Below are 57,671 nucleotides of genomic sequence, written 5' to 3' on the forward strand. Positions count from 1 at the left end.
AAATTCGGTTTCTCGTCCTATTTGCTTATACAGAGGCTAGTTATGTCACAGCCTCTTTTATTTATTTTATCTTTATTCAAGAAACGGAGTTACTATTCCTTAATTTCTGTTGACTCAAAAATCAAGTTATGTTCTTTACCTAACGTAATTGTAACTAACGAATGTGGTAAGATTTTACCTGCAATTATCTCTTTGGCAAGAGGAGTTTCAACGTTATTTGTGATAAATCTCTGAAGCGGTCTTGCTCCATAAGCAGGATCATAACCCTCTTTAGCAATCCACTGTTTAGCCTCATCGCTAATTTTAAGTTCAACTTCTTGTTCACTCAGTCGACTTGACAATAAATCAATGAACTTGGCCACAATTTCTTCAATTGCCCCAAGGCTCAATGGTGTAAACATGATGATATCATCGATCCTGTTCAAAAATTCTGGCTTAAAATGCTGCTGTGCCAACTTCATCACTAGCTGTTTGGTCTCAGCAGTGATCTTACCATCACTTGCATTATCCAATAAAATACTTGATCCTAAATTTGAAGTCATGATTATGATGGTATTCTTAAAATCAACAGTTCTTCCTTGACCATCCGTCAAACGCCCATCATCGAATACCTGCAATAAGATATTAAATACATCTGGATGTGCTTTTTCAACCTCGTCTAGCAAAACAATCGTATACGGATTTCGTCTAACGGCTTCAGTCAGTTGCCCACCTTCTTCATAGCCAACATATCCAGGGGCTGCACCAACCAACCGTGACACAGATTGTTTCTCCATATATTCACTCATATCAATTCTGACCATATGCTTCTCGGAATCAAACAAATTCTCAGCCAAAGCCTTAGCCAGTTCCGTTTTACCAACTCCTGTTGGGCCGAGAAACATGAATGTGCCAAGTGGCTGATTAGGATCTTGCAACCCAGCACGCGCACGAATAACCGCATTAGCTACTGCATCCACAGCCTCATCCTGTCCAATTACACGTTTATGCAAGACAGTTGGCAGATTTAAGAGTTTTTCTCTTTCTCCCTGAACTAGCTTTGCAACAGGAATACCCGTCGTTCTGCTGACGACCTGGGCAATTTCGTTCTCAGTTACCGATTCTTCAACTAACCAGTTATCAGGCCGTTCAACTTGTTCCAATTCCTTTAACTCTTTTTCAATTTGCGGAATCGTTGCATGCTGCAATTTAGCTGCTAACTCTAAATCATAATTATTTTCAGCCTCTTCAAGGTCATGCCTTGCTTTATCCAATTCAGCCTTTTTGCTGCTGACTTTCTGGATATCTTCTTTCTCATTTTCCCAACGCATTTTCAATGTATTGGCTTTTTCACGCGTCTCCGCTAACTCACTTTGTAATTCTGCCAGTCTTTTTTTAGATGCTGCATCTGATTCTTTCTTCAATGCAGCCTCTTCAACTTCCTGTCTCATTAACAGACGCGTCACCTGATCAAGCTCAGTTGGCATTGAATTCATTTCAACTCTAATTGTTGCACATGCTTCATCTACAAGGTCAATTGCCTTATCAGGTAAATAACGATCTGTTACATAGCGATTTGATAGTGTAGCGGCAGCTACGAGTGCATTATCATGAATTCTAACGCCATGATGAATCTCAAAACGTTCACGCAGCCCACGTAAAATTGAAATTGTATCTTCAACAGACGGTTCTTGCACCAAAACTTTTTGGAAACGACGTTCAAGCGCCTTATCTTTTTCCATATATTCTCGGTATTCATCTAGAGTAGTTGCACCAATTAAATGCAGCTCACCTCGCGCAAGCATGGGTTTTAATAGGTTACCAGCATCCATACTTCCTTCGGTCTTTCCTGCACCAACGATGTTATGAATCTCATCAATAAAGAGAATAATCTGGCCTTCACTCTTAGTAACCTCTTTCAAGACAGACTTAAGACGCTCTTCAAATTCACCACGATATTTTGCTCCAGCGATCAATGCTCCCATATCTAAAGAAAAAATCTTCTTGTCCTTTAAGTTATCTGGGATATCCTTGCGTACAATTCTTTGTGCCAAACCTTCAATAATCGCCGTCTTACCGACACCAGGTTCACCAATCAACACAGGATTATTCTTTGTTTTGCGTGATAAGATCCTAACAACATCCCGAATTTCCTCATCACGTCCAATAACTGGATCTTGTTTGCCGCTTCTAACTTGTTTTACAAGATCAATACCATATTTTTCTAAAGCCTTATAATTTTCTTCCTGATTTTTTGATGTCACTCTTTCTCCTCCCCGCAAGTCATCGATCGTTTCTTTTAATTTTTTCTCTGTCAATCCTTGCTTTTCAAGATAAACCTTTAATGGGTGATTCTTAAGCTTCATAAGCGCTAAAATCACTGTATCTAAGGCAATATACTCATCGCCTTGCTTTTGTCTTAGCTGTTCTGCCTCTTGTATTAATCTGGCTAAATTCTGACTAAAGTTTTGACCATATGAAACTTGTCCTTCAACAACTGAAATTTTATCCAGCTGCTCATCAATCTCTTTTTCAAACAAACCCACATTAATTCCAGTTCGCTGAAAAAGATCAGCTCCAAACTCACCAGGTTGTATAATCACTTTGAAAAATTCTGGAATATCAATTTCTTGATGATGTCTAGTTATAGCTACTTGTTGTGCCTCAGCAATCGCTGACTGAACAGCACTTGTTAATCGATCTTCTGGCATAAACTTCACTCCATTTCATCTTTTTACTCACAAAATAAAACCGATTGAATAGTTACTTCAATCGGCGTTTGTTTCTTTGGGTGTTCATAAAACACGCCTTTGTTCTACTATTATTATAATACGAACATAGGTTTGTGTTAACTGTTTTGCTCACTAGTTAATTTAATAATTTCGAGAATTACATCCGTGGCTTTTTCCATAACTTGAACTGAAACATACTCGAAGCGTGAGTGCATATTCTCACCTCCGGCAAATAAATTTGGTGTCGGTAATCCCATAAATGAAATCTTAGAACCATCTGTCCCCCCGCGTACGGGATAAATTACAGGTGTGATATCCAAATTATTCATTGCTAATTTAGCAAGCTCAACTACAGTCATATCTTTTTCGATCACTTCACGCATATTATAGTACTGATCATTTAAATCTAAAATAAGTCTTGGCTCTGAAAATTGTACATTCATTTTGTTAATTATTTCTTTAAATAGTTCTTTCCTAGCCTCAAACTTTGCACGATCATGATCTCTTATAATATATGCCATTTGAGCTTCATCAACTGTCCCATCTAACTGCAATAAATGGAAAAAGCCTTGACGTCCTTCAGTTTTTTCAGGAACTTCGTCTTGTGGTAATTGATTATGAAAGTCAATCGCAAGCTGCAATGCATTGATCATTACGTTCTTAGCCGTGGCCGGATGAACATTTTTACCGATAATCTTTATTTTTGCAGCAGCAGCATTGAATGTTTCATATTCAAGTTCTCCCAACGGGCCACCATCAACAGTATAAGCAATATCAGCACCAAAACCTGCAACATCAAAATGGGCAGCCCCTGTTCCGATTTCCTCATCAGGCCCTATTCCCACTTCAATTTCACCATGTTTGATCTCTGGATGACTAACTAGGTATTCAACTGCTGTGATTATCTCGGCAACTCCTGCCTTGTCATCAGCACCTAATAATGTGCTTCCGTCAGTTGTAATCAAATCATGACCTTTATATTTTTTCAAATTTGGAAAATCTTTGGGATCAAGTGTTAATGTGCCAGCCTTATCTAACTTAATTACGGACTCCCCATCATAGTTTTTTTGAAGTTGTGGAGAAACATTCTTTGCATTGAAATCCGCAGTATCCATATGGGCAATAAACCCAAGCCTTTTGACATCTTTATTTTTTATATTAGCTGGTAAAGTCGCAAATACGTATCCATCTTTAGCAGAGATTCTAACATTTTCTAATCCAAGATTTTTCAATTCTTTTGCAATGTCCTTTGCAAATTCCACCTGTGTTGAGGTTGATGGAACAGTCGTTGAGTTCTCATCAGAACGAGTTTCTTTTTTAACATATTCTATAAATCTTGGAACCAACTTTTCATACTTTGCCATTAATAACTTCTCCTTTTATATAAACATGAATGGATCCGTATTTATCTCAGATTGCATTACCTCAATCTGCCATCCATATTCATTATTCCATTTCTTGAATAAGCGCTGCAACTGTGGCTTGCAAACTTGTTCAATATGGTGACCTGGGTCCATTGCCGTTAACCCACTTGCAATTATATCATGCCCTGTATGATAAGAAATATCACCAGTTACATAAACATCTGCTTTCTTCCGCAAAGCATCGGTGTAAAATTGACCACCACTTCCACCCAGAATTGCTATTCTTTTGATTTCTCGTGTCGGATCTGCTGTTACTACCCGCAAATGCGCAACTTTGAATTTTGTCTTGCAATACTCAGCAAATTCACTGATAGTCATTGCATCTTTTAGGTTACCAACTCTCCCCATCCCATACTTAACTCCACTTTCCATAATGGGAAACAAATCAAATGCCGGTTCCTCATAAGGATGAACTGCTCTCATTGTCCTCATTATTTTAGACAGTAAACTGTAGGGGAAAACAACTTCTATTTTATCCTCAGAAACTTCCGTTGGCTCTAATAAATTACCAATAGTTGGATTAGCATCAGCTTGCGGTGTAAATCTTCCAGTTCCGCTGATTGTATAAGAACAATCCCGATATTCTCCGATCGTTCCGGCCCCTGCCTCTGTCAGTGCATTTCTAACAGTTTCAGCAGAATCTTTAGGAACAAAGACTGCAAGTTTTAATAGACGTTCTTCGCGCTGCGGTAGAAGAATTTCAGTGCCTGTTAGTTCAAGCAAACCCGCGAGCCAATCATTCATTCCACCATTTGCATTGTCAAGGTTAGTATGTGCTGCGTAAACTGTAATGCCATGTTTGATTAACTCTGAATACATTTTATTTTGCGGAACGGCTAAGTCGAATTTTTTTATTGGCCGAAAAAGTGCAGGATGATGTGCAAAAATAAAATCAACATTGTTTTTAATTGCTTCAGCAACAACTTCTGGTCGAACATCCAACGTCACCATTAATTTGTGGACATCTTGTTGCATACTACCCAATTGAAGACCGACCGGATCTCCTTTTTCTGCCCAGCTTTGTGGTGCGAATTGTTCGAAGCGTGCAACTATTTCACTAACATCAGTCATCTAATATTCCTTCTATCCGTTTAATCTTTGCTAACATTTTTTGTTCTTGTGCAACTGGAAACTCTCTTGCTTTTTTCATTTCTTCGAGAACATATTTGATTTTCTGCAATTCTTCTTGCCATTTAGCAACAAACACCTTATTTTTTTGCTGTCGTAAAAAAGGTCCAAATTCCAAATCCTCTGCTGATAACTCAAAGGCGTTCTTATCGTACTTGGCAACAATTATCTCATAAATATGATGATCTTCTGATAAGATTTCTTCGGCAACGATCCTGTAACTATTAGTTAAGAGCCAGTTACGAACCTGTTTTTCGCCAACATTCGGTTGTAAAATCAGTAATGGGTGATTAGCCAATTTTGACTGTCCTTCTTCAAGAATCTCACTAATCAAAGGGCCTCCCATTCCACAAATTGTGATCACATTGATGTTGTCTTCAATATTGATAGCTGCTAGTCCGTCAGCATGACGAACCTTAATCAGATTATTCAATCCTTCTTTTTTTATTTCATTGACAGCATTCTGATATGGTCCTTCAACCACCTCACCAGCAATTGCAAAAGCAAGTTGGTTATTCAATCCAAGATATGCCGGCAAATAAGCATGATCAGATCCAATGTCAGCCAGTCTTGCATCCTCAGGTACATATGAGGCAATCCTCAAAAGTCGCTGTGATAAATGTCTTGCGTCCATTAAAAACACTCCTTCTTATAACTAAAGTATAGCGAAAATTCAGTAATAAAAAAAGATGAAAGAAAATGATATTTTGTGCAAAAAAAGACTGCCTTAAACAATTGTCTCGTCGCAGTCTTTACAATGAATTAATTCAAAAATTAAGTTTTAACCTATTCTCTTTGTTTATTCCATATATCGAAATTTTACTGATCTTCTCTGCATCCTCTTTGTAAGTACACTGATTATTTCAGTCTAATCCCAATCTCAAGTGCCAACTCAAAAAAGTCATAAACTGATGGAGCCTGTGCACGTTCATCACTTCTCCTATCCCAAACACCCGTTTCAATGTTCAAATGATCCGCTGTGTAAAAAAACTGATAAACGTTTTTATGCCGATAATGCGCCCAAGCAGCAACAGCCGAAGCTTCCATATCAACAACCGAGCAGCCCATCGCAATTCTTTCTTTTGCTTTTTCTGGCGTTTCACGGAAGAAAGCATCTGTCGTCCAGGTTTTAGCAGTCGTATAGCTAACATTCAATTCATCAAGAATTTTTATCAATTTCGCGACTGAGTTTGGATTCATCTGTATTTCATCACTCGCAGGTACATAGTGAAAGCTAGTTCCTTCATCCCTGATTGCACTAGTTGGAATAATTAGTTGATGTGCGGCAATATTTTTGTCCAAGACACCGCATGTCCCAAACAAAATCACATTTTCAATTCCACCGGACATCAATTCTTCCAATCTGCCAATTAAAGCCGGAGCACCCAAGTCAGCACCTGCAATGGTAAACTTTTGCATGCCGCACTCATAACTTCCAATTACTGCATCTTGGACAATACTATGTTGAACACCAATTTCTTGATATCTTGGATCTTGGGTTATTTGCCAATTTATGTCCTTATCAAATGGCATAATCAATGTCTTGGGTAAAATCGGCACTGCCTTTTCTAAATCACTTTCCCAAGGTGTAATTATTCCTTCACTAGCATCAAAATTTTCCAACAACATAGTATAACCCCCACAACAGAACTAATTATTCAGTTGATGGTAACACAAATCCTAGTTGTTAACAATATCGATGAATATTACTTTGCAGCAGCATTTAACCCTCTTTGCAAATCATTTAGTAAATCTTCGGCCTGCTCAATTCCCACAGATAGTCGAATCAACTCATTTGAAATCCCATTTTCCAGCCGAATTTTCTCTGGTATGGAACCATGCGTCATTATTGCTGGGACCTCGACCAAGCTTTCAACTGAACCAAGACTCTCAGCAAGCGTGATCAATTGCAGCGATTCAATAAATTTCTTAACCGAAAGTCCTTTTTTTAGTTCAAAAGAAAGCATCCCGCCAAATCCATTCATTTGGCTCTTGACTACTGCAAAATCTGCAGAGGTTTCATCACCAGGATAATAAATTTTTGCAACTCGATCATCATCTTTTAAAAATTGGTAAATTGCTTCAGCATTGCGCTGATGAGCATCCATTCTAACTGCCAAGGTCTTAATCCCACGCTGCAGCAACCAACTATCCTGCGGTCCTAAAATTCCACCAATTGCATTTTGCAAGTAACCTACCTGCTCTGCTAGATCCTGATTATTGACTACCACTAAGCCAGCTATCAAATCACTATGTCCTCCCAAATACTTGGAGGCACTATGCACAACAATATCTGCACCCAAGTCTAGTGGACGCTGAATGTATGGTGTCGCGAAAGTATTATCAACAATTGTCAATAAATCATTTTTTTTTGCTAATTGCGATACTTTCTTGATATCAGTAATTCGCATCAAAGGGTTCGTTGGTGTCTCAAGATAAATTGCTTTCGTGTTCTCTTTAATAGCTGCGGTAACCTCTGCAATATTTCGTGTATCAACTGTTGTGAATGTTAAGCCAAGCCTTGTCAAAACTGTATTAATTAGTCTGAAGGTTCCACCATAAACATCGTTACCTACGATGATATGATCACCTGCTGAAAAAAGTGTAAATACGGTGTGTATTGCAGCCGAACCTGATGCAAAAGCAAAAGCCGCGGTTCCATTTTCCAGATCACGAACCAAGCCTTCAACAGCTTCTCTAGTGGGATTACCCGTCCTTGAATATTCATAAGCCGGTGTCCCACCTAATTCTTTTTGTGCGTACGTTGATGTTTGATAAATAGGTACAGTAACTGCGCCTGTTGCTTTGTCTTGACTGATTCCACCATGGATCAACTTTGTATTAAATTTCATTTTTATTAACTCCCTTTAATCGTATATTTTTTGGCTTAAATAACGCTCACTGCTATCTGGAAAAACTGTTACGATGTTACTGCCAGTTGGTAATTTTTCAGCTAATTTCAAGCTGGCTGCTAATGCCGCACCGCTTGAACTTCCAGCAAAGATACCATAGTCTTTTGCAAGTTTCTTAACTAATTCAAATGCTTCTTGATCGCTAATTGTATAAATATAGTCAAGATTATTTTTTTCAAGAAATGGTGGAATAAACTCGACCCCGATTCCTTCAGTCCGATGAGCATGTTTTGGCCCACCATTTAAAATCGAGCCTTCGGGTTCAACAATGGCCGTTTTGATATTCTTGTTTTGTTCTTTGAAATATCTTGCCATACCAACGAATGTTCCACCACTACCAGCGCCGGCAACAAAACCATTGATCTGTAAATCATTGTTTTTCATTTCAGTATAAATCTCTGGGGCAATACTATGATAATAGGCATCTGGGTTATCCAAGTTTTCAAATTGCATGGGAACATAGCTGTCTTCAGTACTTGCCTCTAATTCTCTTGCCTTTTTGATTGCACCTACAATACCATCTTCGCTGGATGTATGTACGATCTTCGCCCCAAGAGCTCGCATCAGTGTCTGTTTTTCTTGGCTGAATTTTTCCGGAACAACAAGTATAGTTCTCATTCCATAATGTGATGCTGCCATTGCAACGCCAATACCGGTATTACCAGCAGTTGGTTCGATTACTGTCATTCCCTTTTTTAACTTATTCTCCTTGATTGCCTGTTCAATCATATAAAAACCAAGCCGATCCTTAATACTTCCCCCTGGATTAGTTGACTCAATTTTTGCAAAAATATGAGAATCGTTAGCAACATTGATGTTTAGTTCCAAAAGCGGGGTATTTCCTACTAATTCTTCAACAGTATGATAAATCATCGTAAATCCTCCTTATTTTTTGAAAAGAAAAAGGCACGAATCTTTATAAGATTCGCGCCTCAGCCTGGAAAGCTCTTCAAATGGAATTTTTCTTAACTCAATCTACAAAAAAGATTCCAACCCAAAGTAGCCGTTTCATCCACACTAACACGCGGAATGAGACAGCAACATGCGTTATTCACTTTTTTAAAGTTAAGTGCAACCATCTGTCAAACCTCTTTTCTTGATAAATTGAATAATAAACCATTTGTTTCTAAAAAGCAAGTATATTTTATTCTAAAAAGTCTTTTAACTGTTTTGAACGTGAAGGATGACGTAACTTGCGTAATGCCTTTGCTTCGATTTGGCGAATACGTTCACGGGTAACACCAAAGACCTTCCCTACTTCCTCAAGAGTACGTGTACGGCCATCATCTAAACCAAAACGCAGACGTAATACGTTCTCCTCACGATCAGTTAATGTATCAAGTACGCTCTCAAGCTGTTCCTTCAATAACTCATATGCTGCATGATCAGCGGGACTAGTAGCATCGTGGTCTTCAATGAAGTCACCTAAATGCGAATCATCCTCTTCACCAATTGGTGTTTCTAGTGACACTGGTTCTTGCGCAATTTTCAAAATCTCACGAACTTTATCCGTTGGCATATCCATTTCAGCACCAATTTCTTCTGGCACTGGCTCACGCCCAAGGTCCTGCAACATTTGTCTTTGAATTCTGATTAACTTATTAATTGTCTCAACCATATGAACCGGGATACGAATTGTACGGGCCTGATCCGCAATTGCACGCGTGATTGCCTGCCTAATCCACCATGTCGCGTAGGTAGAAAACTTGAATCCCTTACGATAGTCGAATTTTTCAACAGCTTTCATTAGCCCCATATTTCCTTCTTGAATAAGGTCAAGGAAAGACATGCCGCGACCAACATAGCGCTTAGCAATCGAAACAACTAAACGTAAATTAGCTTCAGCCAAACGCTGTTTTGATTCCTCGTTGCCTTCCTCGATCTTCAACGCTAAAGCAACCTCTTCGTCAGCCGTTAACAAATTTACGCGTCCAATTTCCTTAAGGTACATTCTAACTGGATCATTAATCTTAACCCCGGCAGGTGCCGATACATTCTTTTCACTTGATGCCTTTTCAGCAACGCCCGAAGCGGCCTTTAAACTATGTTCACTTGGTTCACCTTTTTCATCCACAACTGAAATACCAGAGTCTTCAAGTTTCTGAATAAGTTCATCCATCTGACCTGAATCCAAGCTATAGGGGGTAACTATTTTTTCACTCAAATCATCATAGTTAATTTCTTTTTGTGCCTTATATTCCTTAATTAACTCATTCACGGCTTTAGTATATGCTGCACTTTCAGTTTCTTTATTTACGTTCTCTGCCATGTTGGGCCTCCTTATAATGATGCAGATTTATTCGTTTGCTGCTGTTGAAGTAATGATACTAGTTTTATCGTCAAACTAGTAACAAGTTCATTATTATTAACTTTTTTTGCATCTGCTATTTTATGCTTTATTTCAGCAATTGACTGTTCAAGTGGTGATTCCTTGCTTATCACATTAATACAATCTTCAAATTCCTCATCACTTGATTCCAAGGCATAATTATCCAGTTCAAGACTTACGACAAGCTGTCTAGCTCGCTCATTATCCAAAAAATCTAGAAATCTAGCAGTCTCATATTCAGGATATGCATTAAAATACCCTTCTGAAATAGTGTAAACTAACTGATAATCATCATGAACAAACGAAAAGTCCGCATAATTTCTCAGTCTAATCCGTGTATTCTGTTCATGCAGTATCCGATATAATAAGAGTCTCTCTGCACGTTCAACCCGCGAATATTTCTGTGAATTAGCAGTACTCCTACTGCTAAGAGCCCTTAAATTACTCTCTTTAGCAGCTCTGAATTGTTTTTGAGGCTTGAACTTTCCAATGTACTCACGCAACTGGAGTTTCAAACTATCCTTTTCAAGTGAAAAACGGCTTGCTAGTTGATTAAGATATAAATCCTGTTCCACCGGCGATTCGATAACTGCCAATTTCTGCATCACATCTGCAATATAGGCAAGCTGATCACTCTCGTTTGCTAAGTTTCGATTTTGCTGATAATGCCGCATGTAAAAAGCAATCTTCGTCTCATGTGCATCAGATATCAGCTGTTCAAAAGCGGGCTCGCCGTACTTTTGTACATATTCATCAGGATCTAATTTTTCAGGGATTCTGATGACTCCCAATTTTAATTTGGTTACAGGTTCAAGCAATTCTAATGCGCGTGCTATCGCATTTTGGCCAGCCTCATCACCATCATAACACAGAAATAATTCATTCGTGGTTCTTTCAAGCAGATAAATTTGTTCATTAGTTAAACTTGTTCCCATAGAAGCAATTCCGTTTTTTACACCGGAACGATAAGCGGCCAAAACATCCATGAATCCCTCGAACAAAATAGCAAACTTTTTTTGCCTAATTTCACTTTTAGCCTTGTCGAAATTGAAAAGGACCTTCCGCTTATTAAAAAGCTCTGTCTCGGGACTATTTAAATACTTAGGCTGCTTATCATCCTTATGCAACAAACGCCCCGAAAAAGCGATAGTAGATCCTTGAGCATCTCTAATTGGAAACAAAACCCGATTGCGAAAGCGATCGTTCATGGTTCCATCGCCATATTCAACAAACAGACCAGATTTTCTTAGTAATTCGCCAGCAACTTTACGTTCCTTAAAGAAAGCCGCAAGTATTGCCTTTTCAGGTGCATATCCCAAATTGAACTCATTGATGAGATCGTCGTTTAAGCCTCGCTCATGCAAATAACTCAAAGCTTCTTCACCAATTTGAGTATTAATCAAGATGTGATGGTAAAGTTGAGCCGCATCCGCATGAACCTTCTTTAGCTTTCTTGAATTGGAAGATTCCCCATCTGAAGAATCAAAATCATGCAGAATTTCCTTATCAATTTCAATATTACCCAACTCAGCTACTTTCAAAACTGCCTCAGGGAAGCTAACATTTTCAATCTCCATGATGAATTTAAAAACATTTCCGCCTCTATGACACGAGAAACAATGGAAAATCTGTTTTTCTTCTGATACCGAAAAAGACGGTGTTTTTTCTTCATGAAAAGGACAAAGGCCAAATAAATTTCTGCCCGATTTGCTTAATTGCACGTACTGTCCCACAATATCAACAATATTAACATTATTTCTGACATTTTCAATCACCTGTTCAGGTATTCGTTGGCTCACAAAATCACCTCGCTTAACTCTCCCAGTACACCGAAACATCAATTGCCTAAAAAACAGATTTAAAGAAATAATACCGATTGATTTTCATTAATCAACCGGCTATTTTTTCGTATAAACACTCTAAAAAGAATCATTTACAATTATACAATAATAAGGATAAAAATCAAAGAATAAAGAAATCTCGATTAAAATTAGTTACGTCAAGTTTCTTTTCTTAGGAATAATGGTGTTGGCCTCAAAAATTAGATTTTGCTTTGATCTCCCAGTTTATTCAATATAAACATGTGCCATAATCAATCAGCTTTACTTAACGTTTAATTTCGTTAAGTCTCCCAACTTATAGGCAAATGAAGCATACAAACTTAACTGATACAAACGATTATTACGGATATCTGCGTCTTTTGCCATTACCATCGTTTCATCAAAGTAATTGTTAATAACAACACGCATCCCTCGTAATGCTTGGAATATTTCCTCAACATTATTGAAATTCTTTTCCTCAATCTCAGCTACTCTATCTGCTAAAACTTTCTCAGCATCATTTTCAAATAATTCAGGGTTAAGCTGAACATCTGCTGCCAAATCCGCTTTTTTAGCAAGTCGCAAGACACGTGTGGTCGCTTCGACCGTATCCTTGAAGTCTTTATCAGTGCTATGAGCCTTAAGAACCTTGGCAGCCTCAAGCATTTCCTTAAAGCCATTTGTTGTTTTAGCCGTTACCGTCTCAATCACATCAAAATTATAATGCTGTGCTTCAAGCATTTTCTTAATGCGTTCGACAATGAAAGTCGTAACTTCTGTTTCTGTATCAGCAGGACTAATCTTTTGATACAGTTCAGGATTTGCTACCGCATTTTTTTCTACAACATTGAATAGCTGAACTGCAGATAATGACCAATTTTGATTCATCACTATCCGAGCTATCCCAGCGGCTTGTCGTCGAAGTGCATAAGGATCATTTGACCCAGTTGGAATCATTCCTGCCGCAAAAAACGCTGCTATACTATCTAGCTTATCAGCAACTGCTAATAAGGCCCCGACAGTTGTTTGTGGAAGTTCACCTTCTGCAGAAATTGGCATGTAATGTTCTTTGATTGCTGTCGCAACTTCTGGTTTCTCTCCCATTATAAGCGCATATTTTTCACCCATTACACCTTGTAATTCTGAAAATTCGCCGACCATTCCCGTTACCAGATCAAACTTATAAATTTGTGCAGCACGTTTCAAGTTAGCCTTACTCTCTTCATCAAAGTCCAAGTAATCTGCAAGAATAGCACTTAGTAACTGTACACGTTCCATTTTTTCAAAAGTTGTTCCAATCTTGTCATGAAACATAACTTTCTTTAGACGTTCAACATAATCCGCAATTGAATTTTTTTGATCTTCATGGAAGAAGAATGCAGCATCTTCAAGTCGCGCGGTCAAAACCTTTTCATTTCCTGCAATCACAGTGTCAATATTGTCTTTTACACCATTTCTAACAGAAACAAAATTAGGCAATAGTTTGCCATTTTCATCTTGCACGTAGAAGAAACGTTGATGATCTTTCATCGAAGTAATCAAAACTTCATCAGGAATCTCCAAATATTTTCTGTCAAAACTACCAGCAAAAACAGTTGGATACTCAACTAAGTTATTAACCTCTTCGAGCAAGTCATCATCAACAATGATCTTCCAGTCATTCTTAGCAGCTAAATCCTTAATCTGTTGAACAATCAAGTTCTTTCTTTCCTGACTATCAGCAATCACATATTCTGAGACTAGTGCCTTAGGATATTCATCAGCATCTTGTATCGTAACATCCTTGCCCAGAAAACGATGCCCTTTCGTAACATTCCCAGATTTCACATCCAAAATACTGAATGGTATAACTTCATTATCCAATAGGGCAATAATCCATTTTAATGGACGTACAAATTTAAAATCATTGCTTCCCCAACGCATCATTGTAGGAAATACCATCGCAGTAACTGCAGTTTTAACACCGCTAAGAATCTCAATTGCCTTTTTACCAGCAATGAATTTGTTTACATAAGCATATTCAACACCCTTTAATTCTTTAAAGAAAATATCATCAGGTGTCATCCCCTGTCCACGAGAAAAACCAATTGCGGCCTTAGACCAGTTGCCCTCAGCATCTTGTGCAATCTTTCGAGCCGGTCCCTTTGCTTCCTCTTCAATATCTGCTTGTTGATCAGCCAAGTTCAAAACCTTAACTGCCAGTCGACGAGGTGTTGAAAATGTTTCAATACGCTCAAAAGACAAACGTTGTTCCTTTAGAAATGAACTGACACGTTCTGTTAGTTGTTGCGCACTTGGAGTTACAACATGTGCTGGAATTTCTTCCAAGCCAATCTCTAATAGAAATGTATGGGTCATATTATTTGTCCTCCTTTAATAAACTTTGGCGCAACTTTTCATCCTTAATCAACGGAAATCCTAATTTTTTACGCTCTGCTACGAATGCTTTTGCCACATCTTTTGCCATGTTTCTAATGCGTGCCAAATAACCAGCACGTTCTGTCACAGAAACGGCACCTCTTGCATCTAACAGATTAAAAGTGTGGCTGCATTTCAAAACATAATCGTATGCAGGATGAACGAGTCCATTTTTAATCTGTTTCTTAGCTTCCTCTTCATATGTATCAAAGAAGTTAAACAGCATTTCTTGGTTACTCTCTTCAAATGAATACTTTGAATGTTCATATTCAGGTTCACCAAATATATCGCCATACTTAACACCATCTGCCCATTCTAATTCAAAAACAGAATTAACATCTTGAATATACGACGATAGACGTTCCAAGCCATACGTAACTTCGGCTGCAACGGGACGAACCTCAAGCCCGCCAACTTGTTGGAAGTAAGTGAACTGTGTGATTTCCATTCCATCCAACCAAACTTCCCAACCAACACCGGCACAACCCATTGAAGGATTTTCCCAATTATCTTCAACAAAACGAATATCATGTTCCTTAGGATCGAGTCCCAATGCGCGTAAACTATCAAGATAGAGTTCCTGAATATTGGAAGGTGATGGTTTCATGATTACTTGGAATTGATGATGTTGATACAGACGGTTTGGATTTTCACCATAACGGCCATCTGCTGGTCTTCTAGATGGTTCAACATAAGCTGCATTCCATGGCTCTGGCCCAATTGCACGTAAAAATGTATATGGACTCATCGTTCCTGCACCCTTCTCAGTATCATAGGATTGCATCAACATACATCCTTGTTTTGACCAAAATTGCTGCAAGGTCAAGATAATATCTTGTAAGGCTAACTTCTTTGACATATTCTTCCTCCTAATTTTACTATTTGGCTACTGAAAATGGTTTGGACACAAAAAAGCCTATGCAACCACAATCAGCGGTTACATAGGGACGACTTTCTATTAATCGCGGTTCCACCCTATTTCTAGCATAGCTAGCAGCTTCATTCATGTTATGAAGATTCCAAAAACGCCAGTGTCAAACTTCTACTTGTCCGCTTACACTATCCGGACTCGCTGCTGAGCAAAATATCAGACACCCTTTTTCATCATTACCTTCACATTTATCTACCAAGTAAGAATAGTCGTTTATTTGTGTTTTGTCAATCCTTAGTTTTTTCATCCTGCGAATTATGCAGTATCTCTTTTGGCCATTTCCCCATCTCATCAATAAAATGCTTAGCCTTGATGTTAACACCGACCTCATTATTATATATTTGATCAAGAGCTGCCCGCAAATTCTTCTTTGTATCATCTTTAACACTAATATTGCCAATCTTTAAGATATCAACTGCGCTAAACTGTCTCAAAAAGAAAATGGTCCTTTTATCCAAGTGCATTCTCTGTGGATCCATATTCCAATGCTTTTGGCACAACAAACCACCCAGGCTCTGTGAAAAATCGAATTCACCATGATTTTCAGCGCAAACCACACAATTAACTAAATTTGGCTTGACACCAAAAAAACCAAGCATTTGCACTTCAACCATGTTTGTAAGAATTGCTGCATCAATTCCGCTATCAATTGCCTTCAACACATGCACTAACTTTTCGTACCAGAGGTTCAATGGAACAGCATCCCCAAAAGCAGCCTCACCAAGTCCAAGGACATACGAAGCATAAGCATTCAACACGATATCGTTACAAATAGCTTGAAACTGTTTAACTTCTTTCACTGCAGAGATAAAAGAAAGTCCGCTGTCATTGATAGTTCCGATAAAAGTCGCTGAAGTAAATGGCAAAATAGCAGCGGCTAACTTAAAACCCCGTTTTCGTGCACCCCTAACAAAGAACATTTTGAATCCATAGTGATCTGTCAAAATTTTAACCAGCATATCCCGTTCACGGTAATCCTTGCGATAAACAACGACTCCGGAAAATTCAGCCATTTTAGTGGTGCCCACAGATTTCACCTCGGTATTTCTAAAACTATCTTTTAATAATCATCTTGTTTATAACCAAGTGCTTGTAAATCAGCTTTCTTGTCTTTCCAGTTAGGCTGTACCTTCACCCAAAGCTCAAGATAAATTTTATCACCAAGCATTGCTTCGATTTCCTTACGGGCTCTTGTTCCAATTGTCTTAAGCATTTTGCCGCCCTTGCCGATCAAAATACCTTTTTGCGATGAACGCTCAACAATAATGGTTGCTTGTACTAATACTTTCTCTTCATTTTCGCGTTTGATTCGTTCAACAATCACTGCGACAGAGTGAGGAACCTCTTCGTGAGTCAAATCTAAGACTTGTTCGCGAATCAACTCACCTGCAATAAAACGTTCTGGATGATCAGTCACCTGATCATCAGGATAAAATTGCGGGCCCTCCGGAAGTACATTACTGATTGCACTGACCAATTCTGGACAATTAATTCCTTGCAATGCAGAAATAGGATAAACCTCGGCAAAATCCAAATCCTCGCGATAACTATCGACGATTCCCAAAAGTGCATCTGGGTGAATTTTATCAATTTTGTTGATCACCAAGAAAATCGGCTGCTTGACCTGTTTCAACCGCTTAATGATGAACTCGTCTCCGCGTCCTTTTTTCTCGGTTGCATTAACCATAAATATCACAGCATCAACTTCATTCAAGGTTGATAATGCTGATTCAACCATGAAATCTCCCAAACGACTGTGCGGTTTGTGAATCCCTGGGGTATCGATAAATACAATTTGCGTATCATCAGTTGTATAGATTCCTTGAATCTTGTTTCTTGTTGTCTGTGCCTTATCACTCATAATCGCAATTTTTTCACCAATTACTTGATTCAAAAAAGTTGACTTGCCAACGTTTGGCCGCCCGATTATTGCAATAAAACCAGAATGTTTTTTTGTTTGCATTTAATATCCTTTCTAAGAAAAAAATACATGCCATAAATAAGGCAAGAAAATTATGAGTCCAACAATTAAGGAAAACAAAGAGGCAACTAAGACGGCTCCTGAAGCAATGTCTTTTGCTTTTTTTGCCAACTTATTGCTTTGATTTCCAACGACTAAATCAACAACATTTTCGATTGCAGTATTAATTAGTTCACACACTAAAACAATGGTGATACTCAAACCCAGCCATAGCCATTCCATCACTGTGACCCTAAAGACTAAACCGACAAACAGCACCAAGATCGTCATGATAGAATGAAAACGCAAATTACGTTCTTCTTTCCAAGCTGTCTTCAATCCCTGACATGCATGACAAAAAGATACCCAAAAATGATGATGTTTCCACTTCGCAGCACGTTTATTTTTTAAGTCCATAGGCATCCAAAATCTCACGTTGTAGTCCAAACATAACTTCTTCATCTTCCTTACGCATGTGATCGTATCCATTCAAATGCAAAAAGCCATGAACGACTAAGAATCCAAGCTCTCGTTCTTCAGAATGTTCAAGATATTCTGCTTGCTCCTTGACTTTATCCATTGAAACCATAATATCACCGATATTTTTGGGAACGTTGAATTCTTCATCATCAGGCAAAATTATTGGGACATCATCCTCACTAGTTTCCTCAATTGCAAAACTAATAACATCAGTTGGTTTATCAACACCACGATACTTCTTATTTATTTCATGTATCCGCGCATTATCCATTAAAGTAACTGACATTTCCGTATTATCAGGCAGCTTGATGTATTTTCCTGCGTAATTCAATACATTCTTTACCAGTTCAATTCTTTCTCCAGAAACCTTCTCAGTTTCATCAAAAATCTCTAAATCCATTAGTTTAACCCTCTTCTTCACCTTGTTTTGAATATGCATCAATGATTTCTGCAACCACAGGATGACGGACAATGTCAGCTGCGTCAAAATTGACAAAACTGATATGTGGTCGTCCCACTAAAATTTTCTCCGCATCTATGAGACCACTTTGACTATGTCCCTTAGGCAAATCAATCTGCGTCTTGTCACCATTGACAACCATTTTGGATCCAAATCCGAGTCTCGTAAGAAACATTTTCATTTGTGCTCTTGTTGTATTTTGTGCTTCATCAAGAATTACAAAAGCATTTTCAAGAGTACGCCCACGCATGTAGGCGAGTGGTGCAATTTCAATAACACCACGATCCAACAAACGTTCAGTGTGCTCCTTACCTAAAACACTGTAAAGGGCATCATAAACAGGACGCAGATATGGATCAACCTTTTCCTTCAAATCACCTGGCAAAAAGCCAAGGGACTCCCCAGCTTCAACTGCTGGTCTTGTTAGGATGATCCGTTCAACTTTATTCTTCTTCAATGCAGCCACCGCCATTACAACGGCCAAAAATGTTTTACCTGTTCCGGCAGGTCCAATTCCAAAAACCAAGTCATTATTAGTAATAGCCTGCACATATTGACGCTGACCATAATTCTTGACCCTAATCGGTTTCTTCTTTTGATCTCTCAAAAGTATATCGGTGTACAAATCCTGAAAATATGTTAACGTACCACGATTAGCCATCTTAATAGCTGATAGAACATCCGTACTACTAACTGCAACACCTTGACTAAGCAACTCACTCAATTGTTTCAAAATCGCAATCGTCTTATCAACTGCCTCTGACGAACCGCTAATCTTGATAATTTCGCCAAAAGGCTTTACAACAACCTCTTCACTTTCTTCGAGCAACTTGATGTACTTATCATGAGTACCCAATAATGCAACACTTTGTTGTGGATCTTCTAACCTGAATTCTTTTTCAACTAATTGTTCTTCCGTCAATCCGCATGGGCTCCTTCAAATAACCATATTATGCTTAAATCATAGCATAAAACCATTATCTAATAAAGTCTACTAATCCATCTAGGTAAAGGATAACCAATATAAAAAATGTCACTGTAAATGACAGGTAAAAAGAAGATTGCTGTAGAGAGCACAAAACTTCAAACATCACTTTAAAAATTAAGAATTTTTGAATTTACTTTTACCGTTCATCCTCATCAAAGCCTAGTTTATAATGATACTTACCTATCCTATCCAAATTACTCAAAACACGAAAAAAGATTGTACCAAAACCAAAGTTTTAGTACAATCCTCTCTACAATCTATATTAATTAGTTTAACAATGATTTTACAACTGAGTTAACAATCTTCCCATCAGCTTGACCCTTGAGTTTAGGCATAACTGCGCCCATTACCTTACCGAAATCAGCCTTAGACGTTGCTCCAACCTGTCGAATCGTTTCTTCAACAATAGACTTTACATCGTCCTCACTAAGTTGCTCCGGCAAATAACGTTCGACAATCTCGATTTCCTTCTCAAGTGCAGGAACTAAATCGGTTCGGCCAGCTGATGTAAACTCATCAACTGAATCCTTACGTTGCTTTAGTTCACGAGACAAGACACTAACTTCTTCATCAGAGGTCAAAGTATGACCAACCTTAATCTGTTCATTAGTAACTGCAGCCTTCAGCATGCGAACAGTACTTAAGGTCTCTTTATCGTGAGCCTTCATCGCAGTTTTCAAATCATTATTCAATGAATCAAGTAAGCTCATCAGTTCTACCCCTCCTTAGGAATTAGAAACGACGTTTATTCTTACGCTTTCTTGCTGCTTCTGACTTCTTCTTACGTTTCACACTTGGCTTCTCGTAAAATTCACGCTTACGGTATTCTTGTAAAGTACCTGTTTTTGAAACGGTGCGTTTGAAGCGACGAAGAGCATCATCAAGAGATTCGTTTTTACGAACGACTGTCTTTGACATATTGTTTCCCTCCCTCCGAGCTTTAAAGTAACCGCCTAATCTTGTATAAATACACAAATTTAATAACAGTTCCTAACTATTATACATAAAGGTTGACAAACCGTCAATACACCAAATTTAATATCTTAAAAAATACTGAAATCGTTTCCTTTACGTACATTATACTCATAATGTATAATCAAGTATAGTAGCATTTATTAAACTTAAGGGGAATTTATGATGACAAAAGATAAAAAAATGGCTATTTTTGTAATTTCGGACTCACTTGGTGAAACTGGTAATAATTTGGCCGAAGCCGCTACTGTACAATTTCCAAATGTAGAATTTGAGTATCATCGTTTTCCATTAATAAAAACAACTTCACTTTTGGCAGGAATCCTTGAGCAAGCAAAAAGGATGGATGCTTTTGTTGTGCACACGCTCGTCGGAGAAGGACTAGCCTCCTATGTCAACGACTATTGTGAAAAAAATAAACTGTTTGTGCTGGATGGAATGTCAAAGATTATCAATACGATTGAATCAAAAACTGGTGAGGTTCCTTTATATCAATCTGGAAGAAATCATAAGTTAAACAAAAACTACTTCAATCGCATCGAGGCTTTGGAATTTGCCGTTACCTATGATGATGGGAAGGACCCTGCGGGCTTTGAGAAGGCCGATATTGTCCTCTTAGGGGTTTCTAGAACATCAAAGACGCCATTATCACTTTATTTGGCTAATAAGAATTATCGCGTTGCTAATCTTCCACTTGTTCCAAAGGCAGGTATTCCTAACGAAATTTGGAAGGTTGATCCAAAAAAAATTTTTGGTCTAACTAATGATCCAACAGTCCTCAACAACATCCGCCGTGAGCGCATGATTACATATGGCCTGAATCCAGATACAAACTATTCTAACATGGAAAATATTGAAGCTGAATTGTCATACGCAAACGAACTCTATAAGAAGATCGGCTGCCTAATTATCAATGTCTCAAATAAGTCAATCGAAGAAACTGCAACCTTAATTATAGAGAGTCTACCTCGCTAGCTTCCGATTTACCGATTATAAAAAAAGTAGCATAATTGCATACATCTTTCTTTATTGCCAAAAAGGACTAGTTCAAAAGTTGATTTTGAGCCAGTCCTTTTTGTTTTCATATAAGTGTACCTCGCAAGTCAAAATCTTCCATCTTATTTGAATTACTTTCGGCAAAAAACATGCTATGCTCGTCATTTTTCATTAGTTCTCAAATTTTTTGCTTCACGTGGCACTCAACTTTATCATTACCTTTGGAATGGCAACTTTGTTTATTGTTTCCCCTTTTGTGCAAATACCTTTTCTTGCATTTGAGGATCAAAAGTCTGCTTTTCAAACATTTTAATCTCAAAACCATATGGAGCATACTGGTTCTTCTTGTCGGGTCCAACATACGGAGTCTCCATAATTTTTGGTATGTTAACCAGTGCTTCATGATGAACGATATAATTCAATGCTTCAAAACCAATCGTGCCAAATCCAATGTTTTCATGACGATCCTTATGTGCTCCCATTTCGTTCTTCGAATCATTTACATGAACAACTTTTAACCGGTCAAGCCCAATTATTTTATCAAACTGATTCAAGACACCATCAAAATCTTCCTTGACATTGTATCCCGCATCATTTGTATGGCAAGTATCAAAAGTAACTGACAACTTTTCATTGTATGTTACACCCGAAATCATCTGTTCAATTTCTTCAAATGTTTTGCCGACCTCAGTTCCCTTACCAGCCATAGTTTCAATTGCAATTTGAAGTGTTTGTTCAGGAGTGATGACTTCATTAAGTCCCTTTATAATGTTTGCGATTGCGGCATCTGCTCCTGCACCAACATGTGCCCCTGGGTGGAAAGTCATTTGTGTTGCCCCAAGTGCCTCAGCACGTTCAACCTCTGCTCTAAGAAAATCAACTGCAAAAGCAAAATTCTCGGGTTTTTTAGTATTACCAAGATTAATAATATAAGGTGCATGAACGACAATATTACTCAAATTATGCTCTTTCATATATTCATGCCCAGCTTCAATATTCATTTCTGAAATAGGTTTTCTTCTAGTGTTTTGTGGTGCTCCAGTATAAATCATGAAGGTAGATGCTCCATATGATTCAGCCTCTTTAGCTGATCCAAGAAGCATTTCTTTCCCTTTCATTCCAACGTGTGATCCAATTAACATCCTAATCCTCCTCTTAAATCTAAGGCTCGGGTTCATAAAAATGACCCATTATTTGTACATTTTCAGAAATACTTACAAATGCATATGGATCAGATTCTTCCATTGCAGCCTTTAGATCTGCTTGTTCATATCTTGAGATAACAGTAAACAAAATTGATTTTTCATCATGTCGATATGCACCTTCAGCACCATGTACGATTGTAATTCCCCGCCTCATATGACTCTGAATGCAGTCAACAACACTCTTGGGCTTGTTAGTGACAATCATCACCTGCATCTTCTGCTGACGAGTATAAACCATATCCATAACACGTGCATTGATTACGATTCCCAATGCTGAATAGAATGCGTATGGCCAGCCATAGACAGCCCCTGCCGCAAATACTATAAACGCATTGAACATCATGTTGATCGTTCCAATACTCTTACCGGTTTTCTTGCGTAAAGTCAGACCAATAATGTCTAGGCCACCAGTTGAGATACCATTTTTAAGAGCTAACCCCGTACCAAATCCATTGATTGCAGCCCCAAAAATTGCACAAATTATCGGATCCGTTGTCAAGGTAATTGGTTTCAGAGACTTAATCATAATACTTGAACAGACAACTGCCAAAAAAGTAAAAAAAGTAAACCGATGTCCAATATTCATCCAAGCAATCAAAAATAGTGGTAAGTTCAACAGCAAAAGAAGTATCGCAGTTGATAAATGAACTGGCCCATATTGACGTGTGAGAGTCTCAATCAACTGTGCCAACCCCGTAACACCAGATGAATAAATCTTACCAGGTGTCCAAAAGAAATTCATCGCAATCGAAACTAAGATCCCATAAATAAATGCTGTGGAAGCACGCGCAACATATTGGTGTCTTTTCCATATTCGCTGAAATTCATCCATTTAGTTTTCTCAATTCTCCTCTTAATTAAATATTTATGAAAAATGACTCTTGTATTCCATTCTGCCGATTTCTTCCATTGCAAAGTGCTCCGGATTTTTCTTATAGAAATCCTGATGGTACTCCTCAGCCTTGTAGAATGGCTTGGCATCCTCAATCATCGTAACAATTGGCTTATCATACTTTCCACTCTTTGCAAGTTTTTCCCGTGAAGCAAGTGCTATTTTCTTTTGCTCATTATTTTTTGTAAATATTACTGGACGATAGTTATCTCCACGATCTTGGAATTGTCCCATTGCATCTGTAGGATCTGTCTGCTGCCAATAGATTTCTACTAACTTCTCGTATGAAACAACAGTCGGATCAAAAGTTATTTCAACTGCTTCCGTGTGACCAGTGGTATGTGAACAAACCTGCTCATAAGTAGGATTGGGAACATGTCCGCCTGTATATCCTGAAACTACCTTGATAATTCCAGGATATTCATCAAATGGTTTTACCATACACCAGAAACAACCGCCAGCAAATATTGCTGTATCAATCTTTTCGCTCATTAAAATTCCTCCTAGTAAACATGTCAAATATAAAATAGACTATTTATTTTTATACTTCAAGTGTTAGTACTCCTAATTATGCTTTTAAAAAGATAATTTGTAAAATAATTTACTGATAAAAAGAGCTGTGACAAAAAAGATTCTTTTGTGACAGCCCCATAGTAATAATTAATCTTCTGTTGTTTCTAGATGTAATTCGTCTAATTGTTTTGGTGCAACCGTGCTTGGTGCATTTGTAAGTGGTTCGGATGCTTTAGAATTCTTTGGAAATGCAATAACTTCACGAATATTATCACGTTTGGCTAGCAGCATTGCGAAACGGTCTAAGCCAATTGCTAATCCGCCATGAGGTGGAAAACCATAATCAAGTGCATCAATGAAGAAACCAAACTGTTCCTCGGCTTTCTCCTTTGTAAATCCTAGAGCTTTAAACATTTTTTCTTGGACATCCCGTTGATGAATACGAATTGAACCACCGCCTAATTCATAACCGTTCAACACAATATCATAACTCTGTGCGTGTGCCTTATGTGGATCAGTCTCTAACAGGGCAACATCTTCTTCATTAGGCATTGTGAATGGATGATGAGCTGCAATGTATCTATGGAAGTCCTCGCTGTACTCGAATAATGGCCAATCAACGACCCATAAGAAGGCAAACTTACTTTCGTCAATCATGTTCAATTCCTTAGCAATACTTGTACGTAAGTATCCTAATGAAGCAGCAACAACGTCCTTAGTATCTGCTACAAACAAGATTAAGTCTCCCACTTTAGCTTCTGCTGCTTCGCAAAGAGTAGTGACACTTTCATTGAAAAACTTAGCAATAGGTCCAGAAAAACCATCTTCAGTTACTTTTAACCATGCCATTCCCTTTGCACCGAAACGCTTGATGTAGTCCTGCTTAGCATCAAGTTCTTTGCGAGAGTATCTATCTGCTCCACCTGGTACAGCAATTGCCTTGACTTGGCCGCCATTTTCAAGTGTGTTTTTAAATACCTTGAAGTCAACGTCCTTGACTGCATCCGCCATGTTTTTCAATTCCATGCCAAAGCGTACATCTGGTTTATCTGATCCAAAACGATCCATTGCTTCATTCCAAGTAATCCGCTTAAGAGGAAGTTCAATATCAATATCCAGCGTATCCTTCATAACGCGCTTCAATAAGCCTTCTGTCAAATCTTGAATTTCTTCAGCCGTCATAAATGAAGTTTCCAAGTCAATCTGAGTAAACTCTGGCTGACGATCCCCACGCAGATCTTCATCACGAAAACAACGTGCAATTTGGTAATAACGATCAAATCCGGCACCCATCAATAATTGTTTGAATAACTGTGGTGACTGTGGAAGTGCATAAAAATGTCCTGGATAAACACGGGAAGGTACGAGGTAATCACGTGCTCCTTCAGGTGTTGATTTTGTCAGATATGGTGTTTCAATATCAATAAATTTATTTTCATCAAGATAGCGATGAATTGATTGCGTAATCTTGCTGCGAAGAATCAACCCCTGCTGCATTTCTGGACGGCGCAAATCAAGATAGCGATACTTCAGGCGCAAATCGTCTGCAACATTGATCCCATCTTCAATATAAAATGGTGGTGTCTTTGCCTTATTCAAAAGATTGATCTCATGAATTTCAACTTCAAACTTACCTGTCGCCATTTTTGGATTAATTGCATCTTTTGCACGATTTACGACCTTACCAGTAACTTCGATTACATATTCGCTGCGTAATTCATCGGCTACCTTAAGGGCAGCCTCGTCAAAAGCTTGGCTAAATACTAATTGAACGATTCCTTCACGGTCTCTTAGGTCAATAAAAATCAAATTACCAAGGTCACGACGTTTTTGAACCCAGCCTTTCAAAGTAACTTCTTTACCCAAAAATGATTCATCTACTAATCCACAATAAACTGTTCTTTTCATAGTTATTTACTATTCTCCCTTTGCAGAGTTGAAGTTTTGTATAACTTCACCAAAATTTGTTTGAATATCTGAAAGACTGACTGCAATTTCCTGACCGCTTGCCATTTCTTTCAAATTTGCCTTGCCCATTGCTAGTTCTTCTTCGCCAACCGTAAGTGTGTACTTGGCACCCAAACGACTAGCTGCTTTGAATTGACCCTTGGGTTTGCGATCCAAGTAGTCACGTTCCGCACTAAAGCCTGCTTTACGAATTGCATGAACAAGCTTCATTGTCCCAGAAAGAGTGTCCTCTCCAATTCCAACTATATAAACATCTAAACCATTATCGGGTTTCAGATTGATTCCTTCCGCATCCAAAACCAATAATAGGCGTTCCACGCCAAGGCCAAAACCAATTCCCGGTGTTTCCGGTCCACCTAATTGCTCAACAAGGCCATTATAGCGGCCACCAGCACATACTGTTGTCCATTTGCCGCCAAAGGCTTTCGAGTCACTCATAATTTCAAAAATCGTATGATTATAGTAATCAAGACCACGAACCATATTTGAATCAATTTCATATGATATTCCTAATGTATCAAGCAACATCTTGACTTTATCAAAATGCTGCTGTGCATCTGGTGTTAAATAATCAAGAATATCGGGTGCATCTGCAACGATTTTCTGGTCATTTTGATCCTTACTGTCAAGAACACGTAATGGATTCTTGTGAAGTCGTTCTTTTGAATCATCACTTAACTGTGTCTCGAATGGTTCAAGATACTCAACCAGAGCATTACGGTAATTCGTTCGAGATTCAATATCACCTAATGTATTGATTGCAAGTTTCAAATTTTTCAAGCCAAAGCTGCGCAAGAGCTCAACGGCCATTGACATCACTTCAACATCTAAAGCTGGATTATCAACGCCAAATGCCTCGACCCCAATTTGATGAAACTCTCTTAATCTACCAGCCTGTGGACGTTCATAACGAAACATTGGTCCCATGTAGAATGTCTTAAATGGCTTTTGAATCTCTGGTCCGTATAATTTGTTTTCAACGTACGCACGTACCACTCCAGCAGTTCCTTCGGGGCGCAGTGTAATGTGCCGATCCCCCTTATCAAAGAAATCGTACATTTCCTTTGTAACAATGTCCGAAGTTTCACCCGATGTGCGAGAAAAGACTTCAAAACTTTCAAATATTGGTGTACGGATTTCATTATAACGGTATTTGTTAAACAGCTTACGTGCTTTTTCTTCAACACTTTGCCATTTTTCAGATTCTCCAGGGATAATATCTGTCGTACCCTTTGGACGTTGATATTTCATTACTTACTCCTCCTAAATCATTTTTACATTTTGACGAAAAAAAACCTTGCCGAAGAAATTCGACAAGGGTGCAAACAGCACGGTACCACCTTAACTAGCTACTCATTGGATAACGTTCCACAACGGTATGCATTTGTGCATACACCTAAGAAGTGTCTTTCGCTGATTATCTTAGTGAAGCTCTCACCAATCGCCCACTCTCTGTTTAAGAATCTTCAGCTACTCCTCTTCCATTCGGCTCTAATATACTGTTACAAACATACTTTATTTTTACTATAAAGTCAAGATACGCAGTCAAAATAACTAATTCTCAAAATACTTTGTCAAGCTTGTCACAACATCTGATGAAATTGTATTTTGATAAGAATTGGATTTGATTTGTGCAAAATCTCGATCACTGTTAATATAACCCATTTCTAGCAATATTGCCGGAAACTCATTGTCCCGAATAACTTGAAAGTTACCTACATCAATTCCACGATTGTCTAAACTCAGTGTATTAAATTCTGAGTTTATAGTCTTAGCTAAGCGATAAGATAATTTTTGATGGTAATAATATGTAGTAACTCCTGAAGCATCGTTCGCGACCGGTGAGGAATCAAAATGAAAACTAATGAAAGCATCAGCATGCACTTTGTTTGAGAGTTCAGCTCTAGCAGCCAGCCCCACATATTTATTTGAATCTCTAGTCATATAGACTTTTGCACCCTTGGCGCGCAGTTTTGCGATTACTTTGCGTGCAACCTTCAAAGTGTATGTCTTCTCCATCTTACCGGTTGTGGACAATGCGCCTGAATCTGCACCACCGTGTCCTGGATCAATTACAATCGTAGCATCTGAAACGCTGCTTATCTTATTACGATATTTTTTTGCAACATTCCAATCAGCAATCCACCCAAGCTTATTGCTTGCATCTTTGATATAAATCCAGTGATACTTTCTTCGAATTATTGTGACCCTTTGCTCTTTTTTTAGCGTACTCTTACTCGAATACTCAATACCTGGTCCACTTCTCAAGGCTGTTTTCGGTGTCACAATGGTTACTTGCTGCAGGTATTCAAATGTTTTAGCAGACAATATTAGAGCAAGAACAACTACAATTGCCAGTAAAATTAAATTGCTTCTATTTTCATATATAAAAGATTTGTTTTGCTTTCTCATCAGCAGTTCCCCATCAATCAAAATTACCCTTTATTATAACAGAATACTCACTTTTTTTGAAACTGTTCAAATGCTGCGTTCATAAAACAAGCACAAAAAAATAAAAAAAGAGTAACTTTACCTAAATTACTCAATTCCTAAAGTTATATTATCTCACTGATTCTTACAACTCGCTTATCGCAGACTACAGATTCATCAATCAAGTTATCTGGATCAAATAAATAACCCTGCATCCCAGCATTATGCCCTGCTTCTACATCAAGTACCCGATCACCAATCATAACCGCTTCTTTTGGATTAATTGAGAAGAGATCACATAAATGTAGCAAGGACTCTGGATCAGGCTTTCTGGGAAAGCTATCTTCAGAAGTTACAAAACCAGTAAAAAGTGAAAATAATCCATCTTTTTTCAATAATTTCAGTGAACTTTTATCCCTGTGCGTTAATAAGAAGTTTCGACCACCTGAAGAAGTTATTTTTTGACACACCTCTTCGACATCAGCAAAGGGCTGCGCATTTCTAGAAGCATTGTCTTCGCAAATACGATAACTTGCCTTAACTCTTTGTTGCAGCTCCTCCGAAATATCCAAAAAATATTCCTTGAAAGTCCTGCCAACCGAATATTTCCGCATTTTCCGATAAACGTCTCGACCATCAACAACAATACCGTTTTCTTCAAAAGCAGCTACAAAAGAAGCTACCATCCCTGGATAGGTATCATAAAGGGTCCCATCAAAATCCCATATAAAATCTTTCACAGTAGACCTTCACCTTTCTACCTTCTCTTAATCCAATCGACAGCGGTATTCATCGCCAGACGGCATGTATTTGTCTTATCCAGTGCATTATGTACCATAAATTCGTGAATGGTTCCTTGGAACCTAATTTGTGTTACGTCTCCGCCTGCATCACGCATCTTGCGTGCAAATGCTTCTGCCTCATCTCGAACAACATCAGCTTCAGCAGTAATTATCAATGTTTCTGGTAAATTACCAAGTGTCTCAAAATCAGCCTGCAAAGGAGAAATACTGCTGTCTTGTGCATCAGTGTTAGGTGCTAAGTATTGCTCCCACGACCATTTCATCTGTTCACGAGTCAGGTCGTAACCGCCAGCGAATTGATGATATGAATTTGTATCAAAAGCTGCGTTCATTACTGGGCAAAGCAACAAAATCTTATAAATTTTTTGCCCTGCAATCTGGTGGACACGATAAGCCAGACAGGTTGCCAGAGTTCCTCCTGAATCATCTCCAGATAACATTATCCGTGACAAATCCAATGGGAATTGTTTTGCCAATTCAGGAAGTCGTCGGTAAACTTCCTCTAATTCAGTAAGTGCTGTAGGTGCCTTTGCTTCAGGTGCCAGTGAATATTCAGGAAAAATAATTGCAACATGTGCCCGGCAAGCCAGTTCTCGTACAATTTTATTGTGCGTTGCGATACCGCCTGAAATAAATTGACCACCATGAACATAAAAGAGCACTGGGACTTTTTCATTTTCAATATCAGGCGGCAAAACTACATGAACTTGAATATCATCAGAACCGTTTACTGCCAAAGACCTTTTTTCAATTATTGCTTCATGCAAATAGACTTGTGTCCTTTGCTCTAATTCAAAACGTTCACGAATTACTTTAACCCCAAAAGTAGTCGGCACAAAAACATTTTCCCTTTTTTGGCTGAACTCTTGAGCTTCTTTTTCCAATGAAATTAGACGCAATAGACTCTCCCCCTACTTGAGATTATCTGTATCATAAATGATAGTTACTGGACCGTCATTCGTCAGTGCCACTTGCATATCAGCACCAAAAACTCCTTCCCTAACAACTATCCCTTCTTGACTCAAGGTTTTATTGAAAATCTCATAGTTTTTCTTTGCCTCTTCTGGATTCTGTGCCGCAGTGAAGCTTGGTCGGTTACCCTTTTTCAAAGCCGCATATAAGGTAAACTGCGAGATAGACAAAATCTCCCCTTGGACCTGAGCGATGCTGAGATTCATTTTACCTTCAGAATCAGAAAAAACGCGCAGCTGACTGATCTTATGAACTAAGTACTTGATCTCATCAGCCCCATCACCTTCTTCAAAACCAACAAGCAGTAAGAAACCATTAGATATTTTGTTATATATTTTATTATTGATTGTAACACTTGCCTGACTAACTCTTTGCACTACAACTCTCACTTGCTAGCTTTCTCCTTAATGAATTGTTCTCTTAACTACGTAAACATCTGGAACACGTTTAATATTATCAATAACCCTCTGCAAATGAATCCCATCACGAATTCCGACAGTCACATCCATCGTTGCAAGCTTATTATTATCCACTCGCCCATTGACTGAGTTCAATTGACGAGTACTATTATTAAGTGCTTGTAAAACATCATTCAGTAAGCCTGAACGGTTGTACCCTTGGATTTGTAAGTCCGCATTATAAAATGTTTTGGCATCAGGAACAATATTCCAAGTAACATCGATAAAGCGGCTTCCAGACTGTTTGGCATTCTTCACATTTGGACAGTCTACACGATGAACAGAAACTCCGCGTCCCTTTGTAATATAGCCTACGATTTTGTCGCCTGGAATCGGATTACAGCAGTGACTCAACCTAACTAATAGGTTATCAACTCCTGCAATTATCACACCTTCATCGCTCTTGGGCTTTTGTGTACTTTGCCCATTTTCCTTCGTAAGTTCTTGGTGATCTTCCAACAAAGCCTTTTCTTCTTGCCGCTTACGGGTTGATTCTTGTTCAGCCCTAATTTTTTCGGTAAGAGTGTTAATGACCCCAAGTGGTGCAACCTCACCAAAACCGATTGCTGCAAACAAATCATCTGCACTTGAAAATTTACGTTTCTTCAAAACCTTTGCAATGTTATCATTTGTCAAAACAGCCTTGGGCTCAAAACCCATTTCTAGTAAATTCTCATCAATAATTTCCTTACCCTTATCGATGTTTTCAACTCGATCCTGTTGCTTAAAGAAACGTTTTATCTTGTTACGTGCCTTATTTGTATGCACCAGCTTTAACCAGTCTTGACTAGGGCCTGCAGAGTTTGATGAAGTCAAAATATCAACAATATCACCATTTTTAACCTGGTAATCAAGCGGTACCATCTTCCCATTGACCTTTGTTCCAACAGTCTTATTCCCAATTTCAGTGTGAATAGAATAAGCCATGTCTAGCGGGCCTGCACCCTTAGGCAACTCAAATACATCACCTTTAGGAGTAAATACGTAAACACGATCTCCAAATAAATCGCCTTTGACACTCTCAACAAATTCAGCAGCATCACTGCTTTCATCCTGCAATTCAATTATTTCTTTAAACCAATTAAGTTTTGTTCCAGTATCATCATTGGCAACTGCCTCAGTCTTGCCTTCTTTATATGCCCAATGAGCAGCAATACCATATTCAGCAACCCGGTGCATTTCAGAAGTTCTGATCTGCACTTCAAAAGGTTGACCTTTCGGACCAATCACAGTTGTATGGAGCGATTGATACATATTTGCTTTTGGCATTGCTATATAGTCTTTAAAGCGCCCTGGCATGGGTTTCCACTGAGTATGAATTGCTCCTAAAACCGCGTAACAATCCTTGATAGAATGTACGATAACCCTAACAGCCAACAAATCATAAATCTGACTAAATTGTTTGTGCTGATCCTTCATTTTACGGTAAATTGAATAGATATGCTTTGGGCGCCCATAAATTTCGCAATCAACATTTAAGTCCACAATTGATTTCTTGATATCAACAATTGCTTTATCGATATACTGAACTCTCTCTGTTCTCTTCGAATTCATTAGATGCACAATTCGATAGTATTGCTGTGGATTGAGATAACGCAAAGAAACGTCCTCTAACTCCCACTTGATCGTGCTGATACCTAAACGATCAGCAAGTGGAGCATAAATCTCAAGTGTTTCATTAGCAATTCTGCGTTGCTTGTCAGGACGCAAATGAGACAAGGTCCGCATGTTATGCAAACGATCAGCAAGCTTCACGATAATAACTCTTAAGTCTTTGGACATTGCTAATAATAATTTACGGTGATTCTCAGCTAATTGCTGCTGATGTGATTTATATTGAATCTTACTAAGCTTAGTAACCCCATCAACAATTATTTCGACATCCTTACCGAATAATTCAGCTAGATCTCCCAAAGTGACTGGTGTATCTTCGACGACATCATGAAGAAAACCAGCACAAACTGTCGCCGGATCCATTTTCAAGTCCACAAGTATTCCCGCAACCTGTATCGGATGAATAATGTATGGCTCACCTGACTGACGATGTTGATCTTTATGCACATAATTAGCAAAGTCATACGCCTTCTTCACTAATGCTACATGCTTTTCATTCATATATTTCTGGACACCTCTGATTACATCATCCGCACTCCAGTTAGTTTCTTTTTCCATAATGTCCACTCCCAAAATCAGCTAATCTTCCTCTTTTTCTCCAATTCCGCTAAAACTCTGCAAATATAAAAAGAAATGTGATAAAAGTTTTCATCCCTCTCAAACACATTTTCCTCAAAAGCCAATTCTGCCATAATACTTTTTAAACTAATCCTTAACTGCACCATACGTTAAGAAACCGATTAAGAGATAAACAATGGCAATATAATATGCAAAACTCTCAAAAAATAACCTAACCCCAATAAGATATAAAATTGGAAAAAAGAACAAATAGATAAATGGCTGTTTCCTAATACCCACAATCAGTCCAGATATGATCGTAAACACTACGTTGATTCCAAAAAATGCAAAAGTATATTGTTGAACATCTGTTAGGTTAATAAAACTAAAGATAATTGGAACGACAATTGCTACCGCAGTTGCAAATGCTAGATACCATAATGTTGTTAATGAAAATATATTTTTCGAAGTCATTTTAAATCCTCACTTAATTATAATTGTCTATATTCTACCCTAATTCTATTGCGAATGAAAGTGCCGAGAGCAGATACAAAGGAGCCGTCTCAGCACGCATAATCCTTGGACCTAATCCTGCAAAAACAAAATTGTTTTTTCCCATATAATCCACTTCCCCGGGTGATATTCCACCCTCTGGTCCAAAAATGGCGAGTAATTCAGGCCTTTTTAAGTCTGTGATTTCCCTTTTCATCGATTCAGTTAATTCAAATAAGTTACTTTTTTCACCTTTTTTTGCTGACTCCTCATAAGCAACTAATTTATAATCAAAACCTGACAGTTCAATTGTAGTCAGACTTTGATTGTATTGAACAGTAGGAACCTTGGTTCTATGAGACTGTTGAGCAGCATTCAGAGCAACTTTACTCAAACGTTCTACTTTTTTCGTCACTTTTTTTTGGTCCCATTTTGCAACAGAGAATTCTCCAGCAAAAAAAATAAATTCACTGGCACCAAGTTCAGTTCCCTTTTGCACAATCCACTCGGCTTTATCACTTTTGGATAATGCACAGGCAATTGTCACATGAACAGGCAATTCAACCTTAGTTTCAATCCAATTGATCAGAACAGCTCTTGCCTCTTCTTTAGTAACTTGTATTATTCTCATCAATGCTACCTTTTGGGTCTTCAAAACAAGTTCAAAACGGCTATCCACATGCAATCTCATAACCCTAATTGCATGATGATAGATTTCTGCTGGTAGGACTAATTCATCAGCTATCTCGGACTTATCAATGAAATAACGCTGCATTTCTCAATCCTCCAAATCTTTTTGAGCAATAATCGCGATCCATTTTCCATCGCTCAAAGTCTCAATAATCTTTAATCCCGTTGCTCGAACCTTTGCAACCATTTCCTCTTCCTTTTCAACAATGATTCCCGCCATGATAAGTTTGCCCTGTGGTCTCAAATGTTCCATTACCTGTGGTAGCAATAATGTCTGCACCTCCGGTAAAATATTGGCGAGTATAAGGTCTGCTTGTCCCTTTGATCCATCCAATAAACTATTCAATTCCAGCTTAACATTATCAATATCTTTATTTAATTCTAAATTTTTCCTTGCAGATATGATTGCTTCATCTTCGACATCACAAGCATAGACACTCTTAACACCCAGTAAACTTGCAGCAATACTTAATATTCCAGTGCCAGTGCCAACATCAAAAACAACTTCATTTCCACGTATATGGTCCTCTAGTGCACGCAAAGCAAGAACTGTCGTCGGATGTGTCCCAGTTCCAAATGCTTGCTGCGGATCCAACCTAATGACAATTTCCGAATTTTGGTGTTTCTTGTATTCCTCCCAAAAAGGAACAACTGTCAAAAAACGAGTAATTCTTTGTGCGTGATAATACTTCTCCCACTCATTTTTCCAGGTTTGATCGTCTATGATACCATACTTGATAGAAACACCTTCAGTATCAAAGCCATACTCCTTAAGCTTGGTAATACGTGTCTTAATAAGGTCAACTTTGTCATTGATATTTTGCTGTAACTCAAAGAAGCCGCTGATAATAATGGAATGACTCCGGCCTGTCAAAAAATCGTCATCGTCCTTCTCAATTCCCTGTGCTTCTAAATCTAAAAAGATATTCTCAAGTGGTGCCTGCAATTCATTATTAGCCTTGATCGTCAATTTACCCCAGCGCAAATGAAATCCTCCAAACCGATTTTATCTCTTATACTTATCTCTTAAACTTCATAAGGTAGTGTACCAGATATACTTTTTTGTTTCTCTCTGACCAATTGCTCAAAGGTTTCTTCTGACCACTTTAATTCAAAATTCAGTAAAAAATCCAACTGGTCACTATTACTCAGAAAATGCTGCAAATTTTCGCGCCCAGATAACAATATTACTTTCAAGTACTCCAAAAAGGCTACTCCTCGGGCTCTCTCCCAACCAGATTTGCCATTATACGCTATACAAGCCAAGAAGTCGTCACTCCAAGCCGGTTTAAAATTTTGCTTTGTACCGTCATATATAAGAATTGTGTCCACAAATTCTATCGGATTTTCTTTAGAGCTGTCACCGGTCATGTCCAATAAGAAATGCTGTCCCTTTTGTTCAATACTAAAAGTGATGTCAACTGTAAAAGTATGACCATCTTTGTCCCAAAGTAAGTCTAAACCCCCATCGAATCCTAGATTAGCCAAACCTGTAGTCAAAAACTCATTTAGACTTTGTTTCATCACTTCACCATCCTTATCAAGTTGAGAGTGTGCCATAGGCTGGTAAAATTCAAGTACTAACCTAAAATTACGGACATAATGCAACTTCATCATGAGTAATTTAAAGTTAAACAGAAAACTTTGACTTATGACCCAACCTCAATAAATAGTTGAAAAGTTATTACTATAATTAATAGTAATATTTCATCTTGTTTGTGACAACATATTTATTCATATATTTCCTCATTTAACCTTATTTAAACTTTTTTTAACTTAATTCTGCACTTATCATGCTAGATAACAGCTTATAGCCACTCTGCAATATCAGTTGGCTCTTTTCGGGGTTGCCAAGTGCCTTCTGTGCTGTTCCTAAAGTGAACTGCCATATTAAATCGCTTTTTATTCTAACTACATCGTTCTTACTTTCAAAAAACTCCAACAGACTATCAGTCAATTCTTTTTTTAATTGTTCGTATTCAGAAATCTTGTAACTATCCTGCACCTGTCCGTTGTGAATTTCAAAAAAAATAATTGCATTCAAATAACCCTCGTAGGTGTTCAAAAAATTCTCAAATACCTTCCAAAAGACTGTAAATTGTTGTGTAGAATTTAAAGGATGACTTTCTTGCAGTTGAAGCTGTATCAATTCTAACAGTTGTTTGTACCCACGCAACATTATTTCAAAATATATCTGATTCTTACTATCGAAGTAGGTATAAAGCGTCTTCTTACTAAATTCTGCTTCCTTGGCAATTTCAGCAATGCTAGTTGCCTCAAAACCTTTTTTAAAGAACTTGTTTTCAGCAGCATCTAACAAGTCTTGTTTTTTTAATTCACGAATTTCAAATCGCCGTTCAATTTGCCCCAAAGTCATCACACCTACACTCATATTTTATAAAAGGTAACTCTAAGTATACTTATTATCACTATAAGTATACCGCAATAAACTTTTAGTTTCAATTATCTTTATCTTTATTCAACAACCGGACATCTAGTCACTTTTACTATTATTTGGTAAGATATGGGTAAATAACAAATACATATTTGAAATTCTGGAGGCAGCAAATGGCTAAATATAAAATGATATTGGACTTAGATACAGGTATTGATGATGCACTAGCATTGGCATATGCACTAGCAGATCAGGACTGTGATTTAATTGGAATCATCGGTTCTTACGGAAATGTTCTCATTGAGCAAGGAACGCAAAATAGTCTTGACTTGCTTTCATTGCTTGGAGCTAGTGATGTTCCCGTCTATGCAGGACTCTCACATTCGTCAACTACTTCAAGCTTCACTGTGCAACCAGTTAGTGCTCGAATTCATGGAAACAACGGTGTAGCAAACTTGAAAATTGATCGTGCCTCGACAAAGGTCGAAAGACAGTCTGGTGTCGATTTCCTAATTGATGCTGTCCACAAATACCAAAAGGACCTGCTGCTAGTTCCAACTGGTCCACTTACTAATCTGGCTGCTGCAATTAAGAAGGATCCTACAATTACAAAATTAATTGGTCATGTCACGCTGATGGGCGGAGCACTAACAGTTCCTGGCAATGTTAGTCCGGTTTCAGAGGCAAATATTCATCAAGATCCAGAGGCAGCAAATGATGTATTCCAATCCGATATTCCCTTAACAATGGTCGGTTTAGATGTTACTACTCGAACACTCTTAACTAATAAAGAAACTGCGATTTGGCGTAATCTTAAGACAAAATCTGGGGATGTTTATGCTGATCTAGTTGATTACTATATTGATGCTTATAAAGAAACAAACCCTCATCTAAACGGATGCGCTCTTCACGATCCTCTTGCTGTGGCAGCTGCACTTGAGCCAAAACTCCTTGAGACAATTTACTTAAATATGAAAGTAGATACCACAAAGCCTTATGAAGGGCGTACAATTGGGGATGAAACTCGTTTGAACTTGCCTGCGACAACAACACAAGCAGCTGTTAATGTCGATGTTGAGCGTTTCGTTACAAAATTTATGGAGCGGCTAACAACATTATTCGAGAAACACTAATTGAGGTGATAAAATGACAAAAGTTGCTTTAGGACTGTATATCTTCTGGATAATTTTGTTGATACTCAAATATATCTCGATGGAAAAAGATGAGTCTTTTTCTTATTTTCGCGTCTTCTTTGGAAGAATTGCCTGGTATCGAAATTCAAGGGTTCTAATATTATTGATCAGCTTGTTCCTAGTCGAAATCTTTCTTCCACTTAAACAGATATACCTTCTCTTTTTCATCACAGGATGTATAACCATTCTTATGCCATTTGCTAATTTCAAGTTTAGGGCAGGCAAAATTTGGTCAAGTCTGATTGTACTGCTAATCGGTATTTGCGTAACTGGATTTTCAAGCCTGTTCATTTTCTAGAATTGTTTAGGTTTATTGAAAAGAAATAAGTTGATTGCTCTAGTACTATTTTATTGTTCACAAAAATGAGTCAGGTCAAAAGTTAGCTCTTGACCTGACTTATTTTTTTTCATTCATCCATCGGTACCTTAATGACATAAGGTATATTATTCCTCATTTGTTTTTAGAACTGCCATAAATGCTTCTTGTGGTACTTCGACGGTCCCAACTGATTTCATCCGTTTTTTACCACGCTTTTGCTTATCCAATAGCTTAGCGCGTCGATCCGGATCACCTGTATGGATTCTAGCCGTAACATCCTTACGGTATGCCTTAATATTTGTCCTAGCTATAATTTTCGCTCCAATTGCAGCTTGAATTGGAATCTCAAAATTTTGCCGTGGAATTATTTCCTTTAATTTGCTCGTAATCACACGTGCTCTTTGTGGTGCGAACTCGCGATGGGCAATAAAGCTGAGTGCATCAACCTTGTCACCGTTCAATAAAATATCAATCTTCACCAAGTCACCCGCGCGGGCACCATCTAAGTCATAGTCAAGAGAAGCATATCCCTTTGTACTAGACTTCAGCTTATCAAAGAAATCAAAGATTATTTCTGAAAGTGGCATCTCATAGATTACATTCACGCGATAATCATCAAGATATTCCATCGTCACAAACTTCCCCCGCTTTGCCTGACAAAGCTCCATAACAGACCCTACATAATCATTGGGAACCATAATTGTTGCCTTCACAAATGGTTCATTAATTGCCTTTATCGCAGTCGCTTCTGGCATTTCCGCAGGATTAGAAACAGTTTTATGACTTCCATCAGTTAACTCAACATCATAGGTTACAGATGGAGCAGTTGTGATCAAATCCATATTAAACTCGCGTTCAAGTCTTTCTTGGACCACATCCATATGCAAAAGCCCTAAAAAGCCACAGCGAAATCCAAAACCTAATGCTGTTGAAGTCTCGGGTTCAAACTCCAATGCTGCATCATTCAATTGTAACTTTTCAAGCGCTTCTCTTAGATCATTGTACTTAGCGTTATCAGTCGGATAAAGCCCAGAATAGACCATCGGATTCATCTCACGATAACCTTCTAACGCCTTTTCTGCTGGGTTGTCCGCACTAGTTACTGTATCACCTACACGCGTATCTTGAATGTCCTTGATACTTGCAGTCAAATACCCAACATCACCTGCCATCAATAGGTCCCTCTTAATCGGCTTAGGCGAATTGACTCCCACTTCAACGACCTCATATTCCGTTTGACCATTCATCAAACGAATCCGGTCACCTGCTTTAACAGTCCCTTCAAAGACACGGATACTCAAAACAACTCCACGATAATCGTCATATACAGAATCAAAAATCAACGCCTTCAATGGACCATCATTGTTACCCTCTGGAGCAGGAATGTCATGAACAATTTTTTCAAGCATTTCTTCAATTCCAATTCCCTGCTTTGCACTCGCTAAAACCGCCTCTGATGCATCGAGACCAATCACATCTTCAATCTCTTGCCGAACCACTTCAGGCTGCGCAGAAGGTAAGTCAATCTTGTTAATCACGGGCACAATTTCTAGATCATCATCTAAAGCCAAATAAACATTGGCCAGTGTCTGAGCTTCAACACCTTGTGCAGCATCAACAACTAAAACCGCACCTTCACACGCAGCAAGACTTCTCGAAACCTCATATGAGAAGTCCACATGACCTGGGGTATCAATCAAATGGAAGATATATGTTTCACCATCCTTTGCATGATAATTAAGTTCTACAGCGTTCAATTTGATTGTAATTCCGCGTTCGCGTTCTAGTTCCATGGAATCAAGAAGCTGTGCCTGCATTTCTCTTTTTGATACCGTCTCGGTTAATTCTAAAATTCGATCTGCTAAAGTAGATTTACCGTGATCGATATGCGCTACAATTGAGAAATTGCGAATTCTTTTTTGGCGCTCCTTTAATAATTCAACATCCATGCATTAATTCCTACTTTCTTACTCGAAATGTTCTTAGATTCAATTATAGCAAGCCGCCATACTAAATACAACGCACCAAGAAATTACATACAAATAAAGCCTAGCTTAATTTAGTAATACTAAAAATCAAGCTAGACTATATTTATTTTATTTCTTGTGTTTCTTTAACCTATCAAAAATTGATTCGTTTTGTGTTTTTTCTCCGCTGGCTTCAGCAAAAGCACGCAACGCTTCTTTTTGTTTCTGGTTCAAACCCTTTGGAGTTCGAATCTTAACAGTAACTTGCTGATCACCATTACCGTTGCCACGAAGATATGGTGCCCCTTTACCGCGCAGCCTAAAGACCGTTCCTGATTGAGTTCCAGCTGGAACCTTCATCTTTACGTCACCATGAACAGTTTTGACCGTAACTTCATCTCCAAGTGCTGCCTGAACAAAACTAATTGGCATTTCAAAGAAGATATTAGCTCCATCTCGCTTAAAGATTTTGCTTGGAGCAACATTGAAGATAACATATAAATCACCATAAGGTCCGCCGTTCTCACCGGCTTCACCTTGTCCTTGCAGACGCATCTGGTTCCCATCCTCAACTCCTGCTGGAATTGAAACTTCAACCTCATGTCTTTCATGAACGTGACCGTCACCATGACAAGTCTCACACTTATCTTTGATGATCTTACCTGTACCATGGCACACATCACATTCTTGCTGCGTGACAACTTGTCCAAGCGGTGTTGACCTCTTAACACGAACTACACCACTACCACCACAGTGAGAACAATTTTCTGGGGTAGTTCCAGGTTTAGCACCACTTCCACCACATGTCTTGCAAAGAGCTTCCCTAGTATATTGAATACTTGTCTTCTTACCAAAGATTGCCTCTTCGAAAGTCAAATCCATCTCGTATTGTAGATCACGTCCTTGCCTTGGAGCGTTGGGATTGCGTGATGCAGAACCACCGCCGCCAAAGAAGGAACTGAAAATATCCTCAAATCCGCCGCCACCAAAGTCGCCGAATCCACCACTAAATCCACCGTTTTGTCCTGAGAATCCGCCAAAACCTTGTTGACCACCAGTCGAACCATACTGATCAAATTGGGCTTTCTTTTGAGGATCACTAAGAATTTCATACGCTTCATTAATCTCTTTGAATTTCTCTTCTGCACCTGGTTCTTTGTTCAAGTCTGGATGATACTTCTTAGATAGCTTACGATAAGCTTTCTTAATATCAGCGGCAGAGGCATCTTTGGATACACCCAAAACCTCATACGGATTTCTGATTTCTGCCATTTTTACCCTCCATCATAAATAAGATGTTTGTTTAGCCTAGCGTAACATAGTAATAGCTAAATAAAAAGCCAAAGTCCAAACATGGTCTTTGACTTCTTATCAGCTAGCGACTACTTCTTGTCGTCGGGATCAACTTCCTTGAAGTCACCTTCAACTGTATCGTCATTAGTCTTATCACCCTTATCAGCAGCTGCAGAATCTCCACCGGCTTGCGACTGAGCTTCTTGAGCTTGTTGATATAGTTTAACTGATAAATCTTGAACAATCTTCGTCAAATCATCCTTCTTAGTCTTCATTTCCTCAACATTATTTTCGTCTTGAGCCTTCTTCAAAGCATCACGTGCTTCTTCAGCCTTCTTGATTTCATCCTCAGAAACCTTGTCTTTAATTTCTGATAATGTCTTGTCAGTTGTGAAGAGTAATTGATCAACTTCATTCTTCAAGTCAACCTCGTCCTTGCGTTTCTTATCTGCTTCTTCGTTCTCTTGAGCTTCCTTAACCATACGATCAATTTCATCGTCTGAAAGTCCGGATGAACTCTTAATAGTAATCTTTTGCTCTTTATTTGTTCCCAAATCTTTAGCAGATACATTTACAATCCCATTCTTATCAATATCGAATTTAACTTCGATCTGTGGAATTCCACGAGGAGCAGCTGGAATATCTGTTAATTGGAAACGACCAAGTGTCTTATTATCTGCGGCCATTGGACGTTCACCTTGCAAGACATGAATATCAACAGCAGGTTGATTATCTGCAGCAGTTGAGAACACTTGCGATTTGCTCGTTGGAATTGTTGTGTTACGATCAATCAGCTTTGTGAATACTCCACCCATTGTCTCAATACCAAGTGATAATGGTGTAACATCAAGCAAAACAACATCCTTAACATCACCAGTAATAACACCACCTTGAATAGCAGCACCTAAAGCAACTGCTTCATCAGGGTTAACTGATTGGTTAGGTTTCTTGCCTGTTTCAGCTTCAACTGCAGCTTGAACAGCTGGAATACGTGTAGAACCACCTACTAAGATAACTTCGTCAATATCACTCATTGAAAGTCCAGCATCTTTTAAAGCATTGCGTACTGGAATCTTTGTTCGATCAACTAAGTCAGATGTTAAGTTATCAAATTGTGCACGAGTCAAAGTCTTTTCCAAATGAAGTGGGCCATTCTCACCAGCCGTAATAAATGGTAGGCTGATTTGTGCACTTGTAATACCTGAAAGATCCTTCTTAGCCTTTTCAGCTGCATCCTTCAAACGCTGCATAGCCATCTTGTCTTTTGAAAGATCAATTCCATTTTCCTTCTTGAATTCAGAAATCAACCATTCCATAATCTTGTTATCAAAATCATCCCCACCAAGGAATGTATCACCATTTGTTGAAAGTACTTCGAATACTCCATCACCCAATTCAAGGATAGAAACATCAAAAGTACCACCACCAAGGTCAAATACCAAGATCTTTTCATCTTTATCAGTCTTATCAAGACCATATGCTAAGGCAGCAGCCGTTGGTTCGTTGACAATACGTTCAACTTTTAAACCAGCAATTTTACCAGCATCTTTTGTAGCTTGACGTTGACTATCGTTAAAGTAAGCAGGTACGGTAATAACTGCTTGTGTAACATCTTCACCAAGGTATGATTCTGCATAATCCTTGATATACTGCAAAATCATTGCTGAAATTTCTTGTGGTGTATATTCTTTGTCTTGAACCTTTACTTTATACCCAGCCTCACCCATGTGACGCTTGATAGATGCAATCGTATCAGGATTCGTAATTGCTTGTCTCTTTGCAACTTCCCCAACCTGAGTCTCACCATTCTTAAAAGATACAACTGATGGAGTTGTACGATTTCCTTCAGGGTTAGTAATAATCTTAGCTTCTTTACCTTCAAGAACAGCAACTGCTGAGTTAGTTGTTCCTAAATCAATACCAATAATCTTCGACATTAATTTCAACCTCTTTCAAAAATTTTTAATTTTATTGTGCAACGACTACCATTGCAGGTCGTAATACACGATCCTTCAACATATAGCCATCTTGGAATACTTCAATAACAGTCTCAGCTTTCTGGCCCTTTTCAGCCGGAATAGATTTGACAGCTTGATGAAGCGTTGGATCAAAGACGTGTCCAAGTGCTTCGATTTTTGTCACATTATTTGCCTTCAATGCCTTTTCCATATCATTGAAGACAAGTTCAATGCCTCTTTTTAACTGCTTAGAAGCATCATCAGTGACTTCAATTTGCAATGCACGATTTAAGTTATCAATGACTGGAAGAACATCCTTAGCAAGACTCTGACCGTCATAACGCAATAACTTTTCCTGCTCTTTTTTGAATCTTGTATGCATATTAGCCATTTCAGCCTCAGCTCTCAAATACTTATCTTCAAAGTCATTACACTTTTTTTGAAGTTCTGCTACTTTTTGTTTTAATTCATCTTTTTCAGAATCTTCATCATCAGTAGCAGGTTCTTCAGAAGATTCTTCCTTTACTTCTTTTTCATCAACTTCTGCAGTTGCTTTCTTCTCATCAACTTCAGGAGTCGTTTTGTTTTTGACAGGTTCTTCTGAAACTTCTTCGTTAGTCTTCAGAGTTTGTTTTTCTTCGCTTCCCTTTTGTTCTGACAAACAGACACCCCTTTTCTAATCATCATAAAAACTATAGTAATCTAATAATTTACGTGCCAATTCTTCTTGGAATGTCTGAACCAAACCAATCATCTTTGAATATGGCATATTTGTCGGACCAAGCAGAGCAATCAATCCTTGTCCATGCTGTGCTACATCATAAGTGGTTGAAATCAAGCTATAATTACTTAACGAACTATTAGTTAGCTCATCTCCTATTTTCACTTGAATTGTACCTGTTGAATCACCAATCAGATTATTGATATCCTCAGAATGTTCAATCAGAGAATAAAGTTCTTTAATCTGACTAACATCTGCCTCACCAACAAAATTCAGTAAGTTCAACTTGCCACTCACAAAAAATTGCTCACGTGCCGATCGCTCTAGGATATTCCCGAAAATATCAAGAAACCCCACAGGCCTTTGAACATAATGCAACAATAGAGGAATTGTCTCATGCAGTCTTTCAATCACTTGATCAAGAGGCAATCCAACAATTCTATCATTGACCACACGAATCACTGCTTCGATTTCATCGCCACCCAATCCTCTAGGAACATTAAAGAGTTGACTTTCAACGTTTCCGTCACTAGTGACCAACATCATCATCAGCTGTTGGTTACCAAGCGGAAGAACTTTGAAGCCTTGAAACTTAATATTTTTTGCCTCGGGCTTAAAAGCAATCGCAGTATAGTTGGTCATATCAGAGAGTATTTTCGCGGACTCAGCAACAATCTCATCAATTTTGTAGAAATTATTGCCGAATGACGAACGGATATCCTCTAGTTGTTCTTGATTAACAGCATCAGGCTTAACAAGATTATCAATATAGTAACGATAACCCTTCAAAGTTGGTACCCTGCCCGAAGAAGAATGTTCCTTGTTAATAAATCCTAAGTGCTCCAGTGCCACCATCTCGTTACGAATAGTCGCAGAACTGACTTGCATCGGTAACTGTTCACCTAAGGACTTCGAACCAACAGGTCTTCCAACAGTCGTGTAATCCTGAATTATTGCCTCAAGAATTAACAATTGTCTCTCAGTAAGCATTTCAATCACCTCGATTAGCACTTAATGTCCTAGAGTGCTAAGTCAATTATTAATATACAAGAAGTGCTTAAATAAGTCAAGAAATGACGCCCAATTATCTTATATTTCTCTTGTTTTCTTAAAATAATTTCGTGTATTTTCTTCATCTTTTTTCAGCTGTGCTATCAATCCTGCCGCTCCATTATACTTAACTTGTCCTCTTAACTTCTTGTACCAATCAACCACTACATTTTCACCATATACCATCTGTGAAAAATCAAGTAAATTAATCTCAATGGTCACCTCTCTGCCTTCACCAAAGGTTTCATTGCGTCCAATTGATGCCATTCCTAAAACATTTTTACCAACGATTGCAACCCTAACAGCATATATTCCTTCTGCTGGAAGCATTTCTTGCGGATCTACCGCAACATTGATCGTAGGAAAACCCAGCTCACGACCTCTTTGTTCACCATGAACAACTTTACCGTTATTTTGGTAATGGTAACCTAAAAGTTCATTTGCACATTCAATTTTTCCATTCAAGAGTGCCTTGCGAATTCGTGTCGAACTAATCTTTTGATTCTTATCATTTAAGTGTTTTACTTCAATAACTTTAAAGCGTTTTTTTGCATATTCTGGAAGAATTTGCATATTTGCGATATCTTGCTTGCCATACGTATAATCTGAACCCGCAACAATCGCCTGTGCATTCAACCCTGCCATATATTTATCAACAAATTCTTGTGGCCCCATCTTGACCAGTAAATCATTCAATGAGACTACGTATACTATATCAGCACCCAGTGCTTCAAAAAGTTTATTTTTTTGTGCTAAACTAGTCAGATATTTAATATCTTGCGGTTTCACTCCCTTAAAGGGGATTGAGGGATGCATGTCTAGTGTCATTACGGCTAATTTTACATTCCGTTTTCTGGCCTCAGCTTTTGCACGGTGGATAACCGCTTGGTGTCCACGGTGCACACCATCAAAAAAACCTAGTGCCAAAACAATATCTCCTGTGGGCAATATTGACTTGTTAAAAGGTTCTACTAAGTTGATTACTTGCACTTTCTATTCTCCTCTAAGTTAAATCAATCATTTGTTCAGGTTGATATCTTTTTTTCTCTTCATTGTAACGATAGATACATCTAGCTCTATTTTGGTACATCAAAACTATTTTTTCAGCTGTACCATCAACTTCATCGGGAAATAAGAAACCACCATTTCTAATGATTTCCCATTGTTTCTCATTTAATTCAATATGAAAATATTTTTGTAAGGCATAATCAACTGGATAAAGTCGACCCTCAAGATTACCGTTCTCTGCAGCCTGTTCCAACTCACTAATTTTAACAGCTTGTCCAATTGTGAAACCACCACTTGATAAGCGTGATAAATCAGACATAACAGCTGGAACACCTAGCTTGCGGCCTAAGTCGACAGCCAAAGTTCTGATATATGTTCCCTTTCCACAACCGACTTCAAAATAGATTTTCTGACACCCGCTTTTAGAATCAAAAACGGTTTTGTTAGTCTGTTTGAAATACTCAATATGAACATTTCTTTCAGGACGTTCCACTGGATCTCCAGAACGTGCATAGTCATATAATCTACGGCCTTTAACCTTAATTGCAGAATACATCGGCGGAATTTGAATCAAGTCACCAGTTAACTCGTCCATTTTATCATTAATTTCTTCACTAGTGAATGGTTCGTCCAATAATCTTTTATCAACAATTTCACCATCAAGATCCTCAGTTGTTGTTGAAAATCCTAATGTAATTTCCCCAATATAGACTTTGCCTGAATCCATTAAATAATTAACTACTTTCGTTGCTTTGCCAACACAAATAGGCAATACTCCGTCAACATTCGGATCAAGTGTCCCACTATGTCCGACTCGTCTCATTTTAAAGATTTTTCTGCATTTAAAAACACAGTCAGTACTTGTCATCCCACGTTCTTTATATACTGGAATAATTCCGTCCATTTTCTTCCTCCCAAAATACTATAAAATCATTAAAAAGAAAGGGGCTGTAACAAAACAAACGTTTTGTGGCAGCCCCTTTCTTTTAAACGTATTTCAAAAGTCGGTCCTCATTATACCTAATCACTCATGTCAACAAAAAAATATTTTGTTTGTAATTTTATGACAGCACAGCAGACTCTAACCCTTGTTACGCTTCTTTTAATTTCAAAGCCATCAACGCTCAAAAAAACAACTTCTTAATCTTCGGGATGATTTAACTTATTTAAAAGTTCATCAATATGATCTCCATATTGAACTGAGCGATCTCGTTCAAAAATCAGCTCAGGAGTCACATAGATACTCAACCTAGAACCTAATTCTCGACGAATCAGTCCCTTGGCTTTCTCCAAACCAATCTGTGTTTTTTCACCATCAGATGCAAGTTCAGACAGAATACTATAATAAATGGTTGCTTGCTGCAAGTCACCAGTAACTTCGACCCCCGTAATTGTAATTCCTTGAACTCGTGGATCGCGAACTCTTTTCATCAAAATATCTGTTACTTCTCGTTGGATTTCTTGAGATAAACGACCAACACGATAATTTTGTGCCATTGCGTTCTCCTCCATCTAATTCTTAATTAACTATTCGACCGGAACTTCTTCCATGATAAATGCCTCAATCTGGTCACCAATCTTAATATCATTATAATTTTCAACCATTAGACCACATTCGAAGCCTTGCTTAACTTGTTTAACATCATCCTTGAAGCGTTTCAAAGATGCTAATTTACCTTCATAGATAACAATTCCATCACGAATTACACGTACTCCACTATCACGCTGAATATAACCATCAGTCACATATCCACCACCGATTGTTCCAACTTTAGAAACCTTGTAAGTCTCGCGAATTTCGACCTGACCGATAATTTTTTCTTCAAAGACGGGTTCAAGCATTCCCTTCATAGCCGTCTCGATCTCATCAATTGCCTTATAAATGACACGATGCAAACGAATATCAACGTTGTCACTTTCAGCCTGTGACTTGGCTTGTGGTGTTGGACGAACATTGAATCCTACAATAATAGCATTTGATGCTTCAGCAAGTGTTACATCACTTTCATTGATAGCACCAGCGGCCTGATGAATGATGTTAACACGTACGCCTTCGACCTCAATCTTCTTTAAACTACCGGCAAGAGCCTCGACAGAACCCTGTACATCCGCCTTAATGATAACATTAACTTCCTTCAATTCGCCTTCTTTAAGCGAATCAAATAATGTATCCAATGTAACATGCTGGATGTTGCTATGTTCTTTCAACAATGCACGCTTTGCACGTTCCTCACCAGCAGCACGAGCGGTTTTCTCATCGCTAAATACAATGAACCGATCACCTGAATCTGGAACCTCATTCAAACCAGTAATCTCAACTGGTGTAGCGGGTAAGGCCTCAGAAATCTGTTGTCCCTTATCATTAATCATTGTCCGAACACGACCAAATGTATTTCCAACAACAATCGGATCACCAACATGCAATGTTCCTTGTTGAACCAGCAATGAAGCAACCGTTCCTTTTCCTTTATCCAAGCGAGCCTCGATAACGGAACCTGCACCATGCTGCTTAGGATTTGCACGTAACTCAAGAACTTCAGCCTGCAACAAAATCATATCCAGCAATTCGTCAAGATTCTTGCCAAACTTAGCTGATAATTCAACAAAGATTGTATCACCGCCCCAATCTTCAGGGATAAGTTCATATTCAGTTAATTGTTCCATTACATGATTAGGATTTGCACCTGGTTTATCAATTTTATTAACGGCAACAATAATTGGAACCTCTGCGGCCTTAGCATGGTTAATAGCCTCAATTGTTTGTGGCATCACACCATCATCTGCAGCAACAACCAGTACCGTAATATCAGTAATATCGGCTCCACGCGCACGCATATTAGTAAACGCCGCATGTCCTGGTGTATCTAAGAAAGTGATTGTCTTACCATCATGTTTTACTTGATAAGCACCGATATGCTGTGTAATTCCGCCAGCTTCACCCTCTGTAACATGAGTATGGCGTAATTTATCAAGCAGCGTTGTCTTACCGTGATCAACATGACCCATGATTGTTACAACTGGAGGACGAGTTTCGAGATGTTTTGTATTTTCTTGTTCATCTTCAAAGAACTTATCAATATCAGCTACATCCACTTCTACTTTTTCTTCTGCCTTCATCCCATAATCGTCAGCTAAAATCTCAATTGTATCTTTATCCAAAGATTGATTTTGATTAACCATTACGCCCATCATGAATAACTTTTTGATAATTTCTGCTGGTTCACGATGAATCTTCTTGGCTATATCAGCTACATTCATTCCTACTGTATAGACAAGTGTTTCTGGAAGCGGTCTATCCTTACGCGGTGGAACTGCGGGTTTCTTGGTTTCTTGATAACGGCTGTTCTTTCTGTTTCTACGCTTCTTTTTATTGCTATATCTATTTTGTGAATTAGAATTTTGACCAAATCTATTTTGTCCAAAATTATTCGAACGTGTATTGTTGTTATTAGATTTGTTTTCAAAACGTGAATTGCTCTTCTTAGCAGAATTGTTTGTAGTTGAACTCTGTTTACTACTTGCTGCTTGGTTTCTGCTACTTTGTGTAGTACTTTTCCCTTGTACTTTGTTATTGTTATGCTGAACTTTATTATTGTTGTTAGTTGTTTTATTCTGAATTGGTCCGGCCTCTTTACTATTATTATTTCGTTGAGAACGTTTTGGTTGATTTGAAATCTTCGAATTTTTTGGTCCGTTCACTGCAGATTTTTTAGCAGTGTTTTCCTTTACCTTGTCCGTAGTCTTCTTAAGTGCTTCTTTTACTTGGCGTTCTTCATTGTCTCCAATTGTCGACATGTGATTATTAACAGCAAAACCTTTTTTTCGTGCTGTTTCAATCACCACCTTGCTACTGACATTCAATTCTTTTGCTAATTCGTAAATTCGCTTTTTTCCCATGTATTCACGCTCCAATCTCAACTATACAATTTATATCCCTACAGATTGCATAGTCCAAACCTTTATGGTAAAAGCATCAGCTCAACAGCATCATAATTTTCTTACTGAAACCCAAATCATCAATTGCTAGCACAGTTCTATTTGCTCCAATTGCTAAACTAAGTTCCTGATGTGTAAAATCACAATTTATGTTGATTTGATAGCTCTTACACTTGTCTATAAACTTCTTTTTAGTTCCTTCTGAGCCATCACTGGCAACAAAAACAATCTGTACCTTTTGCGCTCTGACTTTCTTAAGAACGCCTTCTTCACCAGTGATCAACTTACCAGCTCTTCTAGCAAGTCCAAGCATCTGCAAAGCTCTTTGTCTTTTATCGAGCATCGCCAAAAAGCTCCTTGCGTGCTGCTTGATGATCAACAAATGCTACTAATTCATCATAAAACTCATCAGGTACTTTTACTCCGAAAGCCTTATTGAATGTATGCTCTTCTTTTGCCTTTTTGGCTACTGCAACATCTAGTGAAATATAAGCTCCACGACCCGGCTTCTTACCAGTTGGGTCAATGCTGACCTCGCCTTCCTTATTCTTCACAATTCGAACGAGTTCCTTTTTGGGCTTCATCTCTCCTAAAACAATATCCTTGCGCATAGGTATCTTACGTTGTTTTACCATCTAATCATCTCCCTTGTCCAAGAATTTATAATTAGTCTTCTTCGGTATCAGAATTTGCAGTATCTGAAGTATCAGAAATCTTCGCAAATTCTGATTCAGATTTAATATCAATTTTAAAACCAGTTAATTTTGCTGCTAAACGTGCATTTTGTCCTCTTTTACCGATTGCAAGCGACAACTGGTTGTCTGGAACAATCACAGTACAAGCACGTTCGTTTTCTGGATTAAACTGAACGTCAATAACCTCAGCTGGATTAAGTGCATTGCTGATGAACTCAGCTGGATCTTCACGCCATTCCACAACATCCATGTTTTCACCCTTGAGTTCATTAACGATTGTCTGAATTCTTTCGCCTCGGGGACCAACACAAGTTCCAACAGGATCAACGCCTTCACTGTGCGAACGAACAGCAACTTTAGCACGGTCGCCTGCTTCACGCGCAATTGAAATAATCTCAACAGTTCCATCAAAAATCTCTGGGATTTCCTGTTCAAACAATCGTTTTAACAAATCCGGATGTGAGCGGCTTACAAAAACCTGAGGACCCTTCGATGTATTCTCAACCTTATAAATGTAGACCTTGATGCGATCATGTGACTTGTATTCTTCACCAGGGATCTGATCTTGATGAGACAATACAGCCTCAACCTTGCCAAGATTGACATATACATAACGATGATCATGTCGTTCCACTTCACCAGTTACAATCTCATTTTCATATTGAATATATTCATCATAAATGATTCCACGTTCAGCTTCACGTACACGCTGCATAATAACCTGCTTTGCAGTCTGTGCAGCAATTCGTCCAAAGTTCTTAGGTGTCACTTCAAATCTAATCGTATCACCAATTTCATAAGCACGATTAATTTGAACTGCTTCTTCGAGACTGACTTCAAGGCGTGAATCAAAAACTTCGGCAACAACTTCTTTGACTGCAAAAACATGAATATCGCCACGAGTTTTGTCAAATTCGACTTCTACATTCTGTGCCTGCCCATAGTTACGCTTGTACGCAGAAACAAGTGCTGCTTCAAGTGCTTCTATGACAACATCTTTCTTAATTCCCTTCTCGACTTCCAATGCATCTAACGCATTTAGTAATTCCTTACTCATCTAAATTTTCTCCTTAACAAATCTAAAATTTAATAGCTAGTCTTGCCTTTGCAATCTTATCACGCGGTATCTCAATTTCTTTACGGCGTGTTTTATCCATGTACTCAAGCTTCAAGTGACTCTTTGACAGCTCAACCATTGTTCCCTCAAAGACCTTTGAACCTGCAAGCTGCTGATAAAGTGAAACGTGAATATATTTGTTTAATGCACGTTCATAATCACTCTCTTTTTTCAGTGGTCTTTCCGCACCAGGTGAAGAAACCTCAAGGTAATAAGCCTGTTCAATAGGATCTGGATCACATTCATCCAATTTTTCACTCAACTTATCACTTATTAATGCACATTCTTCAATGTTAATACCATTTTCTTTGTCAACAAAGACTCTCAGATACCAATTCTTTCCCTCTTTAACAAACTCAATATCCACCAATTCGAAATTACCAGCTTCTAAAATTGGCGTAACTAGTTCAGTAACTGTTTCAACTACAGTACTCACAAGTCAACCTCCTTTTTTATTACTTCAAAGTACAGCCCTAGTGGTTGCAATAAAAAGAGCGAGCATCACTGCTCACTCCCAACGAGTTACTTAATAACGTCTTTATTGTACCATGGATAGTCTGTTTTGACAAATAAACACTTATATCAAAATAATGATTCAAATAAACTCAGTTGATTCTCATCCGGCAACTCATCAAGCACATGATTTTCCGTCATAAACTCAATCAGAGTCTTCGAAACTTTACCTCGTTTTGCTAAATCCTCTTTTGAAAGGAACTCCTTTTCTTCACGTGCCGCAACGATCTGCTTAGCAACGTTGGTTCCTAAACCTGGCATCGCATTAAATGGTGCAATCAGCGTTTTACCGTCAATTAACCAGTCAGAAACAGCAGATCGGTGCAGATCAACCATTTTGAATTGATAGCCACGTTCAAGCATCTCATTAGCAATTTCAAGCACAGTCAACAGATTCTTCTCTTTTGTAGAGGCATCCATTCCCTTGTCATTTATTTCCTTCATTGCTGCCTTAACTGCCTCACTTCCGCGAGACATTGCAACAAGATCAAAATCATCCGCTCTGACACTGAAATAGGCAGAATAATATACAAGTGGGAAATACACTTTAAAATAAGCAATTCGTAATGCCATCAAAACATATGCAGCAGCATGTGCCTTAGGGAACATATACTTTATTTTAAGACAAGCACCTATGTACCATTCAGGTACCTTGGCTTCACGCATTTCAGCTTGCCAATCTTCAGGGATTCCTTTCCCTTTACGGACACTTTCCATTATTTTAAATGCTCGATCGGCTTCAACGCCCATATGAATTAAGTCCATCATAATATCATCACGACAACCAATAACCTCAGGCATCGTAACAGTTCCATTCTTGATCAATTCTTCTGCGTTGCCAAGCCAGACATCTGTTCCATGTGAAAGTCCTGAGATCTTAAGCAATTCTGCAAAAGTCTTTGGTTTAGTCTCCTCAAGCATTCCCCTAACAAATCTCGTCCCGAACTCGGGAATTCCAAGTGTCCCTGTATTAGAACCAATCTGCTCAGAAGTCACACCTAAAATGTCCGTCCCTGAAAAGAGCTTCATAACACCGGGGTCATCTGTCGGAATCGATTGTGGATCAATCCCTGACAGATCTTGCAACATTCTGATCATCGTTGGATCATCATGACCAAGTATATCAAGCTTCAAAATATTATCATGAATTGAATGAAAATCAAAATGTGTCGTTTTCCAAGTAGCTGATAAGTCATCGGCCGGATATTGGATAGGAGTAAAATCATATATGTCCATGTAATCAGGTACAACCAAAATTCCCGCAGGATGCTGTCCGGTTGTTCGCTTTACACCCGTTGCACCCTTTGCCAATCGATCAACTTCAGCGCCACGGAATGTTTGTTCAGTATCGCGCTCATAGGCTTTAACATAACCATAAGCAGTCTTATCGGCAACTGTACCAATGGTCCCTGCTCGAAAAACATTATTTTCCCCAAACAATACCTTTGTATAATTATGAGCGATTGGCTGATAATCACCGGAAAAGTTCAAATCTATATCTGGTACTTTATTCCCATAAAATCCTAGGAAAGTCTCAAAGGGAATATCTTGCCCATCCTTGATTAACTTCGTTCCACAATTTGGGCAATCCATATCAGGTAGATCGAAACCTGAACCATACTCCCCTTTTTCATAAAACTTACTCCATCTGCACTTAGGACAGCGGTAATGAGGTGGTAAAGGGTTAACCTCTGTTATCCCCGTCATCGTAGCCGCTAAACTAGAACCAACAGAACCACGCGAACCTACCAAATAACCATCTTTATTGGACTTAAAAACAAGTTTTTGTGAGATCAGATAGATTACCGAAAATCCATTTCCAATGATACTCTTAAGTTCCTTATCCAGCCTTTCTTGGACAACCGCCGGAAGTTCATCTCCATAAAGTTCATGTGCTTTATTCAGCGCAAGATTACGAATTTCATCTTCAGCACCATCCATTTTAGGTGTATACAGTTTATCTTTAACAGGTGAGATCTCATCAACCATATCGACTACTTTTTGAGGATCAGTCACCACCACTTTTTGAGCCCGTTCTTCACCCAAAAAGCTTAGGTCTTCCAGCATTTCATTGGTTGTTCTAAAATGAGCATCAGGCAGTTCCTTCAGACGATTAAGCGGATTAGCACCCGCTTGTGAATGAATTAGAATCTTACGATAGATTGCATCTTCTTTATTCAGAAAATGAACATCACTAGTCGCAGCGACAGGCATCTGCAGCTCTTCTCCCAAGTCAACCATGTTCTTAATGATTGTCTCAAGATTTTTATTATCTTTAATCAGTTCTTGCTCAATCAGTGGTGCATACAACGGTTTTGGCTGAATCTCTAAATAATCATAAAAACGTGCCTTTTTCTTAGCTTCATCAAAACCCTTTTGCATCATTGCTACAAAAACTTCACCACTGGAACAAGCCGAGCCGACCAGCAGACCTTCACGGTACTTCACAAGTTCCGAGCGTGGAATTCGAGGCATGCGATAATAATATTTGACCATCGATAATGATGCTAATTTAAACAAGTTTTTTAAACCCTTTTGTGTTTGAGCAATAATCGTAGCATGAAACGGAAATCCATGTTTGTATGCATCAACCTCACCTGCATGCTTATTAAAATCATCTTGAAATTCAATCTTAAATTGTTCATTAGCTTCCTTGAGCATCGCAAAGTATATGTACCCAGTCGCCTCAGCATCAAAAATTGCACGATGATGGTGCTCTAAATCAACATTAAGTAATTTAGCAAGGCGATTCAGCCGAAAGCTCTTGAGTTCTGGATACAACAGGCGCGCCAAAGGCAAAGTATCGATCCAGGGATTCTTGATCTCTGGTAAGCCATGGCGTTCATAGCCAATATTCATGAAGTCGACATCAAAAGTTGCATTATGACCAACAATAATGCTGTCTTTGCAAAAATCTTGAAATAACTGGAAAACTTCCTTTTCAGACTTAGAATTTCTAACCATGTCATCAGTAATACTAGTCAAATTAATGGTTGTCTGTGACAAAGGATGTCCTGGGTCAATAAACATATCGAACTTTTCTAAAACCGCTCCTTGTTTCATCTTGACAGCTGCAAGTTCAATTACTTTATCAAATCGCGCAGATAAACCTGTTGTTTCAGTATCAAAAATTACATATGTAGCATCTTTTAAAGCTACATGTGCTTCATTATAGGCAATTGGAATACCATCATCTACAACATTAGCTTCAACACCGTAAAGGACCTTGACACCATTTTTCTTCCCAGCGGCGTATGCTTCAGGAAAAGCTTGGAGTGTGCTGTGATCAGTGACAGCAATTGCTTTTTGTCCCCACTTTGCCGCCTGCTTGATGTAATCTGTGATACTGTTGGTAGCATCCATCATACTCATATTCGTATGTACATGCAGCTCCGAATGTTTTTGTCCTTCCGGCGCCGTGTCCTTACGAACTTCATGAGAAATTTGATTAATGTCAAACGCGTTGATGGCAAGGTCGCGCATGAAGCTATCTTCTTGAACACTTCCTCTGATTCTTACCCACTGACCTTCATCAATTGCATCAAAGCAGGCTTCATCCTCTTCATTTCGCGAGAATTTTTTTACAATAATTGATGAACTATAATCAGTCACCTTTATAATTAACAGTTTACGGGAAGAACGTAATGTCCGCACCTCTTTATCAAAGATATATCCCTGAACAGTGACGGAACGCTCTTCTTCGGTGATGTTAATCATCTGGGTAATTTCGGCTCTGTCATCAATCTTCTTTCCCATGACGACTAAACCTTCAATTTTTGGAAGAGACTTCTCTTGTTTATGTTGATTCTGCTGTTGAATTGCCTGAATCGCTTTTTGCGCTAACTGCTCATCGTCTTTTGCCTTTTGTGCTTTAAATTCAGCAATTTTCTTTTGCGATTTTGATTCATCAATTATTGTATGGATAGCAAATTTTGGAAAACCCATCTGGCGATAGGTCTCTTCGATAGGTCCTAACGCTTGGTTAACAAGGAATTGCTTTAGAATTTCATTCTCAGCTTCAAGTATTACCCGCTGGTCATCTAAATAAGGTACTTTACCAAAAGTCAATTCCTGCACAAACGGTGAAGTAACACCGCAGTGTTTAAGTACCCAGTTCCAATATTCACCAAGATTACGTTTGTTCATTTGCGGTTCTTCTATGTTAAAGAAGATTTTGACATGGGCAATATTTCTAAAGCTTTCTTCCAATCTCTGCGAAAATTCTTCAAATAGCGGAAATGGCCAAATATCGTCTGTCTTAAATACGAAATCCCATCTTTGCGAAATATGATGTAATTCCACATCTTCAATTTGAGTGCTGTCAAAAATTATTTTTTCTTCATCTTTTATATTCCAATTTAATTGCAAAAGTAATTTTTGAAATAGTGTTTTCTTATCAATTCCCAAATTGAACTTCCTTTCTTTTCATAATCATTCAAAATAACTACAGTACCTAAATTCTATCACTAAAAGCAATTATCTGTAAAAGCTTCTAGTGCTAGTCTGTAAAACTAGGAAATACAAAAGACGAAAGCGATAAAAAACAATCACCTCCGTCTTTTATTCAAACAAGCCAAAACCCATTTAAATTAATCTTCTTTTTCTTCTGAAAGCAAGATACTGATAGCATTTTGCAATTCTTCACGACGAACCTCGACTGTTTCACCATTGCGTCGCAGCTTAACTTCAACGATACCTTCTTCAGCTTTCTTACCAATTGTTACTCTGACAGGCAATCCCATCAAATCTGAGTCAGCAAACTTAACACCTGCGCGCTCCTTACGGTCATCAACTAGGACACTGTAGCCGGCACTTTGCAAATCAGACGTAACTTTATTTGCCAATTTAACTTGTGTTTCATTCTTCGAGTTAACTGGTACAACATGGATGTCAAAAGGTGCAATTGTCTGTGGCCAAATTATTCCATTTTCATCACTATTTTGCTCAATAATAGCTGACAAAAGTCGAGATACCCCTATACCATAGCAACCCATAATGACCGGAACCTGGCGTCCATTTTCATCAAGCACATCCGCCTTTAAGTCATTAGAGTAACGTGTGCCTAACTTGAAGATATGCCCGATTTCAATTCCCCTAGTAAACTTCAATGAACCTTGTCCATCAGGTGAAGTCTCACCTTCATGAACCATCCTTAAATCAACATAATCGTCGACTTCATAGTCTCTAGGAGCATTAACGTTGATGAAATGGTATCCATCTTCATTAGCACCACAAACACCATTACTCATTTTCTCGACATCAATATCGGCGACAACTCTCAAATTTTTCGAAATTCCAACTGGCCCCAATGAACCAAAACCAGTCCCAAGAATCTTAACCGTTTCTTCCTGAGTTGCCATTCTAATTTCATCGGCACCCAAA

At 38.4% G+C, this 57,671-nt stretch carries 50 protein-coding genes (1 of these 50 running past the window's edge); 2 read left to right on the top strand and 48 right to left on the bottom strand.

Annotated features, from left to right (window positions below):
- Positions 1-92 precede the first annotated feature (92 nt).
- The 18 genes from clpB to rpsU all read right to left on the bottom strand — a co-directional run bounded on the left by clpB (position 93) and on the right by rpsU (position 20,479).
- Positions 93-2,690 (bottom strand): ATP-dependent chaperone ClpB, encoded by a 2,598-nt coding sequence (gene clpB, locus IV36_RS04645; RefSeq protein WP_056991028.1) that lies wholly within the window; start codon positions 2,688-2,690, stop codon positions 93-95.
- A gap of 137 nt (positions 2,691-2,827) precedes the next feature.
- Positions 2,828-4,075, bottom strand: coding sequence for a peptidase T (gene pepT / locus IV36_RS04650; protein WP_056991029.1), 1,248 nt, complete (start codon positions 4,073-4,075; stop codon positions 2,828-2,830).
- Between the two features lie 15 nt (positions 4,076-4,090).
- Positions 4,091-5,206: a Nif3-like dinuclear metal center hexameric protein gene (locus IV36_RS04655; RefSeq protein ID WP_056991030.1), complete on the bottom strand. Its 1,116-nt coding sequence runs from the start codon at positions 5,204-5,206 to the stop codon at positions 4,091-4,093.
- The gene (locus IV36_RS04660) at positions 5,199-5,897 is read right to left on the bottom strand and encodes a tRNA (adenine(22)-N(1))-methyltransferase (protein WP_056991031.1); all 699 of its coding nucleotides are present in this window, start codon (positions 5,895-5,897) and stop codon (positions 5,199-5,201) included. Before IV36_RS04660 ends, IV36_RS04655 begins: the two co-directional genes overlap by 8 nt.
- A gap of 224 nt (positions 5,898-6,121) precedes the next feature.
- Positions 6,122-6,892 carry a nucleoside phosphorylase gene (locus IV36_RS04665; RefSeq protein WP_235810242.1) on the bottom strand — a complete coding sequence of 257 codons (771 nt, stop codon included), beginning with the start codon at positions 6,890-6,892 and terminating at the stop codon, positions 6,122-6,124.
- 77 nt (positions 6,893-6,969) lie between these two features.
- The gene (locus tag IV36_RS04670) at positions 6,970-8,115 is read right to left on the bottom strand and encodes a trans-sulfuration enzyme family protein (RefSeq protein WP_056991032.1); all 1,146 of its coding nucleotides are present in this window, start codon (positions 8,113-8,115) and stop codon (positions 6,970-6,972) included.
- Between the two features lie 15 nt (positions 8,116-8,130).
- Positions 8,131-9,048: a PLP-dependent cysteine synthase family protein gene (locus IV36_RS04675; RefSeq protein WP_056991033.1), complete on the bottom strand. Its 918-nt coding sequence runs from the start codon at positions 9,046-9,048 to the stop codon at positions 8,131-8,133.
- Positions 9,049-9,319: 271 nt separating this feature from the next.
- The gene (rpoD, locus tag IV36_RS04680) at positions 9,320-10,444 is read right to left on the bottom strand and encodes an RNA polymerase sigma factor RpoD (protein WP_056991034.1); all 1,125 of its coding nucleotides are present in this window, start codon (positions 10,442-10,444) and stop codon (positions 9,320-9,322) included.
- Between the two features lie 11 nt (positions 10,445-10,455).
- Positions 10,456-12,303 carry a DNA primase gene (gene dnaG / locus IV36_RS04685; RefSeq protein WP_056991035.1) on the bottom strand — a complete coding sequence of 616 codons (1,848 nt, stop codon included), beginning with the start codon at positions 12,301-12,303 and terminating at the stop codon, positions 10,456-10,458.
- Between the two features lie 303 nt (positions 12,304-12,606).
- Positions 12,607-14,682: a glycine--tRNA ligase subunit beta gene (glyS, locus tag IV36_RS04690; RefSeq protein WP_056991036.1), complete on the bottom strand. Its 2,076-nt coding sequence runs from the start codon at positions 14,680-14,682 to the stop codon at positions 12,607-12,609.
- A gap of 1 nt (position 14,683) precedes the next feature.
- Entirely contained in the window at positions 14,684-15,601 is a 918-nt protein-coding gene (glyQ, locus tag IV36_RS04695; RefSeq protein ID WP_056991037.1) for a glycine--tRNA ligase subunit alpha, read from the bottom strand.
- Between the two features lie 299 nt (positions 15,602-15,900).
- Positions 15,901-16,701, bottom strand: coding sequence for a DNA repair protein RecO (gene recO / locus IV36_RS04700; protein WP_056991038.1), 801 nt, complete (start codon positions 16,699-16,701; stop codon positions 15,901-15,903).
- A 32-nt stretch (positions 16,702-16,733) separates the two neighbouring features.
- Positions 16,734-17,636 carry a GTPase Era gene (era, locus tag IV36_RS04705; RefSeq protein WP_056991039.1) on the bottom strand — a complete coding sequence of 301 codons (903 nt, stop codon included), beginning with the start codon at positions 17,634-17,636 and terminating at the stop codon, positions 16,734-16,736.
- Positions 17,637-17,648: 12 nt separating this feature from the next.
- The gene (locus IV36_RS04710) at positions 17,649-18,050 is read right to left on the bottom strand and encodes a diacylglycerol kinase family protein (protein ID WP_056991040.1); all 402 of its coding nucleotides are present in this window, start codon (positions 18,048-18,050) and stop codon (positions 17,649-17,651) included.
- Positions 18,034-18,513: an rRNA maturation RNase YbeY gene (gene ybeY, locus IV36_RS04715; RefSeq protein WP_056991041.1), complete on the bottom strand. Its 480-nt coding sequence runs from the start codon at positions 18,511-18,513 to the stop codon at positions 18,034-18,036. The genes IV36_RS04710 and ybeY overlap by 17 nt, the downstream gene beginning before the upstream one ends.
- Before the next feature lie 4 nt (positions 18,514-18,517).
- Complete coding sequence (locus IV36_RS04720) at positions 18,518-19,495, bottom strand: PhoH family protein (RefSeq protein ID WP_003690209.1); 978 nt, start codon at positions 19,493-19,495, stop codon at positions 18,518-18,520.
- Positions 19,496-19,827: 332 nt separating this feature from the next.
- The gene (locus IV36_RS04725) at positions 19,828-20,271 is read right to left on the bottom strand and encodes a GatB/YqeY domain-containing protein (RefSeq protein WP_003690208.1); all 444 of its coding nucleotides are present in this window, start codon (positions 20,269-20,271) and stop codon (positions 19,828-19,830) included.
- A gap of 22 nt (positions 20,272-20,293) precedes the next feature.
- Positions 20,294-20,479 carry a 30S ribosomal protein S21 gene (gene rpsU / locus IV36_RS04730; protein ID WP_003690207.1) on the bottom strand — a complete coding sequence of 62 codons (186 nt, stop codon included), beginning with the start codon at positions 20,477-20,479 and terminating at the stop codon, positions 20,294-20,296.
- A gap of 219 nt (positions 20,480-20,698) precedes the next feature.
- Between rpsU and IV36_RS04735 the strand changes: the two genes are divergently transcribed.
- On the top strand, positions 20,699-21,508 hold the full coding sequence (locus IV36_RS04735; RefSeq protein ID WP_056991042.1) for a pyruvate, water dikinase regulatory protein: 810 nt from the start codon (positions 20,699-20,701) through the stop codon (positions 21,506-21,508).
- A 260-nt stretch (positions 21,509-21,768) separates the two neighbouring features.
- On the opposite strand, the gene IV36_RS04740 is transcribed toward IV36_RS04735, so the two are convergent.
- The 15 genes from IV36_RS04740 to IV36_RS04810 form a co-directional block, all read right to left on the bottom strand.
- A complete protein-coding gene (locus tag IV36_RS04740) occupies positions 21,769-22,671 on the bottom strand; it encodes a deoxyribonuclease IV (RefSeq protein WP_056991043.1) in 903 nt (300 codons plus the stop codon).
- A 19-nt stretch (positions 22,672-22,690) separates the two neighbouring features.
- Complete coding sequence (locus tag IV36_RS04745; RefSeq protein ID WP_056991044.1) at positions 22,691-23,566, bottom strand: YitT family protein; 876 nt, start codon at positions 23,564-23,566, stop codon at positions 22,691-22,693.
- 33 nt (positions 23,567-23,599) lie between these two features.
- Positions 23,600-24,118 carry a peptide-methionine (S)-S-oxide reductase MsrA gene (msrA, locus tag IV36_RS04750; protein WP_056991045.1) on the bottom strand — a complete coding sequence of 173 codons (519 nt, stop codon included), beginning with the start codon at positions 24,116-24,118 and terminating at the stop codon, positions 23,600-23,602.
- 168 nt (positions 24,119-24,286) lie between these two features.
- A complete protein-coding gene (gene aspS / locus IV36_RS04755; protein WP_056991046.1) occupies positions 24,287-26,047 on the bottom strand; it encodes an aspartate--tRNA ligase in 1,761 nt (586 codons plus the stop codon).
- Between the two features lie 9 nt (positions 26,048-26,056).
- A complete protein-coding gene (gene hisS / locus IV36_RS04760) occupies positions 26,057-27,358 on the bottom strand; it encodes a histidine--tRNA ligase (protein WP_056991047.1) in 1,302 nt (433 codons plus the stop codon).
- Positions 27,359-27,661: 303 nt separating this feature from the next.
- Positions 27,662-28,519, bottom strand: coding sequence for an N-acetylmuramoyl-L-alanine amidase family protein (locus IV36_RS04765; RefSeq protein WP_056991048.1), 858 nt, complete (start codon positions 28,517-28,519; stop codon positions 27,662-27,664).
- A gap of 143 nt (positions 28,520-28,662) precedes the next feature.
- Entirely contained in the window at positions 28,663-29,277 is a 615-nt protein-coding gene (locus IV36_RS04770; RefSeq protein ID WP_056991049.1) for an HAD-IA family hydrolase, read from the bottom strand.
- Between the two features lie 17 nt (positions 29,278-29,294).
- Positions 29,295-30,239, bottom strand: a complete 945-nt coding sequence (locus IV36_RS04775; protein WP_056991050.1) for an alpha/beta hydrolase — start codon at positions 30,237-30,239, stop codon at positions 29,295-29,297.
- Positions 30,240-30,251: 12 nt separating this feature from the next.
- Positions 30,252-30,701: a D-aminoacyl-tRNA deacylase gene (dtd, locus tag IV36_RS04780; protein WP_056991051.1), complete on the bottom strand. Its 450-nt coding sequence runs from the start codon at positions 30,699-30,701 to the stop codon at positions 30,252-30,254.
- A gap of 15 nt (positions 30,702-30,716) precedes the next feature.
- Entirely contained in the window at positions 30,717-32,942 is a 2,226-nt protein-coding gene (locus tag IV36_RS04785; RefSeq protein ID WP_056991052.1) for a RelA/SpoT family protein, read from the bottom strand.
- Positions 32,943-33,089: 147 nt separating this feature from the next.
- Positions 33,090-33,416, bottom strand: coding sequence for a hypothetical protein (locus IV36_RS04790; RefSeq protein ID WP_056991053.1), 327 nt, complete (start codon positions 33,414-33,416; stop codon positions 33,090-33,092).
- Between the two features lie 34 nt (positions 33,417-33,450).
- Positions 33,451-34,209, bottom strand: a complete 759-nt coding sequence (locus IV36_RS04795; protein ID WP_056991054.1) for a 16S rRNA (uracil(1498)-N(3))-methyltransferase — start codon at positions 34,207-34,209, stop codon at positions 33,451-33,453.
- A gap of 3 nt (positions 34,210-34,212) precedes the next feature.
- Positions 34,213-35,109, bottom strand: a complete 897-nt coding sequence (gene prmA / locus IV36_RS04800; protein ID WP_056991055.1) for a 50S ribosomal protein L11 methyltransferase — start codon at positions 35,107-35,109, stop codon at positions 34,213-34,215.
- A gap of 41 nt (positions 35,110-35,150) precedes the next feature.
- Positions 35,151-35,648, bottom strand: coding sequence for a DUF3013 family protein (locus IV36_RS04805; RefSeq protein ID WP_056991056.1), 498 nt, complete (start codon positions 35,646-35,648; stop codon positions 35,151-35,153).
- Positions 35,649-35,895: 247 nt separating this feature from the next.
- Positions 35,896-36,495 (bottom strand): TetR/AcrR family transcriptional regulator, encoded by a 600-nt coding sequence (locus tag IV36_RS04810; RefSeq protein WP_056991109.1) that lies wholly within the window; start codon positions 36,493-36,495, stop codon positions 35,896-35,898.
- Positions 36,496-36,692: 197 nt separating this feature from the next.
- Here IV36_RS04810 and IV36_RS04815 point away from each other — a divergent pair, with 197 nt between their 5' ends.
- Positions 36,693-37,652, top strand: coding sequence for a nucleoside hydrolase (locus IV36_RS04815; protein WP_056991057.1), 960 nt, complete (start codon positions 36,693-36,695; stop codon positions 37,650-37,652).
- Between the two features lie 504 nt (positions 37,653-38,156).
- On the opposite strand, the gene lepA is transcribed toward IV36_RS04815, so the two are convergent.
- The 15 genes from lepA to IV36_RS04895 form a co-directional block, all read right to left on the bottom strand.
- Positions 38,157-39,980: a translation elongation factor 4 gene (lepA, locus tag IV36_RS04825; RefSeq protein ID WP_056991059.1), complete on the bottom strand. Its 1,824-nt coding sequence runs from the start codon at positions 39,978-39,980 to the stop codon at positions 38,157-38,159.
- 147 nt (positions 39,981-40,127) lie between these two features.
- Positions 40,128-41,270, bottom strand: coding sequence for a molecular chaperone DnaJ (gene dnaJ, locus IV36_RS04830; RefSeq protein ID WP_056991060.1), 1,143 nt, complete (start codon positions 41,268-41,270; stop codon positions 40,128-40,130).
- A 110-nt stretch (positions 41,271-41,380) separates the two neighbouring features.
- On the bottom strand, positions 41,381-43,228 hold the full coding sequence (gene dnaK, locus IV36_RS04835; RefSeq protein ID WP_056991061.1) for a molecular chaperone DnaK: 1,848 nt from the start codon (positions 43,226-43,228) through the stop codon (positions 41,381-41,383).
- Between the two features lie 31 nt (positions 43,229-43,259).
- Complete coding sequence (gene grpE, locus IV36_RS04840) at positions 43,260-43,910, bottom strand: nucleotide exchange factor GrpE (protein WP_056991062.1); 651 nt, start codon at positions 43,908-43,910, stop codon at positions 43,260-43,262.
- Positions 43,911-43,925: 15 nt separating this feature from the next.
- A complete protein-coding gene (gene hrcA / locus IV36_RS04845) occupies positions 43,926-44,960 on the bottom strand; it encodes a heat-inducible transcriptional repressor HrcA (RefSeq protein WP_056991063.1) in 1,035 nt (344 codons plus the stop codon).
- Between the two features lie 99 nt (positions 44,961-45,059).
- Positions 45,060-46,010, bottom strand: coding sequence for a riboflavin biosynthesis protein RibF (gene ribF / locus IV36_RS04850; RefSeq protein ID WP_056991064.1), 951 nt, complete (start codon positions 46,008-46,010; stop codon positions 45,060-45,062).
- A gap of 13 nt (positions 46,011-46,023) precedes the next feature.
- Positions 46,024-46,932 carry a tRNA pseudouridine(55) synthase TruB gene (gene truB / locus IV36_RS04855; protein WP_056991065.1) on the bottom strand — a complete coding sequence of 303 codons (909 nt, stop codon included), beginning with the start codon at positions 46,930-46,932 and terminating at the stop codon, positions 46,024-46,026.
- 236 nt (positions 46,933-47,168) lie between these two features.
- Positions 47,169-47,525 carry a 30S ribosome-binding factor RbfA gene (gene rbfA / locus IV36_RS04860; protein WP_056991066.1) on the bottom strand — a complete coding sequence of 119 codons (357 nt, stop codon included), beginning with the start codon at positions 47,523-47,525 and terminating at the stop codon, positions 47,169-47,171.
- Between the two features lie 30 nt (positions 47,526-47,555).
- Positions 47,556-49,925, bottom strand: a complete 2,370-nt coding sequence (gene infB / locus IV36_RS04865; protein ID WP_056991067.1) for a translation initiation factor IF-2 — start codon at positions 49,923-49,925, stop codon at positions 47,556-47,558.
- Between the two features lie 76 nt (positions 49,926-50,001).
- A complete protein-coding gene (locus IV36_RS04870) occupies positions 50,002-50,307 on the bottom strand; it encodes a L7Ae/L30e/S12e/Gadd45 family ribosomal protein (RefSeq protein ID WP_056991068.1) in 306 nt (101 codons plus the stop codon).
- Positions 50,297-50,599: an RNase P modulator RnpM gene (gene rnpM, locus IV36_RS04875; RefSeq protein ID WP_056991069.1), complete on the bottom strand. Its 303-nt coding sequence runs from the start codon at positions 50,597-50,599 to the stop codon at positions 50,297-50,299. The genes IV36_RS04870 and rnpM overlap by 11 nt, the downstream gene beginning before the upstream one ends.
- Positions 50,600-50,630: 31 nt before the next feature.
- Positions 50,631-51,716 (bottom strand): transcription termination factor NusA, encoded by a 1,086-nt coding sequence (nusA, locus tag IV36_RS04880; protein ID WP_056991070.1) that lies wholly within the window; start codon positions 51,714-51,716, stop codon positions 50,631-50,633.
- Positions 51,717-51,738: 22 nt separating this feature from the next.
- Positions 51,739-52,212, bottom strand: coding sequence for a ribosome maturation factor RimP (gene rimP, locus IV36_RS04885; RefSeq protein WP_056991071.1), 474 nt, complete (start codon positions 52,210-52,212; stop codon positions 51,739-51,741).
- 146 nt (positions 52,213-52,358) lie between these two features.
- Positions 52,359-56,696, bottom strand: coding sequence for a PolC-type DNA polymerase III (locus IV36_RS04890; protein ID WP_056991072.1), 4,338 nt, complete (start codon positions 56,694-56,696; stop codon positions 52,359-52,361).
- Positions 56,697-56,878: 182 nt separating this feature from the next.
- Positions 56,879-57,671, bottom strand: the 3' end of a protein-coding gene (locus tag IV36_RS04895) for a proline--tRNA ligase (protein WP_056991073.1). It continues 923 nt past the right edge of the window; only the last 793 of its 1,716 coding nucleotides appear in the window; its start codon lies off the right edge, out of view; it ends in the stop codon at positions 56,879-56,881.

The organism is Liquorilactobacillus mali, from assembly GCF_001437155.1.
Lineage (GTDB): Bacteria > Bacillota > Bacilli > Lactobacillales > Lactobacillaceae > Liquorilactobacillus > Liquorilactobacillus mali_A.

Bases quoted from the DNA above. Each gene is read 5' to 3' on its own strand.
- clpB (WP_056991028.1), bottom strand. From the start codon at position 2,690: ATGCCAGAAGATCGATTAACAAGTGCTGTTCAGTCAGCGATTGCTGAG.
- pepT (WP_056991029.1), bottom strand. From the start codon at position 4,075: ATGGCAAAGTATGAAAAGTTGGTTCCAAGATTTATAGAATATGTTAAA.
- IV36_RS04655 (WP_056991030.1), bottom strand. From the start codon at position 5,206: ATGACTGATGTTAGTGAAATAGTTGCACGCTTCGAACAATTCGCACCA.
- IV36_RS04660 (WP_056991031.1), bottom strand. From the start codon at position 5,897: ATGGACGCAAGACATTTATCACAGCGACTTTTGAGGATTGCCTCATAT.
- IV36_RS04665 (WP_235810242.1), bottom strand. From the start codon at position 6,892: ATGTTGTTGGAAAATTTTGATGCTAGTGAAGGAATAATTACACCTTGG.
- IV36_RS04670 (WP_056991032.1), bottom strand. From the start codon at position 8,115: ATGAAATTTAATACAAAGTTGATCCATGGTGGAATCAGTCAAGACAAA.
- IV36_RS04675 (WP_056991033.1), bottom strand. From the start codon at position 9,048: ATGATTTATCATACTGTTGAAGAATTAGTAGGAAATACCCCGCTTTTG.
- rpoD (WP_056991034.1), bottom strand. From the start codon at position 10,444: ATGGCAGAGAACGTAAATAAAGAAACTGAAAGTGCAGCATATACTAAA.
- glyS (WP_056991036.1), bottom strand. From the start codon at position 14,682: ATGACCCATACATTTCTATTAGAGATTGGCTTGGAAGAAATTCCAGCA.
- glyQ (WP_056991037.1), bottom strand. From the start codon at position 15,601: ATGTCAAAGAAGTTAGCCTTACAAGATATTATCTTGACCTTGCAGCAA.
- era (WP_056991039.1), bottom strand. From the start codon at position 17,636: ATGCAAACAAAAAAACATTCTGGTTTTATTGCAATAATCGGGCGGCCA.
- IV36_RS04710 (WP_056991040.1), bottom strand. From the start codon at position 18,050: ATGGACTTAAAAAATAAACGTGCTGCGAAGTGGAAACATCATCATTTT.
- ybeY (WP_056991041.1), bottom strand. From the start codon at position 18,513: ATGGATTTAGAGATTTTTGATGAAACTGAGAAGGTTTCTGGAGAAAGA.
- IV36_RS04725 (WP_003690208.1), bottom strand. From the start codon at position 20,271: ATGAGCTTACTTGATTCATTGAATAATGATTTGAAAACTGCGATGAAG.
- rpsU (WP_003690207.1), bottom strand. From the start codon at position 20,479: ATGTCAAAGACAGTCGTTCGTAAAAACGAATCTCTTGATGATGCTCTT.
- IV36_RS04735 (WP_056991042.1), top strand. From the start codon at position 20,699: ATGACAAAAGATAAAAAAATGGCTATTTTTGTAATTTCGGACTCACTT.
- IV36_RS04740 (WP_056991043.1), bottom strand. From the start codon at position 22,671: ATGTTAATTGGATCACACGTTGGAATGAAAGGGAAAGAAATGCTTCTT.
- IV36_RS04745 (WP_056991044.1), bottom strand. From the start codon at position 23,566: ATGGATGAATTTCAGCGAATATGGAAAAGACACCAATATGTTGCGCGT.
- msrA (WP_056991045.1), bottom strand. From the start codon at position 24,118: ATGAGCGAAAAGATTGATACAGCAATATTTGCTGGCGGTTGTTTCTGG.
- aspS (WP_056991046.1), bottom strand. From the start codon at position 26,047: ATGAAAAGAACAGTTTATTGTGGATTAGTAGATGAATCATTTTTGGGT.
- hisS (WP_056991047.1), bottom strand. From the start codon at position 27,358: ATGAAATATCAACGTCCAAAGGGTACGACAGATATTATCCCTGGAGAA.
- IV36_RS04765 (WP_056991048.1), bottom strand. From the start codon at position 28,519: ATGAGAAAGCAAAACAAATCTTTTATATATGAAAATAGAAGCAATTTA.
- IV36_RS04785 (WP_056991052.1), bottom strand. From the start codon at position 32,942: ATGGAAAAAGAAACTAACTGGAGTGCGGATGATGTAATCAGAGGTGTC.
- IV36_RS04790 (WP_056991053.1), bottom strand. From the start codon at position 33,416: ATGACTTCGAAAAATATATTTTCATTAACAACATTATGGTATCTAGCA.
- IV36_RS04795 (WP_056991054.1), bottom strand. From the start codon at position 34,209: ATGCAGCGTTATTTCATTGATAAGTCCGAGATAGCTGATGAATTAGTC.
- IV36_RS04805 (WP_056991056.1), bottom strand. From the start codon at position 35,648: ATGAAACAAAGTCTAAATGAGTTTTTGACTACAGGTTTGGCTAATCTA.
- IV36_RS04815 (WP_056991057.1), top strand. From the start codon at position 36,693: ATGGCTAAATATAAAATGATATTGGACTTAGATACAGGTATTGATGAT.
- lepA (WP_056991059.1), bottom strand. From the start codon at position 39,980: ATGGATGTTGAATTATTAAAGGAGCGCCAAAAAAGAATTCGCAATTTC.
- dnaJ (WP_056991060.1), bottom strand. From the start codon at position 41,270: ATGGCAGAAATCAGAAATCCGTATGAGGTTTTGGGTGTATCCAAAGAT.
- dnaK (WP_056991061.1), bottom strand. From the start codon at position 43,228: ATGTCGAAGATTATTGGTATTGATTTAGGAACAACTAACTCAGCAGTT.
- hrcA (WP_056991063.1), bottom strand. From the start codon at position 44,960: ATGCTTACTGAGAGACAATTGTTAATTCTTGAGGCAATAATTCAGGAT.
- truB (WP_056991065.1), bottom strand. From the start codon at position 46,932: ATGGACGGAATTATTCCAGTATATAAAGAACGTGGGATGACAAGTACT.
- rbfA (WP_056991066.1), bottom strand. From the start codon at position 47,525: ATGGCACAAAATTATCGTGTTGGTCGTTTATCTCAAGAAATCCAACGA.
- infB (WP_056991067.1), bottom strand. From the start codon at position 49,925: ATGGGAAAAAAGCGAATTTACGAATTAGCAAAAGAATTGAATGTCAGT.
- IV36_RS04870 (WP_056991068.1), bottom strand. From the start codon at position 50,307: ATGCTCGATAAAAGACAAAGAGCTTTGCAGATGCTTGGACTTGCTAGA.
- rnpM (WP_056991069.1), bottom strand. From the start codon at position 50,599: ATGGTAAAACAACGTAAGATACCTATGCGCAAGGATATTGTTTTAGGA.
- nusA (WP_056991070.1), bottom strand. From the start codon at position 51,716: ATGAGTAAGGAATTACTAAATGCGTTAGATGCATTGGAAGTCGAGAAG.